The organism is Streptomyces sp. NPDC043176 (assembly GCF_056436715.1).
Genome location: NZ_JBWKCA010000015.1, coordinates 57,672 through 114,436 on the forward strand (window position 1 = coordinate 57,672; position 56,765 = coordinate 114,436).

The 56,765-nt window shown below is 74.2% G+C and carries 50 protein-coding genes and 2 pseudogenes (2 of these 52 cut by a window edge); 27 read left to right on the forward strand and 25 right to left on the reverse strand.

The window, feature by feature from the left end:
• Positions 1–81, forward strand: partial view of a MaoC family dehydratase gene (locus tag AC067A_RS23895; protein WP_479244507.1) — the final stretch only. The gene continues 375 nt to the left of window position 1, outside the view; the window shows 81 of its 456 coding nt (coding positions 376–456); its start codon lies beyond the left edge, outside the window; it ends in the stop codon at positions 79–81.
• 211 nt (positions 82–292) lie between these two features.
• A complete protein-coding gene (locus AC067A_RS23900) occupies positions 293–2,014 on the forward strand; it encodes an IclR family transcriptional regulator domain-containing protein (protein ID WP_479244508.1) in 1,722 nt (573 codons plus the stop codon).
• A gap of 81 nt (positions 2,015–2,095) precedes the next feature.
• Here the strand turns inward: AC067A_RS23900 and AC067A_RS23905 are convergent, their stop codons facing one another.
• Positions 2,096–2,806 (reverse strand): TetR/AcrR family transcriptional regulator, encoded by a 711-nt coding sequence (locus AC067A_RS23905; RefSeq protein WP_479244509.1) that lies wholly within the window; start codon positions 2,804–2,806, stop codon positions 2,096–2,098.
• Between the two features lie 169 nt (positions 2,807–2,975).
• Here AC067A_RS23905 and AC067A_RS23910 point away from each other — a divergent pair, with 169 nt between their 5' ends.
• A complete protein-coding gene (locus AC067A_RS23910; RefSeq protein ID WP_479244510.1) occupies positions 2,976–4,610 on the forward strand; it encodes an amidohydrolase in 1,635 nt (544 codons plus the stop codon).
• 7 nt (positions 4,611–4,617) lie between these two features.
• Here the strand turns inward: AC067A_RS23910 and AC067A_RS23915 are convergent, their stop codons facing one another.
• Positions 4,618–5,682 carry a LacI family DNA-binding transcriptional regulator gene (locus AC067A_RS23915; RefSeq protein ID WP_479244511.1) on the reverse strand — a complete coding sequence of 355 codons (1,065 nt, stop codon included), beginning with the start codon at positions 5,680–5,682 and terminating at the stop codon, positions 4,618–4,620.
• 141 nt (positions 5,683–5,823) lie between these two features.
• Between AC067A_RS23915 and AC067A_RS23920 the strand changes: the two genes are divergently transcribed.
• Genes AC067A_RS23920 through AC067A_RS23940 form a run of 5 tightly spaced genes read left to right on the forward strand, consistent with a single transcriptional unit; the run spans position 5,824 to position 11,084 of the window.
• Entirely contained in the window at positions 5,824–7,461 is a 1,638-nt protein-coding gene (locus AC067A_RS23920; protein ID WP_479244512.1) for an ABC transporter substrate-binding protein, read from the forward strand.
• A complete protein-coding gene (locus AC067A_RS23925) occupies positions 7,458–8,411 on the forward strand; it encodes an ABC transporter permease (protein ID WP_479244513.1) in 954 nt (317 codons plus the stop codon). The genes AC067A_RS23920 and AC067A_RS23925 overlap by 4 nt, the downstream gene beginning before the upstream one ends.
• On the forward strand, positions 8,408–9,277 hold the full coding sequence (locus AC067A_RS23930) for an ABC transporter permease (protein WP_479244514.1): 870 nt from the start codon (positions 8,408–8,410) through the stop codon (positions 9,275–9,277). Before AC067A_RS23925 ends, AC067A_RS23930 begins: the two co-directional genes overlap by 4 nt.
• A gap of 5 nt (positions 9,278–9,282) precedes the next feature.
• Complete coding sequence (locus AC067A_RS23935; RefSeq protein ID WP_479244515.1) at positions 9,283–10,269, forward strand: ABC transporter ATP-binding protein; 987 nt, start codon at positions 9,283–9,285, stop codon at positions 10,267–10,269.
• A complete protein-coding gene (locus tag AC067A_RS23940; RefSeq protein WP_479244516.1) occupies positions 10,266–11,084 on the forward strand; it encodes an ABC transporter ATP-binding protein in 819 nt (272 codons plus the stop codon). Before AC067A_RS23935 ends, AC067A_RS23940 begins: the two co-directional genes overlap by 4 nt.
• Positions 11,085–11,620: 536 nt before the next feature.
• Here the strand turns inward: AC067A_RS23940 and AC067A_RS23945 are convergent.
• Positions 11,621–11,749: pseudogene (locus AC067A_RS23945) on the reverse strand (alpha/beta fold hydrolase); the annotation flags it as partial.
• 119 nt (positions 11,750–11,868) lie between these two features.
• Here AC067A_RS23945 and AC067A_RS23950 point away from each other — a divergent pair.
• The 8 genes from AC067A_RS23950 (at position 11,869) to AC067A_RS23985 (ending at position 20,913) form a co-directional block, all read left to right on the forward strand.
• Positions 11,869–12,249: a hypothetical protein gene (locus AC067A_RS23950; RefSeq protein WP_479244517.1), complete on the forward strand. Its 381-nt coding sequence runs from the start codon at positions 11,869–11,871 to the stop codon at positions 12,247–12,249.
• 167 nt (positions 12,250–12,416) lie between these two features.
• On the forward strand, positions 12,417–13,184 hold the full coding sequence (locus tag AC067A_RS23955) for a GntR family transcriptional regulator (RefSeq protein WP_479244518.1): 768 nt from the start codon (positions 12,417–12,419) through the stop codon (positions 13,182–13,184).
• A gap of 40 nt (positions 13,185–13,224) precedes the next feature.
• Positions 13,225–13,452, forward strand: a complete 228-nt coding sequence (locus AC067A_RS23960) for a 4Fe-4S dicluster domain-containing protein (RefSeq protein ID WP_017236562.1) — start codon at positions 13,225–13,227, stop codon at positions 13,450–13,452.
• Between the two features lie 14 nt (positions 13,453–13,466).
• Positions 13,467–14,816, forward strand: a complete 1,350-nt coding sequence (locus AC067A_RS23965; RefSeq protein WP_479244519.1) for an ABC transporter substrate-binding protein — start codon at positions 13,467–13,469, stop codon at positions 14,814–14,816.
• Between the two features lie 128 nt (positions 14,817–14,944).
• On the forward strand, positions 14,945–15,889 hold the full coding sequence (locus AC067A_RS23970) for an ABC transporter permease (protein ID WP_479244612.1): 945 nt from the start codon (positions 14,945–14,947) through the stop codon (positions 15,887–15,889).
• Positions 15,886–16,710 carry an ABC transporter ATP-binding protein gene (locus tag AC067A_RS23975; RefSeq protein ID WP_479244520.1) on the forward strand — a complete coding sequence of 275 codons (825 nt, stop codon included), beginning with the start codon at positions 15,886–15,888 and terminating at the stop codon, positions 16,708–16,710. The genes AC067A_RS23970 and AC067A_RS23975 overlap by 4 nt, the downstream gene beginning before the upstream one ends.
• 103 nt (positions 16,711–16,813) lie before the next feature.
• The gene (locus AC067A_RS23980; RefSeq protein WP_479244521.1) at positions 16,814–19,660 is read left to right on the forward strand and encodes a fumarate reductase/succinate dehydrogenase flavoprotein subunit; all 2,847 of its coding nucleotides are present in this window, start codon (positions 16,814–16,816) and stop codon (positions 19,658–19,660) included.
• Positions 19,661–20,073: 413 nt separating this feature from the next.
• On the forward strand, positions 20,074–20,913 hold the full coding sequence (locus AC067A_RS23985; protein ID WP_479244613.1) for a VOC family protein: 840 nt from the start codon (positions 20,074–20,076) through the stop codon (positions 20,911–20,913).
• Between the two features lie 174 nt (positions 20,914–21,087).
• Here AC067A_RS23985 and AC067A_RS23990 read toward each other — a convergent pair whose 3' ends face one another.
• Positions 21,088–22,557, reverse strand: coding sequence for an MFS transporter (locus AC067A_RS23990; protein ID WP_479244522.1), 1,470 nt, complete (start codon positions 22,555–22,557; stop codon positions 21,088–21,090).
• A gap of 122 nt (positions 22,558–22,679) precedes the next feature.
• Here AC067A_RS23990 and AC067A_RS23995 point away from each other — a divergent pair, with 122 nt between their 5' ends.
• A complete protein-coding gene (locus AC067A_RS23995) occupies positions 22,680–23,147 on the forward strand; it encodes a MarR family winged helix-turn-helix transcriptional regulator (RefSeq protein ID WP_479244523.1) in 468 nt (155 codons plus the stop codon).
• A gap of 192 nt (positions 23,148–23,339) precedes the next feature.
• On the opposite strand, the gene AC067A_RS24000 is transcribed toward AC067A_RS23995, so the two are convergent.
• Positions 23,340–23,708 carry a YrdB family protein gene (locus AC067A_RS24000; RefSeq protein WP_479244524.1) on the reverse strand — a complete coding sequence of 123 codons (369 nt, stop codon included), beginning with the start codon at positions 23,706–23,708 and terminating at the stop codon, positions 23,340–23,342.
• 205 nt (positions 23,709–23,913) lie between these two features.
• On the opposite strand from AC067A_RS24000, the gene AC067A_RS24005 reads away from it, so the two are divergent.
• From AC067A_RS24005 to AC067A_RS24020, 4 genes are all read left to right on the forward strand, one after another.
• Positions 23,914–26,892: a carbohydrate binding domain-containing protein gene (locus AC067A_RS24005; protein WP_479244525.1), complete on the forward strand. Its 2,979-nt coding sequence runs from the start codon at positions 23,914–23,916 to the stop codon at positions 26,890–26,892.
• 323 nt (positions 26,893–27,215) lie between these two features.
• Positions 27,216–29,042, forward strand: coding sequence for a S8 family serine peptidase (locus tag AC067A_RS24010; protein WP_479244526.1), 1,827 nt, complete (start codon positions 27,216–27,218; stop codon positions 29,040–29,042).
• Positions 29,043–29,286: 244 nt separating this feature from the next.
• Positions 29,287–30,198 carry an AurF N-oxygenase family protein gene (locus AC067A_RS24015; RefSeq protein WP_033200877.1) on the forward strand — a complete coding sequence of 304 codons (912 nt, stop codon included), beginning with the start codon at positions 29,287–29,289 and terminating at the stop codon, positions 30,196–30,198.
• A gap of 33 nt (positions 30,199–30,231) precedes the next feature.
• On the forward strand, positions 30,232–31,890 hold the full coding sequence (locus AC067A_RS24020) for an FAD-dependent oxidoreductase (protein WP_479244527.1): 1,659 nt from the start codon (positions 30,232–30,234) through the stop codon (positions 31,888–31,890).
• A gap of 85 nt (positions 31,891–31,975) precedes the next feature.
• Here the strand turns inward: AC067A_RS24020 and AC067A_RS24025 are convergent, their stop codons facing one another.
• Entirely contained in the window at positions 31,976–32,554 is a 579-nt protein-coding gene (locus tag AC067A_RS24025) for a Type-2Aa cytolytic delta-endotoxin (RefSeq protein WP_479244528.1), read from the reverse strand.
• 156 nt (positions 32,555–32,710) lie between these two features.
• Positions 32,711–33,493, reverse strand: a complete 783-nt coding sequence (locus tag AC067A_RS24030; RefSeq protein ID WP_479244529.1) for a LysR family transcriptional regulator substrate-binding protein — start codon at positions 33,491–33,493, stop codon at positions 32,711–32,713.
• Between the two features lie 193 nt (positions 33,494–33,686).
• Here AC067A_RS24030 and AC067A_RS24035 point away from each other — a divergent pair, with 193 nt between their 5' ends.
• The 4 genes from AC067A_RS24035 to AC067A_RS24050 all read left to right on the forward strand — a co-directional run bounded on the left by AC067A_RS24035 (position 33,687) and on the right by AC067A_RS24050 (position 36,814).
• The gene (locus AC067A_RS24035; protein ID WP_479244530.1) at positions 33,687–34,085 is read left to right on the forward strand and encodes a DUF5997 family protein; all 399 of its coding nucleotides are present in this window, start codon (positions 33,687–33,689) and stop codon (positions 34,083–34,085) included.
• Between the two features lie 83 nt (positions 34,086–34,168).
• Positions 34,169–35,140, forward strand: a complete 972-nt coding sequence (locus AC067A_RS24040; RefSeq protein WP_479244531.1) for a universal stress protein — start codon at positions 34,169–34,171, stop codon at positions 35,138–35,140.
• Between the two features lie 251 nt (positions 35,141–35,391).
• Positions 35,392–35,892 (forward strand): nucleotide triphosphate diphosphatase NUDT15, encoded by a 501-nt coding sequence (locus AC067A_RS24045; protein WP_479244532.1) that lies wholly within the window; start codon positions 35,392–35,394, stop codon positions 35,890–35,892.
• A gap of 121 nt (positions 35,893–36,013) precedes the next feature.
• Entirely contained in the window at positions 36,014–36,814 is an 801-nt protein-coding gene (locus tag AC067A_RS24050) for a VOC family protein (protein ID WP_479244533.1), read from the forward strand.
• Positions 36,815–37,055: 241 nt separating this feature from the next.
• Here AC067A_RS24050 and AC067A_RS24055 read toward each other — a convergent pair whose 3' ends face one another.
• The 10 genes from AC067A_RS24055 to AC067A_RS24100 form a co-directional block, all read right to left on the reverse strand.
• Positions 37,056–37,250: a hypothetical protein gene (locus tag AC067A_RS24055; RefSeq protein ID WP_033200996.1), complete on the reverse strand. Its 195-nt coding sequence runs from the start codon at positions 37,248–37,250 to the stop codon at positions 37,056–37,058.
• A 153-nt stretch (positions 37,251–37,403) separates the two neighbouring features.
• Positions 37,404–38,075: an ABC transporter ATP-binding protein gene (locus AC067A_RS24060; protein ID WP_479244534.1), complete on the reverse strand. Its 672-nt coding sequence runs from the start codon at positions 38,073–38,075 to the stop codon at positions 37,404–37,406.
• Positions 38,068–39,180, reverse strand: coding sequence for an ABC transporter ATP-binding protein (locus AC067A_RS24065; protein WP_479244535.1), 1,113 nt, complete (start codon positions 39,178–39,180; stop codon positions 38,068–38,070). Before AC067A_RS24065 ends, AC067A_RS24060 begins: the two co-directional genes overlap by 8 nt.
• Positions 39,177–40,013 (reverse strand): ABC transporter permease, encoded by an 837-nt coding sequence (locus AC067A_RS24070; protein WP_479244536.1) that lies wholly within the window; start codon positions 40,011–40,013, stop codon positions 39,177–39,179. The genes AC067A_RS24065 and AC067A_RS24070 overlap by 4 nt, the downstream gene beginning before the upstream one ends.
• The gene (locus AC067A_RS24075; protein WP_479244537.1) at positions 40,006–40,998 is read right to left on the reverse strand and encodes an ABC transporter permease; all 993 of its coding nucleotides are present in this window, start codon (positions 40,996–40,998) and stop codon (positions 40,006–40,008) included. Before AC067A_RS24075 ends, AC067A_RS24070 begins: the two co-directional genes overlap by 8 nt.
• Positions 40,995–42,593, reverse strand: a complete 1,599-nt coding sequence (locus AC067A_RS24080; RefSeq protein ID WP_479244538.1) for an ABC transporter substrate-binding protein — start codon at positions 42,591–42,593, stop codon at positions 40,995–40,997. The genes AC067A_RS24075 and AC067A_RS24080 overlap by 4 nt, the downstream gene beginning before the upstream one ends.
• Before the next feature lie 111 nt (positions 42,594–42,704).
• The gene (locus AC067A_RS24085; protein WP_479244539.1) at positions 42,705–43,802 is read right to left on the reverse strand and encodes an acyl-CoA dehydrogenase family protein; all 1,098 of its coding nucleotides are present in this window, start codon (positions 43,800–43,802) and stop codon (positions 42,705–42,707) included.
• Positions 43,799–44,980: an acyl-CoA dehydrogenase family protein gene (locus tag AC067A_RS24090; RefSeq protein ID WP_479244540.1), complete on the reverse strand. Its 1,182-nt coding sequence runs from the start codon at positions 44,978–44,980 to the stop codon at positions 43,799–43,801. The genes AC067A_RS24085 and AC067A_RS24090 overlap by 4 nt, the downstream gene beginning before the upstream one ends.
• Entirely contained in the window at positions 44,977–45,945 is a 969-nt protein-coding gene (locus tag AC067A_RS24095; RefSeq protein ID WP_479244541.1) for an NADPH:quinone oxidoreductase family protein, read from the reverse strand. Before AC067A_RS24095 ends, AC067A_RS24090 begins: the two co-directional genes overlap by 4 nt.
• A gap of 69 nt (positions 45,946–46,014) precedes the next feature.
• Positions 46,015–46,602 carry a helix-turn-helix domain-containing protein gene (locus AC067A_RS24100; protein WP_479244542.1) on the reverse strand — a complete coding sequence of 196 codons (588 nt, stop codon included), beginning with the start codon at positions 46,600–46,602 and terminating at the stop codon, positions 46,015–46,017.
• Between the two features lie 68 nt (positions 46,603–46,670).
• On the opposite strand from AC067A_RS24100, the gene AC067A_RS24105 reads away from it, so the two are divergent.
• A complete protein-coding gene (locus AC067A_RS24105) occupies positions 46,671–47,636 on the forward strand; it encodes an NAD(P)/FAD-dependent oxidoreductase (protein ID WP_479244543.1) in 966 nt (321 codons plus the stop codon).
• Positions 47,637–47,734: 98 nt separating this feature from the next.
• On the forward strand, positions 47,735–48,508 hold the full coding sequence (locus AC067A_RS24110) for a VOC family protein (protein ID WP_479244544.1): 774 nt from the start codon (positions 47,735–47,737) through the stop codon (positions 48,506–48,508).
• A gap of 132 nt (positions 48,509–48,640) precedes the next feature.
• Here AC067A_RS24110 and AC067A_RS24115 read toward each other — a convergent pair whose 3' ends face one another.
• The 8 genes and pseudogenes from AC067A_RS24115 to AC067A_RS24150 all read right to left on the reverse strand — a co-directional run.
• A complete protein-coding gene (locus AC067A_RS24115) occupies positions 48,641–49,393 on the reverse strand; it encodes a PIG-L deacetylase family protein (RefSeq protein WP_479244545.1) in 753 nt (250 codons plus the stop codon).
• Complete coding sequence (locus AC067A_RS24120; RefSeq protein WP_479244546.1) at positions 49,390–50,322, reverse strand: SIS domain-containing protein; 933 nt, start codon at positions 50,320–50,322, stop codon at positions 49,390–49,392. The genes AC067A_RS24115 and AC067A_RS24120 overlap by 4 nt, the downstream gene beginning before the upstream one ends.
• A 280-nt stretch (positions 50,323–50,602) precedes the next feature.
• The gene (locus tag AC067A_RS24125; protein WP_479244547.1) at positions 50,603–51,910 is read right to left on the reverse strand and encodes an alpha/beta fold hydrolase; all 1,308 of its coding nucleotides are present in this window, start codon (positions 51,908–51,910) and stop codon (positions 50,603–50,605) included.
• 81 nt (positions 51,911–51,991) lie between these two features.
• Positions 51,992–52,117, reverse strand: a pseudogene (locus AC067A_RS24130) (ABC transporter substrate-binding protein); the annotation flags it as partial.
• A 108-nt stretch (positions 52,118–52,225) separates the two neighbouring features.
• Complete coding sequence (locus AC067A_RS24135) at positions 52,226–52,618, reverse strand: VOC family protein (RefSeq protein WP_479244548.1); 393 nt, start codon at positions 52,616–52,618, stop codon at positions 52,226–52,228.
• A gap of 66 nt (positions 52,619–52,684) precedes the next feature.
• Positions 52,685–53,515 (reverse strand): ammonia-dependent NAD(+) synthetase, encoded by an 831-nt coding sequence (nadE, locus tag AC067A_RS24140; RefSeq protein ID WP_479244549.1) that lies wholly within the window; start codon positions 53,513–53,515, stop codon positions 52,685–52,687.
• 145 nt (positions 53,516–53,660) lie between these two features.
• Positions 53,661–54,800: a sulfite oxidase gene (locus tag AC067A_RS24145; RefSeq protein ID WP_479244550.1), complete on the reverse strand. Its 1,140-nt coding sequence runs from the start codon at positions 54,798–54,800 to the stop codon at positions 53,661–53,663.
• A gap of 54 nt (positions 54,801–54,854) precedes the next feature.
• Positions 54,855–56,765 carry the 3' portion of an ATP-binding protein gene (locus AC067A_RS24150; RefSeq protein WP_479244551.1) on the reverse strand. It continues 261 nt past the right edge of the window, so the window shows 1,911 of its 2,172 coding nt (coding positions 262–2,172); its start codon lies beyond the right edge, outside the window — the gene reads right to left on this strand; it ends in the stop codon at positions 54,855–54,857.

Consider the following 56,765-nt stretch of genomic DNA (forward strand, 5'->3'; position numbering starts at 1 on the left):
GTCGTGGACCTCACCGTGGAGATCGACGGCATCGCCAAGCCGGCGTGCGTCGCCCAGGCGGTGTACCGCTTCTTCGCCTGATCCCGGGGTACGGGGCAGGGGCGGCCGCTTCCCGCGGTCGCCCCTTCGGCGTGCCCGCGGGTCGGGTCCGTCCAGGCGTCCGTCACGCGCTCCGGGCGGTGACGGGTGCCGGTGGCCCCTGCGCCCCAGGGGGCTCGCCGCGGGTGGCGGGTACGGTGGGCCCGCGCCGTCCAGGCGCCCCACTCGCCCCCGCCCCCGAGGAGTCAGGACGATGCCGCAGCCCGCCGAGGCCGAGGGCGCACCCGCCGAGTCGGTCGGGCCGTTGGAGCGGGGACTCGCCGTGCTGCGCGTGATGGCCGCCGGGTCCGACGTGCGCCACCGTCCCGGCGACCTGGCCCGGTCGACCGGACTGGCCCGGTCGACCGTCGACCGGGTCGCCACCACACTCGTCCGCCTCGGCCTCCTGCGGACCGAGGGCCGCGACCTGCTCCTCGCCCCGCGGGCCGCCGAACTCGGCAACGCCTATCTCGCCTCCTCCGGGCTCCCCGAACTCCTCGGGCCGCACGCCGCCGCCCTCGCCGACGCGCTCGACGAGTCGGTGTCCCTGGCCGTTCCGGACCGCGACGGCGTCCGCTTCCTCACCCAGGCGACCCGCCACCGCGCCATGGCGATCTCCTTCCGGCCCGGCGGTCTGCTGCCGGCCGAACGGTGCGCGCCCGGCGCCCTGTTCGCCGCCCACTGGGACGCGGGTGACCGCGAGCGGTGGCGGGCGCGACGCGCCGAGGACCCGCTGGACACCGCCTTCCCGTCCGTCCCGCCCCGCCCGGCGGCCCCGCCGGACGAGGTGGAGGCCGAGTTCCTCGACCGGGCGCGGGAGGCCCGCGAGAGCGGCGTCGCCGTCGACGACCAGCTCATCGAGCCGGGCCTGCTCTCCGTCGCCCTGCCCGTACGGGCACCGGACGGCGCGGTGGTCTGCGCGGTCGCCGTCGTGAGCCACACCAGCCGGCACACCGCCCGGTCACTGACGGAGCGGGCCCTGCCGCCGCTCCGGAGCGCCGTCGCGGCGATGGAGGCGGCCCTCGCGGCACGGGGAGCCGCGGCGGGCGCGGCGGCGGGTGCACCCCCAGGGGCCGCGGCACCCGAAGCCCTGCCCGAGTCCCCGCCCGCGGTCGCGCCCGCGCCGGGGAGGGCGGAGCTCAAGGAGGAAATCGGCTCGGGCTTCCTGCAGTCACTCGCCCGCGGTCTCGACGTCCTGCGCGCCTTCGGCGGTGTCAGGGGTCCCGTGCGGCTCGCCGAGCTCGCCCGGCTGACCGGGCTTCCCCGGGCGACGGCGCGCCGGTCGCTGATCACCCTGCGCCATCTGGGGTACGTCCGGGAGGAGCCGGGCGGGTTCGTGGTCCTGCCCCGGGTGCTCGAGCTGGGTTACGCCCGCCTGTCGGGCCTGAGCCTGCCGGAGATCGCGACCCCGCATCTGGTCGCCCTGGTGCTGCGGGTGCACGAGTCGGCGTCGGTGGCCGTGCTCGACGGTGACGACATCCGGTACGTGGCGCGGGTCGCCGGCACGCGCATCATGCACATCGACATCACGGTGGGCACCCGGCTCCCGGCCTACGCGACCTCGATGGGCCGCGTACTCCTGGGGGACCTGACCGAGGACGAGCGTGCCGAGCGCCTCGGGCGCATCACGCCCGAGGCGCTGACCCCGCGCACGGTGACGACGCACGAGGAACTGGACGAGGTGGTGGCGGCGACGGCCGCGCGCGGCTACGGATGGGTCGAGCAGGAGCTGGAGGAGGGCCTGCGCTCGCTCGCGGTGGCCGTCACGGACGGCCGGGGCCGGGCGGTCGCGGCGGTCAACGTGGCCCTGCACGCGGGGCGGGCCACGCCGCAGGAGAGTCTGGCCGCCCTGCTGCCGCCGCTGCGGGAGACGGCCGGCCTGATCAGCGCCGACCTCGCCGCCGTGGGGCGCTTCTCGCGGGTGGCGACCGGCTGAGGCAGTGCGCGGCGCGGGTGCGGGCGGGAGGCCCGGCCCGCGGGACGGCCGCCGGCTCGCGGAGGGGACGCCGCTCTCCGTTCAGCCGTCGGCGCCGGCCGGTCGCAGGGCCTCCACCGCGGCGAGCATCAGTTCCAGGGCGAAGGGGTAGCCGCTGCCGCTCATGTCGGCGGCGAGCAGGGGGAAGGTCGCGGCGATGTGGGGGTGGGTGTCGGACGACAGCCTGCCGTACACCTCGTGCCAGACCTCCTCGTCCTTCTCTCGGGCGGCGGGCGGCAGCGCGGCCGCGGCGGCGTCCTGGGCGGCGAAGGCGAGGGCCTGGTCGACGAAGGCGTGGTAGATCCGGACGGCGAGGTCGTCGGGGAAGCCGGCGGTCCTGAGGATGCCGAGGATCCGTTCGACGGCCCGGGTCTCGTGGGGGCGGCCGGTGGTGCGGTGGGCGGCGAGGACGGCGGCCTGCGGGTTGTTCCGGTAGCAGGAGTTGATCCGCACGCCCATGGCGCGGAGGTCGGTCCGCCAGTCGCCGGTCGCCGTCCAGCCCTCCTGCGCGCGGCCGATCATCTCGTCGGCGACGGCGAGGAGCAGGGCGTCGGTGTTGCGGAAGTAGCGGTAGAGGGCGGTCGGGTCGGCGCCGAGCGCGGCGCCCAGCCTCCGTACCGAGAGGGCTTCGGCGCCGTGCTGCGCGATCAGGCGCAGAGCGGTGTCGACGATGAGCCGTTCCGAGAGGACGGCGCCCTGTTTGGTGGGGCGGCGGCGCTGCCTGCTGCCTTCGGGCACGACGCGTTCGGGCATGGCCGGAACATTACGTCAACGTTGTTGACGTGTAAACGGCTGCGGCCGACCGCCTTGCGGGAACCGCCCGTTCGACCGGCCGGAGCCTTATGTCAACGCCATTGACGTGTGAACGGACCTGCCGCTTCCATGGCCCCCACCACACGTCATCCCATGGTCTGGAGCGCACATGAGCACGGCCGATCTGGTCTTCACCCGTGGCCCCGTCTTCACGGCGGACCCGGCCCGCACCCGGGCGACCTCGCTCGCCGTCGTCGGCGACCGGATCGCGGCCGTCGGGCACGACGAGGTCCGGGACCTCATAGGCCCCGGCACCGAGGTCGTCGACCTGACGGGCAAGCTGCTGCTGCCGGGCTTCCAGGACGCCCACATCCACGCCGTCGGCGGCGGCAAGGAGCTGGCCGAGTGCGATCTGACCGGTACGGTCGGCGTCGCCGATTACCTGGAGCGGATCCGCGAGTACGCGGACGCCCACCCGGAGAAGACCTGGATCACCGGCGGCGGCTGGTCGATGGAGAGCTTCGACGGCGGACTGCCCACCCGGCAACTGTTGGACTCCGTCGTCCCGGACCGGCCGGTCCTGCTGTCCAACCGCGACCACCACGGCGCCTGGGCCAACTCCCGGGCACTGGAGCTCGCCGGGCTCACCGCCGACACCCCGGACCCCGCCGACGGCCGCATCGAGCGGGAGGCGGACGGCCGCCCCGGCGGCACGCTCCAGGAGGGGGCGATCGGCCTGGTGGCCCGGTTCGTGCCGCCGGCCACGCACGAGGACCGGCTCGCCGGTCTGCTGCGGGCCCAGAAGCTGCTGCACTCGCTCGGCATCACCGCCTGGCAGGACGCGCTGCTCGGCTCGTTCAGCGGCATGACCGACCCCTCGGACGCGTACATGACCGCCGCCCAGGACGGTTCGCTGACCGCCCGCGTGACCGGCGCGCTCTGGTGGGACCGCGAGCGCGGAGCCGAGCAGATCCCCGAACTGGTCGCCCGGCGCGAGAAGTTGAGCGCGGGTCGGTTCCGGGCCGGCTCGGTCAAGATCATGCAGGACGGCATCGCGGAGAACTTCACCGCCGCCATGATCTCCCCGTACCTGGACGGTTGCGGCTGCGCCACCGGCAACAGCGGGCTGAGCTTCGTCGACCCCGAGGCGCTGTGCGGCTACGTGACCGAGCTCGACGCCCTCGACTTCCAGGTCCACTTCCACGCCCTCGGCGACCGCGGCGTCCGCGAGGCCCTGAACGCCGTGGAGGCCGCGATCGCCGCCAACGGGCACCGCGGCAACCGCCACCACCTGGCCCACCTCCAGGTCGTCCACCCGGAGGACCTGGTCCGGTTCGCCCGGCTCGGGGCCATCGCCAACATCCAGCCGCTCTGGGCCGCCCACGAGCCGCAGATGGACGAGCTGACCATCCCGTTCCTGGGTCCCGAGCGCGCCGCCTGGCAGTACCCGTTCGGCGACCTGGTGCGCGCCGGGGCCACCCTGGCCGCCGGCAGCGACTGGCCGGTCAGCAGCCCGAACCCGATCGAGGGCATCCACGTCGCCGTCAACCGCCGCGACCCGGAGGCCTCCGACGACCGGGTCTTCTACGCCGAACAGCGCCTCGACCCGACCACCGCGCTCGCCGCCTACACCGCCGGCACCGCGCACGTGAACGGCCTGGACGACACGGGCAGCCTGCGCGCCGGCCACCTCGCCGACCTGGTGGTCCTGGACCGCGACATCCTCACCGGCCGGCCGGAGGAGATCGCCGAGGCCCGGGTCGAGCGGACGTACGTGGGCGGCGAGCTCGTGTACGCGCGCTGACGTGCCGCTACTCGCTCCGCCCGGAGCGGAGGGAGGAGGCCCGGACGTCGAGACGCGTCGCCACGAGCGTCCCGGCGGGTTCCCGGCGGCCGTGCTCGAGAACGGCGACGAGGTGCTCGACGCCGGCCTCCGCGACCGCCTCGGGCCGCAGACTGAGCGTGGTCACCGGCGGGTCGGTGTACGGGGCCGTGGTGTCCTCGCTGACCAGGACGACCAACAGGTCGTCCGGGACCGCGTAGCCGTGCCGGCGCGCCGCGGCCAGGACCAGGGGCGGACTCGCCTCGGCGACGACGAGCAGGGCGTCCGGCCGTTCGGCCCCCTCCGGTACGCCGAGGGCGGTCTCGACCGCTTCGACCACCGGCCCGTTCCCGGTCTCGGCGACGCGCACGGTCAGCTCCGGCAGGCCGTGGGCGGCGCACCAGTCCCGGTGCGCGGTCTCGACGCCGACGTGGAAGCGGGTGGCGATGTCCGGCACCACGAGCACGGGCCTCCCGGCCCCCTGTTCCCGCAGGTGGTCCAGGGCTTCGCGGACGGCCCCCTCGGCGTCGACGTCCACCCAGGAGGCCCCGGGCCGCCCCTCCACGGACCGGTCGCTGAACACGGGGATCCCGGCGGCCAGGAGGTCCTCGATGACGGGGTCTCCGGCCACGGGGTCGGCGACGACCACCGCGTCGAGCGGCAGGTCGGCCCACTCGCTCTGCAGGGTGCCGGCCGGCAGCAGCACCACGGCGTAGCCGCGGAGCAGTGAGGTCGCCGCGGTGGCGCCGGTCAGCCGGGCGAAGTAGGGCGACTCCAGGTAGGTCCAGAGCGCGTCGGGGAGGCCTCCCACCACGTATCCGATCAGCCGGGCCCGTCCCGCGCGCAGGTGGCGCGCGGTGGCGTTGGGCCGGTAGCCCATTCTGCGCGCGGTCTCGCGGGCCTTCTCCCGTACCTCGGGGGAGAGTCTGCCGGTGCCGTTGAGCGCCGCCGAGACGGTGGTCTTGGACAGGCCCGCCTCGCGCGCCACGTCGACGAGGCGGACGCGCGGGACGGGCGGCGAGTGCTGCCCGCCGTGCCGTGAAGCTTCGGTCATGGGGTGATGGTGCCACCCTCGTGACCTCTGCAAAACCGTTCCCGCAAAGTCACCCGCAGGTCTTGTGCGGGAACGTTCCCGCACCAATACTCGCTCCATCCCCCCGAGCCCGTCACTACACCCGTAAAGGGGTGGGTCACCATGCGCATGCCCAGAGCCATCGCGCTTCTCGCCTGTACCGCCGCGCTCGCGGCCACCACCGCCGCCTGCTCCGGCGCCACCAAGCCGCCCGTCTCCGCCGCCGGCGCGGACTTCGAGGTGACCCCGCTGTCGCCGCCCGCCCAGGGCCCGCTGGACTCCTTCACCTGGTCGCTGTACGCCGAGCCGTACACGCTCGACTACGCCCTCGCGTACGACTACCCGCCGAACACGGTGCTGGCCAACGTCTGCGAGCAGCTGCTGCGGGTCACCCCCGACCTGAAGACCGAGCCCGGCCTCGCCGTGAAGTGGGCGCAGCCCGACCCCCGCACCCTCGTCTACACCCTGCGCCCCGGGGTGAGGTTCCACGACGGCACCACCATGACCGCCGACGACGTGGTCGCCTCCCTGAAGCGCCAGATGGCCCCCGAGACCGGGTCCCCCTGGGGGTCCTCCTTCAAGAACGTCGACTCGATCGAGAAGACCGGCCCCCTGGAGGTGACGATCCGCCTCGGCAAGGCCGACGTCCTCTTCCACGAGCTGATGGCCGCCTCCCCCGGCACCGTCGTGAGCGCCGCCTCGCTCGCCCGGGCCGGCAAGGACTACGGCACCCCCAAGGGCAAGCTGAACTGCACCGGCCCCTTCGCCCTCGACACCTGGGCCCAGGGCGACAGCATCACGCTGAAGAAGCACGCCGCCTACTGGGACCCGAAGCTCCTGGCGAAGTCCGAGAAGGTGAAGTTCACCTTCGTCGAGGACGCGGCGGCCCGCTCCAACGCCTTCCTCTCCGGCAGCGCCGACGGCGGCTACATGGTCCCCTCGTCCTCCTTCGCCCAGCTGCGCTCCAGCGGCAAGGGCTCGCTGCTCTTCGGCCCCAACACCGCCGGGTCGAACCTCGCGGTCCTCGACTTCCACGGCGCGCTCGGCGATCTGAAGGTCCGCAAGGCCCTGTCGATGGCCCTCGACCGGAAGAACATCATCAAGGCCGCGGCCGGCGGCGTCGGCGTCCCCGCGAAGGCCCCCGCCGCACGCGGCGCCTGGGCACTGGCCCCGGAGAAGACCGCCGCGCTCTTCGACACGCTGCCCGAGCCCGCGTACGACGTGGAGGCGGCGAAGAAGCTCGTCCAGGAGGCCGGCGCGACCGGCCGGACCGTGACCCTCGCCACCAGCACGCTCGCGCCCGAGATCAGCGTCGTCGCCAACGCCGTCCAGGCCGCCGGCCGCCAGATCGGCCTCGACGTCCAGCTGAAGCCGGTCTCCCCCGACGCGTACAGCAGCATCTTCGTCGACCCGAACGCCCGCGCCGGCCTCGACCTCGTCATCACCAGCGGCTACGACAACACGCCGGACCCACTGGAGTTCTACCAGTACCTGCGCACCGGCGACTTCGGGAACTACGGCAACTGGACCGACGCGGAGTTCGACGTCGCCTTCGACCGGGCCAACTCCGAGCCCGACGCCGGCAAGCGCGCCGAACTGACCGCGAAGCTCCAGAGGATCGCGCTCGACGAGCTGCCCGTCATCCCCGTGTACGAGGCCCCCTTCTCGGTCTTCCTCGGCAAGCGGATCACCGGCGCCCCGACCGGCGTCGTCCAGCTGTACTACCCGTGGGCCGCGACGATCGGGGCCGCGAAGCGATGACGCGCTACCTCGTCGGACGGTTCCTCGGCCTGGTGGCGGTGCTGTTCGTGACCTCGCTCGTGGTCTTCGGCTCCGTCCACCTGGCCCCCGGCGACCCGGTGTCGTTCCTGCTGCACGGCCGCCCCGCGACCCCCGGGGCCGTGGCGGCCCTGCGGGCGGAGCACCACCTCGACGACCCGTTGGTCACGCAGTACCTGAAGTGGCTCGGCGGAGTGCTGAGCGGCGACTTCGGCCGCTCGGCGCAGTACCACCAGGACGTGTCCGCGCTCATCGGCTCCCGGCTGACCGGCACCGCCCTGCTCGTCGGCTACGCGGCCGTCCTGGTCGCCGTGCTCGGGTTGACGGCCGGCATCCTCGCCGCCCTGCGCCCCGGGCTCCCGGACCGGGCGGTGCTCATCGGCACCGGCGTCGCCACCGCCACGCCCTCGTTCGTGACGGCCATCGCGCTCGTGTCGCTGTTCTCCGTCCAGCTCGGCTGGTTCCCCGGGCCGGGCGGCGGCACGGCGGCCGGCCTCTCCGACCGGCTCTACCAGCTGACCCTGCCGGCCTTCGCCCTGGCACTGTCCTTCGCGGGACTCCTCGCCCGGGTGACCCGCTCCGCGATGCTCGACGAACTCGGCCGCGACCACGTCGAGGTGGCGCGGGCCCGGGGCGTCGCGGGCCCCGCGGTGGTCCGCAGGCACGTGCTGCGCAACGCGCTCGGCCCCGTCGTCACCGTCGGCGGCACGATGCTCGCCGGGCTCCTGATCAGCACGTCGATCGTGGAGACCGCGTTCGACGTGCCCGGGCTCGGCTCGCTGCTCGTGCAGTCGGTCACGGCGAAGGACTTCGCCGTCGTCCAGGCGATCACGCTGCTGAGCGTGGCGGCCTTCGTCCTCGTCAACCTCGTGGTCGACCTGCTCGCCCCGCTCATCGACCCCCGTCTCTCCCTCGGGGAAGGCTCCTCATGACCACCACCACCTCCGCGGTGCCGTACCGCAGGCCGGGGCTCCGGGCCCTGCGCCTGTTCGGCCAGGGACCGCTCTTCGCGGTCTCGGTCGCCGTGCTCGCCCTACTCGTCCTGGTCGCCCTGCTCGCGCCCGTCCTCGCCCCGTACGACCCGGAGGCGCTGGACCTGGCCGCGACCCTGGCGGGCACCACGGGCGACCACCTGCTGGGCACCGACCAGTCGGGGCGCGACGTCCTGTCCCGGCTGATCCACGGCGCCCGCACCGGGCTGCTCGGACCTCTGCTCGTCGTCGCCGTCTCCACCCTGCTGGGCACCCTCCTCGGAGTGGTGGCGGCCTGGCGGGGCGGTTGGGCGGACACGGTCCTGTCCCGGTCCATGGACCTCGTCTTCGCCATCCCCGGCCTGCTGCTCGCGATCCTGCTCGTGTCGGTCGTCGGCTCGGGCCTGACCGCCCCCGTGATCGCCATGTCCGTCGCCTACACCCCGTACGTGGGCCGTCTCGTGCGCGGCATCGCCCGGCAGGAGAAGGCCCGGCCGTACATCGAGGCGTACCGGGTGCAGGGCTGGTCCGGCTGGACCGTCTGCGTCCGCCACCTGCTGCCCAACATCGCGCCGACGGTGTTCGCCCAGTCGGCGATGAACTTCGGGTACGCGCTGATGGACCTGGCGGCGCTCTCCTTTCTCGGCTTCGGCGTGCAGCCGCCCGCCGCCGACTGGGGCGCCATGATCAACGAGGGGCAGGCGGCCGTCCTGCAGGGCGCGATGCTGCCCGCCCTCGCGCCCTCCGCGTGCATCGTGCTCGCCGTGGTGGCGTTCGGCATCGTCGGCGAGGGGCTCGCCGACCGGATCGCGAAGCGGGAACGGTGAACGGCATGCGCGCACAGACGGATGGGGCGCCGGTCCTGGAGATCGACGGGCTCGACGTCCGCCTCGCCGGCGACCGGGCGGCCCGGCCGATCCTCGACGGGGTGAGCCTGACGGTAGGGCCCGGGGAGACCGTCGGACTCGTCGGCGAGTCCGGCTCGGGCAAGTCCGTGGCCTGCCGCAGCGTCCTCGGGCTGCTGCCCACGGGCGCCCGTACCACCGGCAGGGTCCTGGTCTCCGGACGGGACGTCCTCACCATGAACCGCGCCGAACTCACCTCGCTGCGGGCCCGGCGGGTCTCCATGGTCTTCCAGGACCCCCGCGCCTCGGTCAACCCGCTGCGCCGCGTCGGCGACTTCCTCACCGAGGGACTGCGGGCGGCCGGAATCCCGGCCGCCCGGGCCGGCGCCCGCGCCGAGGAGCTCCTCGCCGCGGTCGGCATCCGCGATCCGCGGGGCGCCCTGCGCCGCCACTCGCACCAGTTCTCCGGCGGCATGCTCCAGCGGGTCGTCATCGCCGCCGCCCTCGCGAGCGAACCGGACCTGCTCGTCGCCGACGAGCCGACCACGGCCCTCGACGTCACCACCCAGGCCGAGATCATCTCGATCCTCGCCCGGCTGCGGGCCGAACGCGGCACCGGCATGCTGTTCGTCACCCACGACCTCGAACTGGCCGCGTCTGTCTGCGACCGCGTGTACGTGATGTACGCCGGACGGATCGTGGAGACCCGCTCCACCGACGAGCTGTTCGACCACCCGCGCCATCCGTACACGGCGGGCCTGCTCGCCTGCACCCCCGGCATCGCGCCCGGCTCTCCGGCGCCCCGGCCCATTCCGGGCCGCCCCGTCTCCCTGGCCGAGGCGCCGCCCGGCTGCGCCTTCGCCGCGCGCTGCGGCCACGCCGTGCCGCGGTGCCACGAGGAGACACCCCTCCTGGCCGCGGACGCCGTCGGGTACGCCGCCTGCCACCGCGCCGACGAAGGGATCACGCTGTGACCGTCTCGACCAAGGAGGGCCTGGTCGTCGAAGGGCTGCGCAAGCGGTACGGCGACCACACGGCGGTGGACGACGTCTCGTTCACCCTGGCACCCGGCTCCTCGCTCGCCATCGTCGGGGAGTCCGGCAGCGGCAAGACCACGACGGTGCGCATGCTGGTGGGTCTGGAACGCCCCGACGGCGGCACCGTCCGGCTCGACGGCCGGGACCGTTCGGCACAGCCCCGCGGCCGGGCCGAACGCCTCGCCCGCGCCCGGGAGATCCAGATGGTCTTCCAGGATCCGTACCTCTCGCTCGACCCCCGCGTGACGGTCTCCGGCTGCCTCGACGAGGTGCTGCGCCTCCACACCGCACTCGACGCCACCGACCGCCGCGCCCGCGTCACCGAACTCCTCGACCAGGTCGGACTCGGCACGCGCGAGGCCGGGGCCCTGCCGCGCGGGTTGTCCGGCGGCCAGCGCCAGCGGGTGGCGATCGCGCGCGCCCTGGCGGTCGAGCCGAGGGTCCTCGTCCTCGACGAGGCCGTCGCCGCCCTGGACGTGTCGATCCAGGCGCAGATCATCGAACTGCTCCGCGCGATTCGCGAGGAGTCCGGCGTCGGCTACCTCTTCGTCACGCACGACCTCGCCGTCGTCCGGCACATCGCGGACGAGGTCATGGTGCTCAAGTCGGGTGCCGTCGTCGAGTCCGGCCCCGCCGACCGGGTCCTCGGCGCCCCCGAGCACCCGTACACCCGGCTCCTCCTGGACTCCGTGCCCCGCCGCGCGCGGCGCCGGCCGGGACCGGGGGTGCCGGACGGCCGGCTGCCGGCCTGAGCGACCCTCCTGCGTGAGCGGGCCTCCTGTCGTGAGCGGGCCCCGGCCTCTCCCCACCGGTGGTGGCGGCGAGCGGCCGGGACCGCTCGCGCTCCCGGTGGCGCGGGCTCCGGGTCGCCGCCGACCGCCGCACCGGCCTCTTCCGTCCCCTGCTTCAGTTCCGCAGCCGTTCGATCGGCGGGCCGTCCGTCGCGCCCACGGCGGCCACGGGGCAGAAGCGCGCCTCCACCCCGTCCCAGCCGGGCAGTGGCGCGAGGGCGGGGTAGGTGGCCGCGCCGCAGCGCAGCCGCGGCGGGGGCGCGGCGAGCCAGTCCGCCGCGAGGAGGCCGCCGGTGGAGAAGAACCAGAGCGCGATCCGCTCGCCGTCGACCCGTGGGTCCGCGCGGACGAGTGCGACGGCCTCGGCGAGGTCCTCGGCCGCGCGCGCGGTCGGCGAGGCCGTGGAGGCGGTGGTCCAGCGCGGCGGCGGGAATCCCGTCGGTACCGCCCCAGCGCGGCCAGGAGGCGACGGCGGGCCGCCCGTTCTCGGGGAGGCCGGTGTCCAGGGCGACGATCCGGGCCACCCGTTCCGGGCGCCGGTCAGCGGCGCCGAACACGGGGTGCAGGCCGTAGTCGTGGCCCACGAGCACGACTTCGGGGGTGTCGAGCGCGTCGATCAGCCCCACCAAATCCTCGACGTGGCTCTCCAGGCCGGTTCCGGGCCCGGCCCGCCGGTCACCCGTCCCTGGACTCGGCGGAGCACCGGCCGGCGCCGCCGCTGCCGGACGGGGAGTGCCGGCCGGCCGTGCTGTACGAGGGGCTGGCCGAGGCGTACGCGCTGGCCGCCGCGGAGGAGCGGGCCGAAGGGGCGCCGCGGGACGGCGGGACGCCGCGAGCCGAAGGGACGCCGTGGGAGAGCGGGACGCCGCGGGACGGAGGCGCGCCGCGGGAGAGCGGGGCGCTGGACTGCTTCGTCTCGGCGTACGCGCACGCGAGCGGGGTGCCGGACACCCCCGCCTTCCGCCGCCGGCTCGTCGGTCTGCTCGCCCTGCACGACGGGCCGGTGATCGGCCGCCACTGGAAGCCGGTGGCCGGCCTGTTCGCCCCGGACGCACCGGTGCTCGGCGTCCTGCACCATCACCGGTCCGTCGCGCTGCGGGACCGGGTCCACGCGCGGACCCCCTGAGGTCTCCCACATGGTGGGCACCCGGCCGTCCACTTACTGGGCGCGGGACTGGCGGATCTCCTCACCCTCCCGGCGTCGCCGCAGGTCAGAGGCGTACATCGGAAGTGTCAGGTGGCGCAATACTGCCGCAACACCACGGGGGCCGGTCCCCCGCTACGTTCCGTCCCATGCCCGCCGAACCCGCCTCCGCCGCCCGTCCCGTCGCCGCCGCCCGCCGCAGGCGGCTGCGGGCCGACCGGGCGCGGCAGCTCGCCGACCTGCTGCGCCACCAGATCCTGGCGGGCGGCTTCCCCGGCGGCGTGCTCCCGCTGGAGGACGCCCTCGCCGCGGACCACCGGGCCAGCCGCAACACCGTGCGCCAGGCCCTCGACCTGCTGCGGGGCGAACGGCTGGTCGAACGGCGGGCGGGGGTGGGCACGGTCGTGGTCTGCGAGAAGTACCCGCACGGTCTGGACCGGCTCCAGGGGCTCGCGGAGACCCTGCGCGAACACGGGCGGGTCACCAACGAGGTCCGCACGGTCGGTCCGGTGACCGCGTCCGGCCCCGTGGCCCACCGGCTGGGCCTGCCCGAGTACACGGACGTGCTCTGCGTCGAGCGGCTGCGGCGGCTCGACGGCCTGCCGCTCTCCCTCGACCTGTCGTACCTGCCGATGGACATCGGCGGTGAACTCCTCGGCTGCGACCTGGAGAACACGGACGTGTTCCGGCTCCTGGAGGAGCTGACCGGCGGGCCGCTCGGGCACGCCGAGATCACGCTGGAGGCCGTCAACGCCGACGCGCACTCCGCCGCCGTGCTCCAGGCCCCGCGCGGCGCCGCGGTCCTGATGCTGGAGCGGCTGACCTGTCTGCCCGACGGGCGGCCGGTGGACCTGGAGTTCATCCGGTTCCGCGGCGACCGCATCACCATGAGCGGCCTTCTGCACCGCTCGCTGTAGACCCGCCCGACCTCCCCGTACCCCCTTCCTGGAGACAGCCATGCCTCTGGTCCCCCAGCGCGCCGACGTGCCCGTGACCATCGACGAGTCGAAGTGCATCGACGGCTGCACCCTCTGCGTCGACATGTGCCCGCTCGACTCGCTCGCGATCCGCGAGGACGACGGCAAGGCGTACATGCACGTCGACGAGTGCTGGTACTGCGGCCCCTGCGCGGCCCGCTGTCCCACCGGCGCGGTCACCGTCAACATGCCCTACCTGCTCCGGTGAAAGGCCTGATTCCCATGCGGTCACGAAGACTCGCCCTCGCACTCCCCCTCGCCCTGTTCCTCCCGCTCGCCACCGGCTGCGGCGGCGCCGCCGACGGCGCGTCGGGTCCGTCCGGCGCGAAGACGGTCACCGTGACCGTCGGCTACCAGTCCAAGACCATCAACACCGTCACCGCCGGCACCCTGCTGCGTTCCCTCGGCTACTTCGAGCAGGAACTCGCGGCGGCCGGGAAGAAGGACGGCCTGACCTACCGGGTGGTCTGGCAGGACTACGCGACCGGTGCCCCGATCACCGCGCAGATGACGGCCGGAAAGATCGACATCGGTTCGATGGGCGACTTCCCGCTGCTGATCAACGCGGCACGCGGAAAGCAGCTCAAGGAGCCCACCCGGCTCGTCGCGGTCACCGGGTACAACCTGCGGGGCGGCCTCAACACCGTGGTGACCGCGCCCGGTTCGCCGCTGAGGTCGCTCACGGACCTCAAGGGCCGCAAGGTCTCCACCAGCGTCGGTTCGGCGGCCGACGGCACCCTGGTCCGGGCCTTGCGCCGGGCCGGGCTCGACCCCGCGAAGGACATCGCCAAGCTCAACCAGCAGCCGAGCGTGGGCGCTTCGGCGCTCGCCTCGGGCAGCGTCGACGCACTGTCCCAGTTCGTCGCCTGGCCCGGGCTGCTCGCCTTCCAGGGCCGCGCGACCGCCCTGTACGACGGCGCCGAGCTGAACCTCCCGACCTTCCACGGGGTCACCGTCCGCGAGGGGTTCGCCCAGCGGCGACCCGGCGTCCTCGACGCCTTCCTGCGCGCCCAGCGGCGGGCCACGGACGAGCTGCGCGCCCGGCCGGTCGCCGCCGCGGAGTCGGTGGCGAAGGAGACCGGCCTGCCCGCGGAGGTGGTCTACCTCTACAACGGCGCCCAGGGCATCGCCACCTTCGACCCGGCGCTCCGCCCGGAACTGATCGCCGCTCTCAAGGAGGACGTGCCGGTCCTGAAGGAAGCCGGCCTGGTGAAGGACGTCGACGTCGACGCCTTCGTCGACACCGCGCCGCTGGGGCGCGCCGTGTCCGCTCCCGCCTACCCCACGGCGACACCGGCCAAGCCCGAACTGTGGCTCCGGGGCCAGGCGTCGACCCGCTCCTTCGAGAGTCCCGGCGCGCTCCTGAAGGCCGTCAGGGGCGCCGACGTGCGCGCCGCGTACGTGCCGGACGCCGTCACCGGGACGCTCTGGTTCGCGGACCGCGCGGTGTGGGTGGCGGACGGCGGCGCGTGGCGCGCCTTCGTGACCCGGGCGGCCGCCGAGCGGTACGTCTCCGGGCACGCGGGCTCGCGGATCGTCACGTACGCGGACGCGGTGAGGCTCGCCTCGTGAGCGACGTGAGCAAGGTGAGTGCCGTGAGCAAGGTGAGTGCCGTGAGCGCCGTGAACAAGGTGGGCGACGTGAGCGGCAGGGGCGGCAGGGGCGGTACGGGTCGCCCGAAGGGCGGGGGCCGCACGGGCGTGGGCCGTCGGCTGGTCCGGGTGGCCTCCCTGGTCGTGGCGCTCGGCCTGTGGCAGTTGCTGACGTCGCTCGACGTCCGGTGGTGGCTGCGGTTCGACCAGTTCCCGACCGTCGTCGAGGTGGCGTCCGCGTTCGCCGACCGGGTCGGCACGGAGGCGTACCGGCAGGACCTCGGCCACAGCCTGCGCCGGATCGCGGTCGGGTTCCTCCTCGCCGCGGTCCTCGGGGTGGCGGCCGGCACGGCCGTCGCCCGGTCCCGGTGGGCCGCGGACCTCCTGGGCCCGCTGGTGGAGGTGGTGCGGCCGGTGCCGGCCATCGCCCTGGTGCCGGTGGCGATCCTGCTGCTGCCCACCAACGAGCAGGGCATCGTCTTCATCACCTGCGCCGCCGCCCTGTTCCCCGTCCTCGTGTCGACCCGGCACGCGGTGCGGGCGCTCAGCCCGGTGTGGGAGGAGGCCGTGCTGACCATGGGGGGCGGCCGGGCCCGGGTGCTGTTCTCGGTGGTGCTGCCGGGTGCCCTGCCGGGCATCTTCGGCGGCCTGTCGGTCGGCATCGGCGTCTCGTGGATCTGTGTGATCTCGGCGGAGATGATCTCCGGCGAGTACGGGGTGGGTTACCGCACCTGGCAGGACTACACGGTCGTCGACTACCCGGGGGTCTTCGTCGGCATGGCCACCATCGGCGCCCTCGGCTGGCTCACCTCCACGGCCGTGGAGACCCTCGGCCGCCGGGTCACGGCCTGGCTGCCGCGCCCGGCCGACCGGATCCCGGCGGGTCCCGCCCGCACCACCGGTACCTCCCGATCCGCGGGGCCGGTCCCCGCGCCGGACACCGGCCTGAGCATCTCCTCCGCCCCTTCCGCCCCTGCCACTCCCGCCGCCTCTTCCTCTTCCTCCCCCGACGCCTCGGCGGTGTCCCTGCCCGAGAAGGAGCCGGTTCGATGAGCGCCGCGAGCCCGTCCGCCGAAGCCGCCGCGACCCCGGCGCCGTCCGAGACAGCACCGGCGCCGTCCGGCCCCGCCCCGGCCGTTCCCGCTCCGGGGCTCTCCGGCGCGGAACTCGCCCTCCACGAAGTGCGGCTCGGCCACCCCGGCGCGGCGGCCGTGTGGGGGCCCGCGGGCCTGCGGATCGCACCCGGTGAACTGGTCACCGTCGTCGGCCCGTCGGGCTGCGGCAAGACCACGCTGCTGCGCACGCTCGCCGGGCTGCTGCCGCCGCTGGAGGGGCGGGTCACGCAGGACGGGGAGCCGATCCGGCGGCCGGGCGCCGACCGGGCGCTCGTCTTCCAGCACGACGCCCTGCTGCCGTGGCGGTCGGTCCGCGCCAACGTCGAGCTGCCGCTGGCCATCCGCCGGGTGCCCCGGGCCGAGCGGCGGCGCGCGGCCCTGGACTGGCTGGAGCGGGTCGGGCTCGCCGAGCACGCGCCCAAGCTGCCGCACCAGCTGTCGGGCGGTCAGCGGCAGCGCGTCCAGTTGGCCCGCGCGCTGGCCGGCGGGCCCCGCGCCGTCCTGATGGACGAGCCGTTCGGGGCGCTCGACGCGCACACCAGGGCCGGGATGCAGGACCTCCTCGTGGAGATCCTGCGCGGTACGGGCGCGACCGTCGTCTTCGTCACGCACGACGTGGACGAGGCCGTCCACCTGGGCGACCGGGTCGTCCTGTTCGGGACCGGGGAGGTCCTCGACGTGCCGCGCCCGCGCGTGCGGGAGGCCCGGAACGAACCCGCCACGGCGGCCCTGCGCCGCCGCGTCCTCGACTCCCTCTGAGACCTCCGCCCCCGTCTCCGCTCCCCGCCGCGCTCCGGGCGATCCCCGCCCCGACGCCCGAGCGCCCTCGACCCTTCCGACCGCCTGCTGCGAAAGGCACTCCGTGGACACCCTCCTGACCGTCCCCGACCTCTCCGACGCGACCGAGCTCTCCTGTGACGTCCTCGTCGTCGGCGGCGGCACCGCCGGCACCATGGCCGCGCTGACCGCCGCCGAGCGAGGGGCGAACGTCCTGCTCCTGGAGAAGGCGCACGTCCGGCACTCCGGCGCGCTCGCCATGGGGATGGACGGCGTCAACAACGCGGTCGTGCCGGGCCGGGCCGAACCCGACGACTACGTCGCCGAGATCACCCGAGCCAACGACGGCCTCGTGGACCAGTCGACCGTCCGGCAGACGGCCACCCGCGGCTTCGCGATGGTCCGGCGCCTGGAGTCGTACGGGGTGAAGTTCGAGAAGGACGAGCACGGCGAGTACGCGGTCCGGCAGGTGCACCGCTCCGGTTCGTACGTCCTGCCCATGCCCGAGGGCAAGGACGTGAAGAAGGTCCTGTACCGGCAGTTGCGGCGCCGGGAGATGCGTGAGCGGATCCGCATCGAGAACCGGGTGATGCCGGTCCGCGTGCTCACCCACCCGGACGACGGCAGGGCCGTCGGCGTCGCCGGGTTCCACACCCGCACCGGGGAGTTCACGGTCGTCCGCGCGGGCGCGGTGATCCTGGCCACCGGGGCCTGCGGGCGGCTCGGACTGCCCGCCTCCGGCTACCTGTACGGCACGTACGAGAACCCGACGAACGCCGGCGACGGCTACGCGATGGCGTACCACGCGGGCGCCGCGCTCACCGGCATCGAGTGCTTCCAGATCAACCCGCTGATCAAGGACTACAACGGGCCCGCGTGCGCCTACGTCGCCAATCCCTTCGGGGGCTACCAGGTGAACCGGCACGGCGAGCGGTTCGTGGAGTCGGACTACTGGTCGGGGCAGATGATGGCCGAGTTCGCCGCCGAACTCGCCTCGGACCGGGGGCCCGTCTACCTCAAGCTGAGCCATCTGCCGGAGGAGACCGTCGACGCCGTCGAGTCCATCCTGCACACCACCGAGCGGCCCACCCGCGGCACCTTCCACGCGGGGCGCGGGCACGACTACCGCACCCACGACATCGAGATGCACATCTCCGAGATCGGCCTGTGCGGGGGCCACTCCGCCTCGGGGGTGCGGGTGGACTCCCACGCCCGGACCACCGTGCCCCGGCTCTACGCGGCCGGCGACCTGGCCTCCGTACCGCACAACTACATGATCGGCGCGTTCGTCTTCGGCGATCTGGCGGGCGAGGACGCGGCGCGGTACCGGGCGTACGAAGGCGAGTTGGACCAGCGGCAGCTGGCGGACGCGCACGAGCTCGTCTACCGGCCGCTGCGCCACCCCGACGGGCCGCCGCAGCCGCAGGTGGAGTTCAAACTGCGCCGGTTCGTCAACGACTACGTGTCGCCGCCCAAGACAGGGGCCAGGCTCTCCCTGGCCGTCGAGGCGTTCACCCGGATGTCGGGGGAGATCGAGGGGATGGGCGCGCGCACGGCGCACGAGCTGATGCGGTGCGCCGAGGTGTCGTTCATCCGGGACTGCGCCGAGATGGCCGCGCGGGCGTCGCTGGCCAGGACCGAGTCCCGGTGGGGGCTCTACCACGAGCGGCTCGACCATCCCGAGCGCGACGACAAGGACTGGCTCTACCACCTCGACCTGCGCAAGTCCCCGTCCGGTGCGATGGAGTTCACGGCGCGGCCGGTCGAGCCGTACGTGGTGCCCGTGCCGGAGTTCGCGCCGCCGGGCGGCCCGGAACGGCACATCGGCGAGGTGGCGCTCGTACCGGTCGCCACCGCCGGCCCGCGCGAGGTCGCCCCCTCGGCCCGTACGACGGCCGGCGCCCCGGACTCCTCCGGCGCGAACGCCGCCCCGCACCCGTCCGACGCGGACCCCACCGACCGGCAGGCGTCCGCCACGCACCCCGCCGGTGCTCACGCGACCGCCCCCGCCACGGGCGCGCCCTCGGACGACGCCCCGCACCCCCGTCTGCTGCGACTGCTCTCGCTCGTCGAGGACTCCCCCGACCTGGAGGCACTGGGTCCGTACCTGGACGACGCCGATCCCGCGGTACGGGCCGCCGCCGTCACCGCCCTCGGCGAGACCGCGCCGGCCGGGACCGGCCCGGCGCTCGCCGCACGGCTGCGGGACGAGTCGCCGAAGGTGCGTGGCGCGGCCTCGGCCGCGTTGCGCGAGCTGGTCGAGGTGCTGCCCGCCGATCCGGTGTTGGGGGCGGGCCTGCGGGAGGCCCTCGGCGTGCCCGACGCCGCGGTGCGTGCCGCCGCGCTCGACGTGCTGCGGGCGCTGGGGCTCGGTGACGCCGCGCTGTACGCGGCCGCGCTCGCCGACGACGCCGTCGACGTACGGGTGAGGGCGGTCCGGGCCCTGGTCGCGGTGGACGCCGTCGCGGAGCTCGCGGTGGCCGCGGGCGACCGGGCGCGCGAGGTCCGGGTCGCGGTGGCCCGCGGGCTCGCGGCCGTCCGGGATCCGGCGCCGGAACCGCTCGGCCCGCTGCTCGACGACGCCGACCCTCTGGTCAGGGGCGCCGCGCTGGCCGCCCTGGCCGACACCGGCTGCCCTCCGCGCCTCGCCGGGGTGGCGGAGGCGGCGCTCGCGGACACCGCCTGGCAGGTGCGGGCCGGCGCCGCGACGGCTCTGCGGGCCGCCCCGGGAGCCCTCGCCGTCCCCGGCCTCACCAAGGCACTCGCCGACCCGAACGCCGACGTCCGCAAGGCCGCCGTCCTCGCCCTCCTGGCCCACCGGGGCGACGCCGCGGCCCGTGCCGCGCTCGCCGGCGCGACCGGCGACTCCGATGCCGACGTCCGCGCCTACGCCGCCCGCGCGGCCGCCCCGGTCCCGAGCGGCACCGGCTGATCCGGGGCCCGCCGGTCCGACCCCGTGTCACCGGCCTGATCCGGGGCCCGCCGGTCCGACCCCATGTCACCGGTCCGATCCGGGTCCCGGCGTCCGGTCCTGTCCGTGCATCGACGCGCGGGGCGCGCCTGCCGCCCGGCGGCGGCCGAGTGGAGGCGGCCGAGTGGAGGCGGCCGAGTGGAGGCGCCGGGGCGGGGCAGCCGCACAAGAGGGCGGTTCGACACGGGCGCCCAGTGCCCGGGCGCACACGGGCGTCCGCCGCCCACCCCGGCATACGAGCCCACGGGTTCTGCGCACTCGGGCGGGTGGTGGAGGGCGGCATCCGGGTGAGCGGGCGCATACCCCGGGGCGAAGCCGGGAAGGGGCGCAGGCTGGATCTGGATTCAGGTCGCGGGACGCAGGACGACGAGGAGGTGGTGCCGGTGTCGGGGCCGACGACGACCGGGGAAGCGGTGGGAGCGCCGTGCTGGCTGAGCCTGAGCGCGCGTGATCTCAAGGCGGCGGAGCGCTTCTACGGGGCGGTGCTGGGCTGGACGTTCCGTCGGGGCGGCCTGGGCGAGGACTACTCGGTGGGCGAGCTCGGCGGGGTGCCGGTGGCCGGGATCGCGCCGGTGGCGGCCGAGCTGGCCGTCCCCGTGGCCTGGACGGCGTTCTTCTCGGTGACGGACGCCGACGACACGGTGGCCCGCATCCGGGAGCGCGGCGGCACCATCGGCGTGGGTCCCGTCGCCTACCCGCCCCGGGGGCGCGCGGCTCTCGCCACCGACCGCGAGGGCGCGGCCTTCGGGGTCTGGGAGGGCCGGACGGAGTCCCGTTGGCACATCGGCGAGCACACCGCACCGGCCTGGCTCGAACTCCACACCCGCGACGCCTTCGAGGCGGCCGTCTTCTACGGCGAGGTGTTCCGCTGGGCGGGCGGCGCCGGCGAGGCCGCGGGCGGTCTGGAGGTCTCGTACGAGCAGGACAAGGTGGTCCTGCGGCGTGACGGCGACGCCATCGCCCGTCTGAACAGCGGTCCGGTCGAGTCCGCCTCGCCCCGGCCCCAGCTGCGCCCGCGGTGGATCGTGTGCTTCCGCGTCCCCGACCCGGAGGCCGCCACGGCCGCCGTGGTGGCCCACGGCGGGTCCGTCGTTCCGGGCGGCGCGTGGGGCGGCGTGCGCGGCCACGACGACACCGACGGCCGGCGGGTGGTGGTGCGGGACCCGGACGGGGCGCTGTTCACCCTGGAGGCGGTGGAGGAACGGAAGGACTGACGGTGCGGAGTACGAGCCCGGGCGCGGGTACGGGTTCGGGTCCGTACCCGCGTCGGGGTCGAACCGCGGGCGCCGCCGGACACGGCGTCCGGGACCGGCCCGTACACCGTCGAGGTCAGGCCGCGTCCGCGCCGGAGGCGGCGGCCGGGACCGGGCCCGTACCACCGCCGAGGGTCAGGCCGCGGGCGCACCGGAGGCGGACCGAGGGGTCGTCTCCGGCACCGCGTCGGCCGTCTCCGCGGCGTCCGTGGCGGGGGCTCCGGCGGGGATGAGCGCGGCGACGAGGGCGGCCGCGAGGCCGACGCCGCAGCCGATCAGCATGGCGACGCGGAAACCGTCCTCGGAGGGCAGCGTGTGCCCGCCGAGCGTGGTGGTCAGCTGGGCGAGGACGACGCCGATGACGGCGGCGGAGGCGGAGGTGCCGATGGATCGCATCAGCGTGTTGAAGCTGTTGGCCGACGCGGTCTCCTCCTGCGGCACGGCGCCCATGATGAGCGCGGGCATGGCGCCGTAGGCCAGGCCGACACCGGTGTTGCAGATCAGCGTCACGACGAGCAGGCCCCAGGTGGTGTCCATCAGGGCGAGCGAGGAGCCGTATCCGGCGGAGATGACCAGGGCGCCGACGGAGAGCGTGACCTTGGGGCCGCGGGCGGCCGAGAGCTTGGCGCCGAGCGGGGCCAGGACCATCATCATCAGGCCCGCGGGGGCCATCCAGAGACCCATCGCCATCATCGACTGGCCGAGGCCGTAGCCGGTGGCCTCCGGCAGCTGGAACAGCTGCGGCACGACGAGGGACTGGGCGTACATGGCGAAGCCGACGAGGACCGAGGCCGCGTTCGTCATCAGGACGACGGGGCGGGCGGTGACCCGGAGGTCGACGAGCGGGTCGCGGGTGCGCAGTTCCCACGCGCCCCAGGCGAGCAGGACGACGACGGCGAGGGCGAAGAGGCCGAGGGTGGTGCCGCTGCCCCAGCCCCAGGTCGCGCCCTTGGAGACGGCGAGCAGCAGGGAGACGAGTCCGATGCCGAGGCCGAGCGCGCCGGGCGCGTCGAAGCGGCCCGGGGCGGGGTTGCGCCGGCCGGCGGGGGCGACGCGCCAGATGAGGGCGCCGACGAGGGCGCTGAGTCCGGCGGCGACCCAGAAGAGGACCTGCCAGCCGGCGTTCTCGGCGACGGCCGCGGCGAACGGCAGGCCGAGGGCTCCGCCGACGCCCATGGAGGCGCTCATCAGGGCGATGGACCCGCCGAGCCTCTCCGGCGGCAGGATGTCGCGCAGCAGGCTGATGCCGAGGGGGACGACACCCATGCCGAGGCCCTGGAGTCCGCGTCCGACGATCATCGGGACGACGGAGGCGGAAAGGGCGCAGACGATCGAGCCGGCGATCAGCGGGACCACCGAGACGAGCAGGACCCGCCGCTTGCCGAGGGTGTCGCCGAGCCGCCCGGCGACGGGGGTGGCGACGGCGCCCGCGAGCAGGGTCGCGGTGATCACCCACGAGGCGTCGGACGTGGTGGTGCCGAGCAGCCTGGGAAGGTCGCCGATGAGCGGGACCACCAGGGTCTGCATGAGTGCGGCCACGATGCCGGCGAGCGCGAGGACGCCGACGACGCCTCCGGGTCGGGCGTCGGGCTTGGAGCCGTCCACGGGTTCTCCCTCGGTCTTGCACGGTGGTTCCGCACACTTTCTTTGTGCATCATGCATATTCATGGCGCCATACACAAGTTGTGCATGATGCACATCGACGCACCTCGGGAGAGAATGCCCCCATGGACAAGCCCGTGGACAAGCCCACCCACCTGGTCGAGTTCGAGACCATGCTGCTCAGCCGGCACGCCCACCTGTACGCGCCCCGGTCCCGCGCCGGAGGCGGCAACCTCGACCGCAGCGCCTACGTCCTGCTGAGCCGCATCCGCATGCACGGACCCCTGTCCATCGGCCAGCTCACCGAGGCCTTCGGTCTCGACGCCTCCACCCTCAACCGCCAGACGGCCGCCATGCTCCGCGCCGGCGTCGTCGAACGCATCCCCGACCCGGACGGCGGCATCGCCCGCAAGTTCCGCATCACCGACGAGGGCGAACGCCGCCTGGAGGCCGACCGCACCGCCAACGTCGAGGGCCTCGACCGCGTCATGGAGCACTGGTCCCCCGAGGACGTCACCCTCTTCGCCACCCTCCTCGAACGCTTCAACCGCGACATCGAGCGCCTCGAAGGGCGCCCCTGGCCGCGCCCCTGACCGGGAGCGGAGGCCGTACACGACTCCGTCCGCCCCCACGACGACAGCGAGGGCGGGGACGGCGCCGCGCCCGCACGACGGGAGCACCCGCAGGCCGGAAAAGTCTCGACGCCGGGCGGGCCTCGATGACGGGCGGGCCTCGATGACGGGATGATCCGAATCCCGGAAGGCCCTCGACGACGGGAGGGGCCGTCAGGCCCCGCGTCGCATGGCGGCCTGGCGGTCCGTCGTCGCCAGGGCGGTGTCGAGGAGCGCCACGACGGCGAAGGCGACGGCCGCCGACGGCCGTTCGAGCGCGTGGAGGGCGAGGGCCGCCGCTCCGAAGACCGCGGCCTTGACGGCCAGGACTCCCGCGAGCGGCAAGCGGATCCGGGCCTTGGGGGCGGCGAAGAGACCCCAGACGACGGCGGCGAGGGCGGGCGCCGAGACGGCGAGGAACAGCCGGAGGGCCACGTTGCCCGCACTCTCCCAGCCCCACCAGGCCAGTACGGCCAGGGCCGCGAGCTCCAGCAGGAACGCCAGCCCTTCGTTGAACACGTGCAGCGGGCCGGGCAGCTTCATCGGGCACCTCTCGACGTCGGTCGCACGCGCGAACTCACCGACCGTAGACCTCACTTCCGGCAGAAGTCTTTACCTCCCGGTCCCCGCAGCGGTAACTTCCGGCCGACGCAAAATGTTTCAGAAACTTTCCGAGAGCGTTTCCAACGGTGCTGATCCCCCATCCCCCACCGGCCCGCACGGAACGCGCCCCTGCCTGGAGAACGAGATGACGCGTACCCCCACGCGGCCACCGGCACGTCCGGTGGCCGCCCTGGCCGTGGCCGCCGGCCTGCTCGGACTGGTCGCCGCACCGTCCGAGGACGCCGCACCGCGGACCGCGCCGGTCGCCGCCGTCGCGGAGAACACGGCGACGGTCTTCTACTGGACGAAGACGAAGAACTGGGCGGCCTACAACCTGCACTACGCCCCCGACGGCGGCTCCTGGACCACCGTCCCCGGCGTCGCCATGGAGGCCGCCTGTACGGACTGGGTGAAGAAGACCGTCACCCTCGGCGCGGCCGCCGGGCTGCAGGCCACCTTCAACAACGGCACCGGCACCTGGGACAACAACGGCGGGAGGAACTACGCCCTCGGCACCGGGGCCATCACCGTGAAGGACGGGGTCGTCGCCCACTCCGACCCCTGCTCGGGCACCACGCCCACGCCGTCCGCCAAGGCCACGGTGTACTACTCCACCGAGACCCTGGGCTGGTCGACCGCCAACATCCACTACCAGCCCGCGGGCGGCTCCTGGACGGCCGCCCCCGGCGTCGGGATGCAGACCGCGTGCGCCGGCTGGTGGAAGCGGGAGATCGACCTGGGAACGGCGACGGCCCTCAAGGCCGCGTTCAACAACGGCAACGGCACCTGGGACAACAACGGCGGCGCGGACTACGCCATCGGAACGGGCGTCAGCACCGTACGGAACAACGTGGTGACGGCGAACGCGGCCGATCCGTGCGCCGCCGCCACGCCCGACACCCAGGCGCCGACCGCCCCCGGGCGCGTGACCGCCGTGGCAGACGGGACCTCGGTGCTGCTCACCTGGGACCCGGCGACGGACGACAGGGGCGTGACGAAGTACCAGGTCACCCGGGTCGGCGGCAGCGGCGGCACGGTCGTGACCGACGTCGGCTCCACGGTGTACTCGGACACGGGCCTGGCCGAACGGACCGCCTACAGCTACACGGTGAAGGCCGTGGACGCGGCCGGCAACGTCTCCGCCGCCTCGGCCGCCGCGACCGTCACCACCGGCGACAGGCCGACGACCCCCGCCACCGGGAAGCCCCTCGGCACCGACCCCCGCAAGGACCCCGTCTACTTCGTCCTCACCGCGCGCTTCAACGACGGCGACGCGTCGAACAACCGCGGCGGCAGCCAGCACGTCAAGTCCGGCAACGCCGCCAACGACGACCCCATGTTCCGGGGCGACTTCAAGGGCCTCATCCAGAAGCTGGACTACGTCAAGGGGCTCGGCTTCTCCGCGATATGGATCACCCCGGTGGTCCTCAACCGGTCCGACTACGACTACCACGGCTACCACGGCTACGACTTCTACAAGGTCGACCCGCGCCTGGAGTCGGCCGGCGCCTCCTACCAGGACCTGATCGACGCCGCCCACGCCAAGGGCATGAAGATCTACCAGGACGTCGTCTACAACCACTCCTCCCGCTGGGGCGCCAAGGGCCTGTTCACGCCCACCGTGTACGGCGTCCGTGACAGCCAGTGGAGCTGGTACTACGACGAGAAGCAGCCCGGATTCGAGTACGACGGCCTGACCATCGACCCGAAGACCGGGAAGTCGTACTACAACGGCGACCTGTGGTCCACGGCCGAGCCGACCGGGAACACCTGCCTCGACTGGGGCAAGCCGACCGGCGGCAAGAGCGCCGAGGGCTACACCGTCTACAACTGCCAGTGGCCCAGCCCGACCTCCGGCATGTTCCCGAAGGCGCTCTACCACCAGTGCTGGATCGGCAACTGGGAGGGCGAGGACTCCCGTTCCTGCTGGCTCCACGAGGACCTCGCCGACTTCAACACCGAGAACCCGACCGTGCAGAACCATCTGATCGGCGCCTACAACAAGTACATCGACATGGGCGTCGACGGCTTCCGCGTCGACACCGCCGTACACGTTCCGCGCACCACCTGGAACCGGCGCTTCCTGCCCGCCATCCAGGAGCGGGTGACGCAGCGCCACGGCGCCGAGGCCGCGAGGAACTTCTTCGTCTTCGGCGAGGTCGCCGCCTTCGTCAACGACAAGTGGAACCGCGGCTCGGTGAACCACTCGGCGCAGTTCTACACCTGGAAGGAGCGCAAGGAGTACGACATCGACGACACCAAGGCCGCTCTGGAGATGTACGACTACGAGCAGCAGCAGGGCACCGGCAACCAGCCCACCTCCACCAACGCGTTCCTGAACGGGAACAGCTACCACGCGCCGGACCACAGCAGGTTCTCCGGCATGAACGTCATCGACATGCGCATGCACATGAACTTCGGTGACGCGTACAACGCCTTCTCCAACGGCAAGGACTCCGACGACAGTTACAACGACGCCACCTACAACGTCGTCTACGTCGACAGCCACGACTACGGACCGAACAAGTCGAGCGAGCGGTACACGGGCGGCACCGACGCCTGGGCCGAGAACATGTCCCTGATGTGGACGTTCCGCGGCATCCCGACGCTCTACTACGGCTCCGAGATCGAGTTCCAGAAGGGGAAGAAGATCGACTGCGGGCCGTCCTGCCCGCTCGCCACCACCGGCCGCGCCTACTACGGGGAGCACCTCGCCGGCTCGGTCACGGCCTCGGACTTCTCCCGGGTCTCGTCGGCGTCCGGCGCCGTCGCCGGCACGCTCCAGCAGCCCCTGGCGCAGCACGTGCAGCGGCTCAACCAGATCCGCCGCGCCGTCCCCGCCCTCCAGATGGGCCAGTACTCCACCGAGGGCATCTCCGGCGGCATGGCCTTCAAGCGGCGCTACACCAGCGGCACCACGGACAGCTTCGCCCTGGTCACCGTGTCGGGCGGCGCCACCTTCTCCGGCGTCCCGAACGGCACCTACACCGACGCCGTCACCGGCGACGTGCGCACCGTCGCCAACGGCACCCTCACGGTCGCCGCGCCCGGCAAGGGCAACCTCCGGGTGTACGTCCTGAACGGTCCCGGCAGGATCGGGGCCTCCGGCCCGTACCTGAAGTAGAGGCCGCGCGAGGATCGACACCGTACGGGGCGGGCCGGGCCCGCCCCGTACGGTGACAGCGCCGGTTTGCCACCCCGGCGGGCGGGCGGACTGCGGGAACCGGGGCCTGTGCCGCCCCGCTCCCCGGAGTGGTGGGAACGAAAGGGGCAGGAGGGCGGATAGAACCGCCTTCCCGGCGCCGCCAGATCAACAGTGCGTCACACGAACAGGCTTTTCGGACAGAACACTTCCCTCCGCCCCATGAGTCTGGGATCTTGCCTCCACCCCACACATCACAGGGCCCGGCAGGCGCCACCCGCGCCACCGGGTCATCGGAGGACGCATTGTTTTCCCACATATCCAGCCGGCTGAGGGCTTCGGCCATCGCCGTGGCGGCGCTCGGTACGACCGTGGCGCTCGCCGTTCCCGCCGGATTCGCCCAGGCAGCAACGTCGGACACCGCGCCCGTCGCGGCCCGTTCGGCGGGGGCGGACCAGGCCACCACGACCACCACCGCCGCGGCGGCGCCGGCGGCCTGGGTCGCCGGCACCCGCGCGTACCTGGTGATCACCGCTCCCGGTGGCACCTCCGCGGTGAGCGGCGCCGTGGCGACCAACGGAGGTTCGGTCTTCGCCACGTACGACGCGATCGGCGTGATCGTGGCGCACTCGGCGTCCGCTTCGTTCGCCACGTCGATGCGCGCGGTCGGCGGCGTCCAGCAGGTCGGCGCGACCCGGACCTCCGACGTCCCGGCCGACGCCTACAACCCGGCGCTGCCGGCCAACCCGGCGCAGTCCGCGACCACGCTCACCGAGTCCAACCGCTGGGACATGACCCAGATCAAGGCCGACCAGGCCTGGGCGGTCACCACCGGTTCGTCGACCGTGAAGGTCGGTGTCCTCGACACCGGCGTGGACGACCAGCACCAGGACATCGCGCCCAACTTCAACGCCGCCGACTCGGCCTCCTGCGCCTACGGCAAGGCGGACACCCGCGCCGGCGCGTGGCGGGACGTCGGCACCCACGGCACGCACGTCGCGGGCACGATCGCGGCCGCCAAGAACGGCAAGGGCGTCATCGGCGTCGCGCCGGGCGTGAAGATCTCCGCGGTCCGCATCGCGGAGCCGACCAGCAGCCTGTTCTTCGCGGAGAACACGATCTGCGGCTTCATGTGGGCCGGTGACCACGGCTTCAAGGTCACCAACAACAGCTACTACACGGACCCGTGGCAGTTCAACTGCCCGGACAACGTGGACCAGGCCGCCATCATCGAGGGCGTCCGCCGTGCCCAGGTGTACGCCGAGGGCAAGGGCTCGCTCCAGGTCGCCGCCGCGGGCAACTCCAACTACGACCTGGCGAACAAGACGACCGACTCCGAGAGCCCCAACGACTCGACGCCGGTCACCCGCACGATCACCAACGCGTGCATCGACATCCCGACCGAGCTGCCGGGCGTGGTGACCGTCGCCTCGCAGGCCAGCGGCGGCGCGAAGGCCTCGTACTCGAACTTCGGCAACGGCGTCATCGACGTCGCGGCGCCGGGCGGCGACGGCTCCACCCAGGTGTACTCGACGCTTCCGGGCGGCAAGTACGGCAACATGAGCGGCACCTCGATGGCGTCCCCGCACGTCGCCGGCGTGGCCGCGCTGATCGCGAGCGTGAACCCGACGTTCACGCCGGCCCAGATCCGTGACCAGCTCGGCGTCCAGGCCAACGACCGCGCGTGCCCCTCGGACACCCGCTGCACCGGCACCACGGCGAAGAACGGCTTCTTCGGCGAGGGCGCGGTCGACGCCCTGAAGGCCGTCGGGGGCTCCACCCCGCCGCCCGGCGCGTACTTCGAGAACCTCGCCGACGTCGCGATCGCCGACAACAGCACGGTCGAGAGCCCGATCACGGTCAGCGGGGTGACGGGCAACGCCCCGGCGACCCTCAAGGTGGGCGTGGACATCAAGCACACCTACATCGGTGACCTGAAGGTCGACCTCGTCGCCCCGGACGGCACCGTCTACACCCTGCACAACCGCACGGGCAGCGGCACCGACAACATCGCGCAGACCTACACGGTCAACGCGTCGGCGGAGGTCGCCAACGGGGTCTGGAAGCTCCGCGTGAACGACAACGCCAGCCAGGACACGGGCAGGATCGACGCCTGGAACCTGACCTTCTAGGAGGCCGCGCCCCGGTCTCCCAGGAGGCCGGGACCCGACCCTCCCGCACCTTCCGACCCGGGAACGGGGCCGGAGCCGCCACGGCTCCGGCCCCGTTCACGTACCCGGGGTAACCCAGAGGAAAAAGTCCGTACCGAGGGGTAGGCCCGCCCCGGAGGCTTGCTATACGTTCCGTCTAACAAGCTTGCTAGACGCGATGTCTAACAAGAACCCGAGCCGCTCACGCGACCCAAGGAGCCGCACCATGGCAAGCAGCACCGTTCGCCCGGACGACCAGGACGTCACCGACTCGGACGTCGCCGAGCGGTTGCTCCGGTCGGCGGCGAAGCTGTCGTACGACCCCGCCGTCGAGGTGGACTGGGACACCCCCCTCGACAAGGACTTCCACGGACAGAGCCCGGAGTGGAACTCCCTCTACGGCACCGCCTACTGGAACGAGATGACCGAGGAGCAGCGCAAGGAGCTGACCCGGCAGGAGACCGCCTCGGTGGCCAGCACCGGCATCTGGTTCGAGATGATCCTCCAGCAGATGGTGCTCCGCGACATCTACCGCATGGACCACACCGACCCCCGGTTCCAGTGGGCCCTCACCGAGATCGCCGACGAGTGCCGGCACTCGATCATGTTCGCCCGCGGCTCCCAGAAGCTCGGCGCGCCCTCGTACCGGCCCAAGCGCGCGGTGCTGGAACTGGGGCGGTTCATGAAGACCGTCGGCTTCGGCGAGGCCGCGTACGCCGGCATCCTCGTCGCCGAGGAGGTCCTCGACGTCATGCAGCGCGACTGGATGCGCGACGAGCGGGTCGTCCCCTTCGTCCGCACCATCAGCAACATCCATGTGGTCGAGGAGTCCCGGCACATGAAGTTCGCCCGGGACGAGACGCGCCGCCACCTCGCCCGCGCGGGCAGGACGCGCCGCCACTTCCAGGCCCTCGTGGTCGCCATCGCCGCGTACTACATCATCACCAGCCTGGTCAGCCCGGAGGTGTACGTGCGGGCCGGACTCGACCCCGAGCGCGCCCGTCGCGAGGCCGCCGCCAACGAGCACTACAAGGCACAGCTGCGGGCCAGTTGCGCGGGCCTGATGGAGTTCCTCGCCGACGTCGGCATGCTGACCCGGCCCGCGCTCTTCTTCTACCAGCGCGCCCACCTCGTCTGACCCCTCCGAGCCGAGCAGAGCAGAGCCGACGACATGACCTACGCGATCACCCAGACCTGCTGCAACGACGCGACCTGCGTCGCCGTCTGCCCGGTCAACTGCATCCATCCCACGCCCGAGGAACCGGACTTCGGGACCACGGAGATGCTGTACATCGACCCGAAGTCCTGCATCGACTGCGGAGCCTGCGCCGACGCCTGCCCCGTCGACGCGATCTTCCCGGCGGACCGCCTCACCGCCCGCCTGCGGGAGTACGAGGGGATCAACGCGCGATACTACGCGGAGCGGACGCCCCCGCCGGCCGTGGCGTCGCCCAACTTCCACACCTGGGGCGGCCCTTCCTTCCCCCGCTCGCTGCCCGCCGACTTCGCCCCGCTCCGGATCGCGGTCGTCGGCACCGGACCCGCCGGCATGTACGCCGCCGAGGACCTGCTGCTGCACACCAACGCCGAGGTGACGCTGATCGACCGGCTGCCGGTGGCCGGCGGCCTCGTCCGCCACGGCGTGGCGCCGGACCACCCGGCGACCAAGGGCGCCGGGGAGACCTTCGCCCGCTTCCACGCCCACCCCCGGGTCCGCATGCGGCTCGGCCTGCGGGTCGGCGAGGACGTCACGGTCGAGGAACTCGCCGCGCACCACGACGCGGTGGTCTACGCGGTCGGCGCACCGGCCGACCGGCGCCTCGGCATCCCCGGCGAGGACCTGCCCGGCAGCGTCTCCGCCACCTCCGTCGTCTCCTGGTACAACGCGCACCCGGAGACCGCCGGGGACGCCGTCCGGCTCTCCGCCGAGCGGGTCGTCGTGGTGGGCAACGGCAACGTCGCCCTCGACGTCGCCCGCGTCCTCGTCATGGACCCGACCGCCCTCGCCGCCACGGACATCGCCGACCACGCCCTCGCCGCCCTCCGGGGAACGCCGGTCCGCGAGGTGGTGCTGCTCGGCCGCCGCGGCCCCGAGGACGCCGCGTACACGGCCTCCGAACTCCTCGCCCTGAAGCACCTGCCGGGCGTGGACCTGGTGGTCGACGACCACGACCCCCGCACCGGCGCGGCGATCGACGCGGCGGAGCCCGGGTCGAAGGCGGCGCTGCTGCGGGACGTCGCCCGGGAGAGGGTCGGCCGGACGCCCGCCCCCGCGCCGGACCGGCGCCGGATCGTGCTGCGCTTCCACTCCGCCCCCGTCGAGGCCCTCGGTACCGACCGCGTCCGTGCGGTCCGGGTGACCGAGGACGGATCGGAGTCCGGTACGGAGCTCGGGGCCGGGCTGCTGGTCCGGGCGATCGGGTACCGCGGCGTCCCGCTGCCGGGGCTGCCCTTCGACCCCGCCACCGGCACGGTGCCGCACGAGGCCGGGCGGGTGACGGGACTGCCCGGCGGCTATGTCGTCGGCTGGATCAAGCGCGGTCCCTCCGGCGGCATCGGCGCCAACCGGGTGTGCGCGGAGGAGACGGTCGGGACCCTGCTCGCGGACGCGGTCGCCGGTGATCTGCCCACCCCCACGGGCACGGCCCAGGACTTCCGCCGGCTGGCCAGGAGCCGCAGTCGGGGTCTCGTCGACGCGCGCGGCCTCGCGGCCATCGACCGGGCCGAACGGGCCCGCGGCCGGGACACGGGGCGCCCCCGGGTCAAGCTGGCGACGGTGCCGGAGCTCGTCGCGGCGGCCCGGGGCGGGCGGTGGCGCCGGAGCGGCTGAGGGGAGCGGCGGGGGAGCTGCCGGAGCGCTCCGGGCCGCGGGGGATCCGGCCCGGGACGGCGGGCCGGTGCGGAGCCGGTACGGATCAGACCAGGACGCCCAGGGCCTGGCGGACCACGATCGCGTTGAGCCGCACCCCGAACGGGACGACGTCCGTCAGGTCGAGCGCGAGGGCCCGCCCCTTCGGCAGCTCCACGGTCACGTCGACGCAGAAGGCCAGGGCGTACATGTACTCCCCGGTCTCCTCGTCCTGGAGGGCGAAGAACAGGTCACGGTAGAACCGGGTGCGCTCCGCGGACTCCTCGTACACGGAGAGGCCGGGCTGCCCCTCCTGGGCGGCGAGGCCGGTGAAGGCCCCGACGAGCTCCCGCTCGACGGTGGCCCAGAAACCGGCCTCCGCGCATTCGGCCGGCAGCGCCTGCCGGACGGCCTCCTTGAGGGAGAGCACCATGACCAGGACGGGGGCGTACTCCTGGAGCCCCCAGCCCCTGACCATCTTCACGACGGTGCTGTCCGGGACGGCCGCGGCGGCCTCCCGGATCGCCTCGAAGTCGAAGTTGACGGTCGCCGGGGCGATCGCCTCCTGGAACACCCGGTCGATGGACCGGGCCTGGTCGAGGTGGTCCGGTGCCACCTCGACGACGGTCCTGAAACTGGCGGCCAAAGCTCCTCCTGGATGATCTCGGTGATCAGGAGGGGTCAGTATGCCGAGGCACCCACGCCCCGGTGAGGGGCGTCCGCCGTGCGGACAGGGGGCGCGGCCGTACGGAGGCCGGGCTCGGGGGTACGGAGGCGCAGCCCGGTCGTGCGGAGGCGGTGCTCAGCCGCGGCCGCGGCGGGGCTTGGTGCTCTTGCCGCGGGCCGCGGCGCCCTTGCCGCCCGTACGCATGCCGCTCTTGGCGCCGCCCTTGAGACCGCCCTGCTTGGCACCGCCCTGCTTGGCACCGCCCGACTTCGCACCGCCGGACTTCGCGGCACCGGGCCTCGCGGGCTTCTTCTGGTCCTGCCGCGGCTGCTTGCGACCCTTCAGCTCCTCGGCGCGGCGGCCCCGGGTGCTGTTCACCGTGCGGCCGCGCACGATCCCGATGAACTCCTCCACCAGGTCAGGGGCCTCGTCGGCCGTCGGCCACGCCAGGGCCACGCGCGACTGCGGGACGTCGTTGAGCGTCCGGTACGTCAGGTCCTTGCGGTGGTGGAGCCGCGCGAGGGACTGCGGGACGGCGAGCACGCCGACGCCCGCCGCGACCAGCTCGACCGCGTCGGCGGTCGTCTCGGGGCGCTCCGTCGCGGGGCGGCCCGGGGGCCGCTCCCAGCCGAGGGTGTCGTCGAGGGGGTGCAGGACCAGCTCGTCGGCGAGGTCGCCCGCCGAGATCTCCTCGACCTGGGCGAACAGGTGGTCCTTGGGGACGACGACGACCGTGGTCTCCTCGTAGAGGGGAATGGCGCTGAGGTCGTCCCCGTCGACGGGCAGGCGGACGAGTCCCGCGTCGGCGGAGCCCTCCCGGAGCAGCCCGAAGGCCTCGACGGGGGTGGCCGAGAGGAGCGTGAGGGGTACGTCGGGCAGTCGCTCGTTCCAGATCCGCACCCACTTCGAGGGTGTCACCCCGGGCACGTACACGAGCCGGAACGAAGGACCCGAGGGGGCCGAGGAGGAGACCGAGGGGGATTCCGCGGGGGAAGCCGCGTCGGAATCCGAGAGGGAATCCGCGGGGGAAACGTCCGAGCCTGTCACCCCGCAAGGCTACCGGTAGCGGACGTGGTCGGAGGTCGCCCGCATGCTCGATACCCTTGACACCATGACGTCGCACCAGAACACCCAGACGATGAAGCCCGCGACCGCGGCGAAGAAGCTGGGTGTGTACCTCGAGGCCACCCCCGCCGACTTCCAGGAGGGTGTCGTCTCGCGCGCCGAGCTGACCGAGCTCCAGGCCAACCCGCCCGCCTGGCTCCAGGAGCTGCGCGCCAACGGCCCGCACCCGCGCCCGGTCGTCGCGAACAAGCTCGGCGTCTCCATCGCCGGCCTCGCCCGCGGCGGGATCACCGAGCCGCTCACCACCGAGCAGATCGAGGCGATCAAGCAGGAACTTCCCGAGTGGCTCAAGAAGGAGCGCGCCACCCAGTCGGAGGTCCGCAAGGAGACCGTCCGCATCAAGGAGCGCGACGCGGAGCGGGCGCGCCGCGATCAGGACGCCTGACCCGTCCCTTCACGCCACGCCGGTCCGGACCGAGGAGGTCCGGACCGGCGTGGCGTGTGTGCGGGTGGGGGAGTCATCCCCTCATGAGTGACACGAGCAGCACGAACACCGCGTCCGAGCCGCCGGTCGTCGTCGGCGTGGACGGATCCGAACACAGTCTCCGCGCCCTGGAGTGGGCCCTGGGGGCGGCGGAGGGCCTGGGGGCTCCTCTGGTGATCGCCCACGTGCGGTCCGACGCGCTCCAGCTGGGCGCCGCCCGGATCGCCTCCCTGGGCACGGAGCCGGAGCTCCCCGACACGGTCCTGAAGGCCGTGCGGACCGTCGTCGAGGAGGGCGGCCACTCCGTTCCGGTGCGGTACGCGTCGCTCGACGGGTCCGTGACCGACGCGCTGCCCGCGGCGGCGCGCGGCGGGCGTCTCCTGGTCACCGGGTCCCGGGGGCACGGCGGCTTCGCGAGCCTGCTGCTCGGTTCGACCAGCCGGACCCTGGCCATGACCGCGCCCTGTCCGCTCGTCGTCGTGCCGCACGAGGCGCGCGCGGCGGCCCTGGAGGGCGGGGCGGAGGCCGGCCGGGTGCTGCTCGGCCTGCATCCGGAGGAGACGCCGGACGAGGTGGTGGCGTTCGCCTTCGAGACGGCGCACCGCCGGGGCGTACCGCTGGAGGCCGTGACGGCGTTCCGGTTGCCGCCGCAGCCGGGTGCCCTGCTCGCGGCGCCGTCCCCGGCGCTGCAGGTGCCGCCGCCGCTTCCCCTGGCGGACGAGGGCGCGGAGCTCGTACGGGAGGCGGAGCGGGAGCAGGGGGAGCGGTTGCGGCCCTTCGCCGCGCGGTGGCCGGGGGTGGGTCTCACCGCCGTGGTGGCGCCGGGCGACGCGGCGGGACGGCTCGTGGAGGGTTCGCGGAACGCGGGCCTGCTGGTGGTGGGACGGCACCACAGGCACCGTCTCGGCTCGCTGCTCATCGGTTCCGTGGCGCACGCGGTCCTGCACCATGCCCACTGTCCGGTGGCGGTGGTGCCGGCGGCGCCCTCGGGCGCCGGTGCGGGGCCGGGGGCATGACAGTCCCCGGCGGTCCGGGTCGGTTCGCGCGGGTCGTAGGCCGTCGCCGACGGTTCCCGTGGCCGACCGGCCCCGCCGGGGGCCTGGCCAGAGCCTGCTGAAAGGGTCACGCGGGCCTTCGAACGTCTTCGGAGGCGGGTGCGGCTCTCTCCGGTTGTCCGGTGTAAGAAAGAGTTTCCTCCTTTTTCTGCCCGATACAAGAGGTTTCTCCCTTTTGTTACGTGTCAGTGCCGCCTGGTAGACAAGGGCCCATGACGACCGCAGATCACGCCGCCACCGCCCGCCGGAACGTCGAGCCGCCGGCCGCCCAGGCCTCCCTCGGCGCGGGGGTGGTGGTCGTCGACGACACCGGCCGGGTCCTGCTGGGCCTGGACCGCTCCGGGGTGTGGGAACTGCCGGGCGGCAAGGTCGAACCGGGCGAGTCGATCGAGGCGGCGGTCGTCCGCGAGCTGGCCGAGGAGACCACGCTCGTCGCCGACGCCGCCGACGTCGAGGTGCTCGGGCTCGTCCTGGACGCCGTCACCTCGGCGCGGCTGACCCGGATGACCGTGGCCACGGTGGTGCGGGCCTTCCGCGGAGGCGCCGCCGCGGCTGAGCCGGAGAAGATCGAGCGCTGGGAGTGGACGGAGCCGGACCGCCTGCCGGAGGCGCTGTTCCTGCCCTCCGCCCAGGTGCTGCGGATGTGGCGGCCCGAACTCCCACTGCCCGACGGCCCGTTCCACCGGTACGCGATGGGGCGCCTGCCGCGCTGACGCCCCCGTCCGGGTGAAGGACCGCCCCCGTTCACTCTCCGTCACCGAGCGGGGTGGCGTGGCCCTGGTTAGCGTGGCTCGAAGGAACCACGTCCTCCGACCGGAAGAGAGAGTCACCGTCATGGCCGCACGACCTGAAGGCACGCCGGTCTGGACCGACGCGATGTACACCGACGTCGAGGGCGCCAAGATGTTCTACGGCGAGGTGCTCGGCTGGACCTTCGGCGAGTCCTCCTCCGAATACGGCAACTACACGCAGGCCTACAAGGGCACGAAGGCGGTCGCGGCGGTCGTCCCGCCGATGCCGGGACAGGACGGCGAGCCGCAGTCGGCCTGGTGTCTGTACTTCGCCTCGCCGGACGTCGCCGCCACGGCGGAGAAGATCCGGGCGGCGGGCGGCGCGGTCCTGATGGAGCCGATGCAGGTCGGCGACTTCGGGTCGATGTGCATCGCGCAGGATCCGACCGGCGTGACCTTCGGCGTCTGGCAGGGCGGGGCACACGAGGGCTTCGAGCTGGAGGGCGAGACCGGCTCGTTCGCCTGGGCCGAGGTCTTCACGCGGGAACCGGAGAAGTCCGACGCCTTCTTCACCTCCGTCTTCGGCTACGGCTCCAAGAAGATGAAGGACGAGCACGTGGACTACCGGGTCTTCGACCTCGGTGGCGAGCAGCCCGTGCTCGGCCGGATGAAGATGACCTCGGAGGACTTCCCCCCGGAGATCCCCTCCTACATCCAGATCTACTTCGGCGTCGACAACTGCGACAAGGCCGTCGAGAAGGCCGAGGCGGTCGGCGGGCGGAAGGTCTTCGGGCCGATGGACAGCCCCTACGGCCGGTTCGCGGCCATCCTGGACCCGCAGGGCGCCGCGTTCGCGGTCATCGACCTGCGGACCACGGTCGGCGAGATGCCCGAGATGGAGTGACGGGTACGGGACACCGCCCCGGGGCCCGGTGGTCCCGGGGCGGCGCCGTGCGTCTCAGACGCCGTCGCGGACCGCGACGAGGCCGTTGAACACCCCGACGTACACGGTGCCGTCCGGTCCGGCGGTGACCGGCGCCCAGTTGTCGTCGTGCGCGAGGCCGGTGCCGGTGAACCGCCAGAAGGCCCGCCGACCGGTGCGGAAGCCGACGGCGGTTTCGGCTGTCCGAACCCCCTCGCGGAGGTCACGGCCTGAGGCTGGAGACCACGTTGGCGGTGGCGGCGACGCCGTTGTGGATGGTGGGCGCCATGCTGGTGCCGGCCATGAAGAAGCCGAGCAGGGCGCAGACGAGCGCGTGGGTGAACTTGAGTCCTCCGCTGCGCAGGAAGATCACGGCCAGCACCAGCAGCAGCACCACGACAGAAATGGAAACGGCCATCGCGTTCACGTCCCTCCGTCGCCGCACCGGAATTGCGGCGTTCGGCGGACAGTGTGGCGGAATGGGCGGTCCGTCCGGGCGTATGGCGGGGCGGCCATACGGGTGAGATTCGGACGGGACCGGTCACGGAGGGGCCCGGTGTCCACGGCGTCGTCACGGGGTCCGCGCGGCGGGCAGGCACTCCTCCCACTCGACGGTGCGGTCGCACCAGCGGCGCAGCAGGACGCGGTCGTGACCCACGGCGAGCAGGCCGGCGCCGGTCTCGGCCCGGTAGGTCTCGACGGCGGCGACGAGGGCGGCCGTGGTGGAGGCGTCGAGCATCGCGGTCATCTCGTCGCAGATCAGCCAGCGCGGCCGAAGGACCAACGCCCGTGCCAGACAGGCGCGTTGGAGCTGCCCGTCACTGACCTCGTGGGGTCGCCGGGCGAGCAGTTCGGGGGTGAGGCCGACGGTCGGGGCGAGTGCGGCGAGGCGCCCGGCCGCCTCGGCGCGACGACCGGTGGCGCGCAGGGGTTCGACGATCAGGTCGGCGAGGGTGAGCCGGGGGTCGGCCGCGGTGCGGGGCTGCTGGAAGACGACACCGACGGCGGTGCGCTGTTCGCGCGGGGCACGGTGGCGCCAGGCGCGGACCTCGGCGCCGTCGAGGACGAGCCGGCCCGAGTCGGGGCGGTGCAGCAGCGCGGCGACGCGGGCGAGGGTGGACTTGCCGCAGCCGCTGGGGCCGAGGAGCCCCACGGACTCGCCCGGGGCGACGGTCAGCGAGGCGCCGCGGAAGACGGGGGTCCGGCGGTCGTAGCCGGCGGTGACGGTGTCGAGTTCAAGCACGGACGTCCTCCGGGTGGTGGCAGGCCACCCCGGCGCGCGGCTCGGGCCGGGTGGCGCAGAGGGCGGTGGCTCGGGGGCAGCGCGGGGCGAAGGCGCAGCCGTCGGGCAGGTCGGAGAGTTCCGGCGGCATGCCGGGGATCGGGGTGAACCTCCGCGCGGGGAGGGCGTCGAGGAGGCCGCGCGCGTAGGGGTGCCGGGGTCCGGTCGGGCCGAAGAACCGGTGGGCGGGGGCCAGTTCGACGATCCGGCCCGCGTACATGACGGCGACGCGGTCGGCGACGCGTTCGGCTGCGGCGAGGTCGTGGGTGATGAGGAGCAGGCCCCTGCCCTCGTCGACGTGGCGGCGCAGTTCGTCCACCGTGCGGTGGACGAGCTCCCGATCCAGGCCGGTGGTCGGTTCGTCGGCCAGCAGGAGCCGGGCGTCTCCGATCAGGGCGAGCGCGGTGGCCGCGCGCTGCGCGAGCCCGCCGGACAGCTCGTGCGGGTACCGGTCCAGGTGCCCGGCGGGGAACGCGGTCCGGGCGGCGGCGTCCTCGGCGGCCTTCCGCCGTGCCCGGCGCGGGACCGCGGTGAGGGCCCGCACGGTCTCCTCCAGTTGGGCCCGCACGGTCCTGACGGGGGTGAGGTGGGCCGCCGGGCTCTGCGGCACGAGGCCGACGCGCCGGCCCCGTACGGTGCGGGCGAGGGTCTTCTCGTCGGCGGCGAGGAGGTCGGTCGTGCCGGGTCGGGCGGCCCCGTCTCCCCGGATCGTCCCGGCCGTGCCCGCGCCCCCGTCCGTACGCGTACCAGCGCCCGTACCCGTACCAGCGCCCGTATCAGCTCCCGCGCCCGCCAGCAGCGCGGTACCGCTCGTCTCGGCGTTCCCGGGCAGGAGGCCCAGGAGCGCCGAGGCCAGGACGGATTTGCCGCAGCCGCTCTCGCCGACGAGGGCGAGGCACTCCCCCGCCGCGAGGTCGAAGTCCGCGTCGCTCACGGCGGCGACGGCGCGGCCACCGCGCAGCCGGAAGCGGACCGTGAGGCCGCGGACGCTGAGCAGGGCGTCCTCGGCCCGTTCGGCGGTGACGGCCTCCAGGGCGCGCAGGACCTTGCCGTTCGCGGCGGTCACAGGGTCGGCTCCGATCGGCGGCGCGGGTTGAGCCGGTCCCGCCACGCGCCCGCCAGGCCCGCGAGCGCGAGGGTCGGGACGATGAGGAGGAGGCCGGGGAAGAGGGCCGGCCACCAGTGGCCGGTGAGGAGGGAGGAGCGGGCGTTCTGTACGAGGTTGCCGAGGCTGGCCTGGTGGCTGGGGAGGCCGAGGCCGAGGAACGAGAGGGCGGACTCGTGCCACATGGCGTGCGGGACCATCAGGACGGCGGCGAGTCCGGCCTGCGGCAGGACGGCGGGGAGCAGGTGGCGGACGGCGACGCGCCACCGGGTGGCGCCGCCGGAGACGGCGGCGTCCACGAAGGGCCGGGTGCGCAGCGAGAGGACCTCGGAGCGGACGATCCGCGCGGTGGAGAGCCAGTGGGTGACGGCGACGGAGGCGATGACGGGCCAGACCCCGGGTCGGAAGAGGGCGACGACGAAGATGCCGAGCAGGAGGTGCGGCACGGAGGAGAACGCGTCGACGAGCCGCATGAGGGTGCGGTCGGTCCAGCCTCCGAGCGCTCCGGCCGCGGCGCCGACGGCGGTGCCGGCGACCGTGGCGACGAGTGCGGCGACGAGGCCGACGAGCAGGGAGATCCGCAGGCCGTAGACGCAGCGCAGGAGGAGGTCGCGGCCGAGGTCGTCGGTGCCGAAGGGGTGCTCCCAGGACGGCGGGAGGAGCTTGCGGGAGAGGTCGACCGCCTGCTCGTCCAGCTGGACGAGCGGCGGCACGAGCAGGACCGCGAGCAGGAGGGCGCCGATGGTGACGGCGGAGCTCCACAGGCGCGGGTGGTGCGTGCGCGGGTCAGCCATCGAAGCCCACCCTGGGGTCGGCGAGCCCGTACAGCAGGTCGGAGAGGAGGTTGCCGAGGAGTACGGCCGCGGTGGCCGGCACGGTGAGTGCGGCGAGCAGCGGGAAGTCGACCGCGGTGGCCGCGGTGACGGTGGCGGCGGCGATGCCGGGCCAGCTGAAGACGGTCTCCACAAGCAGGGCTCCGGTGATGAGTTCGGGGACGCGGGAGCCGACGAGGGTGAGCATGGGCAGCATGCCGGAGCGGAGTGCGTGGCCGGTGAGGACGGTGCGTTCGCTCAGGCCGCGGGCGCGGGCGCCGCGCACGGGGTCCTCGTCGAGGGCGTCGCCGACGCCCTGGCGGACGTACAGGAAGAACCACGGCAGCTGGGTGAGGCCGAGGACGAGTGCGGGAAGCACGAGGTGGCGGGCGACCTGGCCGGCGGTGACGGTGTCGCCGGCGGTGTCGGTGAGCCCGCCGGCGGGCAGGACGCCGAGCCGCAGGGCGAAGAACCAGATGACGAGCAGGCCGAGCCAGAAGGCGGGGGCGGCTTCCAGGGTGTACGCGGCGGAGCTGACGGCCCGGTCAAGGAGGCCGCCGCGGCGGCGCCCGGCGAGGACGCCGAGGAGGGTGCCGAGGGCGAGGGCGACGAGGAAGGCGGTGGCGGCGAGGAGGACGGACCAGCCGAGCCGTTCGCCGATGACGTCGGCCACGGGTCGGCGCATGACCGAGGAGTCGCCGAGGTCTCCGGTGAGGGCGGCGGTGAGCCACTCCCACCAGCGGGTGAGGAGGGGGTGGTCGGCGCCGAGGTTGGCGCGGAGCTGGTCGAGGTTCTCCTGTGAGGCGGTGAGTCCGGCGGTGCCGGCGTAGGCCTTCACGGGGTCGAAGGGGGAGGCTTCGGCGACGGCGAACACCGCGAAGGTGACGGCGAGGAGGAGGGGGACGGCGGCCAGGGCGCGCCGTCCCGTCATCCGTGCCATGGCCCCCCAGGGGAGGCGGCGGCTCAACTCTTCGGCTTCCAGTTCTCGACGTTCCACCAGGGGCCGGAGGCGAGGCCGTGGTCGTGCGGCTCGACCTGGGTGTCCAGGCCGTCCCAGCGGTCGTTCACGACGTACAGGTGGTCGACGTGGGTGAGGAAGGTGTAGCCGGGGTTCTTCACCAGTGCGCGCTGGACGGTGTCGTACGCGGCGCGGCGCTTGGCGAGGTCGTTCGTCCGGCGGCCGTCCTCCAGGGCGCGGTCGACGGTCCCGTCGTCGTACCAGGCCATGTTGTTGAAGCCGTCGCCGGCGAGGGAGGACTTCAGGAGCGGGTACTGGTCGAAGTCGGGGTCGCCGGGAGAGCCGCCGCCGGCGAGGACGGCGTCGGTCTTCATCCGGGGCTCGATGACCTCCCAGGTGCCGGCCTGGGTGGTGACGGCGATGCCGGCCTTCTTCGCGTCGGAGGCGTAGGCGAGGGCGTGGTCCTGCCGGAGCTTGTCGCCGGAGAGGTACCAGAGCGGGAACGCGGCGCGGACGCCGTCCTTGACGCGGACGCCGTCGGGGCCGGGCTTCCAGCCGGCCTCGTCGAGGATCCTCCGCGCGGCGGCGAGGTCGTGGCGGCGTTCGGTGCCCCGGGCGAACCAGGGGCTGTCGGTGGGGACGGGGCCGTAGGCGGGCTTTCCGGCGCCTTCGAGGAGCTTGTCGACCATGGCCTGCCGGTCGACGGCGACGTCGAGGGCGCGCCGGACGGCGGTGTCGCCGGTGACGCGGTGGTGGGTGGGGAGGGTGACCGTTCGGTAGTCGTAGGTCCTGGCGGTGTACGTCTTCTTCGCCGGGTCCTCGGCGAATCCGGCGGCGAGGTTCGGCGGCAGGACGGCGCCGTCGAGGTCGCCGGCGCGGAGCCGGGTGGCGCGGACGTCGTCGTCCTTGACCACGGCCATGGTGAACCGCTTCACCTCGGGCGCGCCGTCCCAGTAGGTGGGGTTGGCCGCGAAGGTGAGCTTCTCGCCCCTGGACCAGCCGGTGAGGACGTAGGGGCCGGTGCCGATCGGCCGGGTGGTGAAGGCGCCGGTGTTGACGTCCTGGCGCGCGGCGACGTGTTCGGGGGCGATGGCCTGGACGGTGCGCTCGGCGAAGGGGGCGTAGGGGTACTTGAGGGTGAAGACGACGGTGTCGTCGCCGACGGCGCGGACGCTCGCGAGGGCGTCGAGTTCGGTGCGGGAGGCGTTGTTGGTCTTCGGGTCGAGGATCGTCCGGTAGGTGAAGACGACGTCCTTCGCCGTGAAGGGCGCTCCGTCGCTGAAGGTGACGCCGTGGCGGAGCGGGTAGGTGTAGGTGAGTCCGTCGGCGCTGACCTGGGGCAGCTTGCTCGCGAGGGCCGGTTCGAGCTTCATGTCGGCGTCGAAGGCGAGCAGGCCGTCGAAGATCTTGGAGTTGCCGTCCTTGCCGTAGCCGAGGAGGGGGCTGAGCGTCTCGGGTTCGTACGCGATGCCGACGACCGCGGAATCCTTCGGTCCACCGGATCCGCCGGCGGTGGCGCCGGGGTTCGAGCAGGCCGCGGTGGCGAGGGCGAGCACCCCTGTCACTGTCGCGGCGGTCGCGCGGCGAACGGATCGGGCGGCCATCGTGTCCACACCCCTTTTGAAGATCGACTGCTATTGCGAACAGTTCGCAATTAAAACAGCACGTCAAGGGGTGCGGACACAGGGGCCCCTTACCCGGAGGCCTCGGCTCCGCTACGCGGGCGCCGGCAGGTCCATCAGCACGGCGATCGCGTCCTGGTGGACGCCGGCCGAACCGAGCGCGATCTGGTCGGACTTGGCCCGCTTGAGCGCCAGGTGCGCGGGGTGCTCCCAGGTCATCCCGAGCCCGCCGTGCAGCTGGACGCACTCCTCGGCGGCCCGGACCGCGACCTTGGAGCAGTAGGCCTGTGCGACGGCCACCGTCAGCGGGGCGTCCGGGCTGCCGGTGGCCAGGGCGTCGGCCGCGGCACGGGCTGCCGCCCTGGCGCCGACGAGGTCGAGCCAGAGCTGCGCCATCCGGTGCTTGAGCGACTGGAAGGAACCGACGGGACGGTTGAACTGGTGGCGCTCACGGGTGTGCCGGACCGTCTCCTCCAGGCACCACTCGGCGATCCCGAGCTGCTCGGAGGCGAGCAGCCCCGCCCCCGCCAGCAGACCGCGACGCACCGCCGCACGGGTCGCGTCGGCCCCGGCGAGCCGGGTGCCGCTGCCCTCCCGCGTGGTGACCGCGGCCAGCGGCCGGGTGAGGTCGAGCGGGGTCCGCGGCTCGATCACGGCCTCTCCGGCCGGTACGGCGTACAGGCCGTCGGCGCGCGGAACGAGCAGGACGTCGGCGGCCACGGCGTCGGCGACCCCGGTCACCGCGGAGCCGGTCCGCGGCTCCACGCCCGGGCCGGCCGAGAGCGGTACGGCGAGCACCGCGACCGTACCGCCGCCCGCCACCCCGGCGAGGAGTCCGGCCGCCGGGCCGGCCTCACCGGCGTCGCCCTCGGCGAGCGTCAGCAGGGTCTCGGCGGCCACCACCGCACTCGTGAGGTACGGCACCGGGGTCACCGCCCGGCCCAGCTCCTCCAGGACGACGGCCGCCTCGCGGTGGCTCGCGCCCTGGCCGCCGAGCTTCTCGGGGACGAGGAGTCCGGCGGCGCCGATGCCGGTCGCGAGGGAGGTCCAGACGCCCGGGAGGTAGGGGCTGTCCGACTCGATGCGGTCGAGCACGGTCTGGTGTCCCGCCCGGTCGGCGAGCAGGTCGCGGACGGCCGCCCTCAGGTCGTCCTCGGTGTCGGAGTAGAGCAGGTTCGGCGATCGCGTCATCGGGCGAGGTCCTTCCAGGCGACGTCCTTGTCGTTGCGGGGCTCGGGCGGCAGGCCGAGGACCCGTTCGGCGACGATGTTGAGGAGGACCTCGGTCGTGCCGCCCTCGATCGAGTTGCCCTTGGAGCGCAGATAGCGGTAGCCGGCGTCGCGGCCGGTGAAGTCGACGAGTTCGGGACGGCGCATCGTCCAGTCCCCGTACAGCAGGCCCTCCTCGCCGAGCAGTTCGACCTCGAGGCCGCTGATGGCCTGGTTGAGCCGGGCGAAGCCGAGCTTCATCGCGCTGCCCTCGGGTCCCGGCTGGCCCGCGACGAGCTGCTGGCGGAGCCGCTCGCCCGTGAGCCGGGCCACCTCGGCGTCGACCCAGAGGTCGAGGAGCCGCCGGTGCAGGTCGTGGGTGCGCAGCTCGGGCCGGTCGCGCCAGGTCCCGGCGAGCTTGCCGATCATGCCGCCCTCGCGGGGGACGCGGGCGCCGCCGATGGAGACCCGCTCGTTCATGAGGGTGGTCTGCGCGACCCGCCAGCCGTCGCCGGTCGCGCCGAGCCGGTGGGCGTCGGGGATGCGCACGCCGGTGAGGAAGACCTCGTTGAACTCCGCCTCGCCGGTGATCTGGCGCAGCGGGCGCACCTCGACGCCGGGGTCGGTCATGTCGCAGACGAAGTAGGTGATGCCCCGGTGCTTGGGCGCGTCCGGGTCGGTGCGGGCGATGAGGATGGCCCACCGGGCGACGTGGGCGCTGGAGGTCCACACCTTCTGCCCGTCGATCACCCAGGTGTCGCCGTCCTTGACCGCCCTGGTGCCGAGCGCGGCGAGGTCGGAGCCGGCGCCGGGCTCGCTGAAGAGCTGGCACCACACCTCCTCGCCCACCCACAGCGGCCGGAGGAAGCGGCGCTTGACCTCGTCGGAGCCGTGCGCGAGCAGGGTGGGCGCGGCCATGCCGAGGCCGATGCCGATGCGGCGGGGATCGTTGTCCGGGGCGCCCGCGGCGGCGAGTTCGGCGTCGACGACGGCCTGGAGCGCGCGGGGCGCGTCGAGTCCGCCGAGGCCGACGGGGTAGTGCACCCAGGCGAGTCCGGCGTCGAAGCGGGCCTTCAGGAAGTCGGTGCGGTCGGTGGTGGCGGGCGGGTGCTCGTCGAGCAACCGCCGCACCAGTGCCCGGAGTTCGTCGGCGTCGGTCATGCGCGGGCCCCTTCCGGGAGGACGACGAGGCGGCCGGTGGTGGTGCCGTCGGCGACGCGCTGCACGGCGTCGGCCGCGCCCGCGAAGGGGACGCGTTCGCCGATGAGCGGCTTGATCAGGCCCTTGGCGGCGTAGGCGGTGAGGGTCTCGTGGCAGCGGACGATCGAGGCCGGGTCCTTCGCCGCGTACAGGCCCCAGTGGAGGCCGAGGACGGAGTAGTTCTTCACCAGGGCGTGGTTGAGGGCGGGGGCGGGGACGGTGCCGCTCGCGAAGCCGACGACGACGATCCGCCCCTCGAAGGCCACGCACTTGGCGGACTGCTGGTAGGCCTCGCCGCCGACCGGATCGTAGACGACGTCGACGCCGCGGCCGCCGGTCGCGGCCTTGACGGCGGCGATCACGTCCTCGGAGCGCCGGTCGATCACCACGTCGCAGCCGAGGGCGCGGGCGACGGCCGCCTTGTGCGGGCCGCCGACGACGCCGATGACGGTGGCGCCGGCCGCCTTGCCGAGCTGGACGGCGGCGCTGCCGACCCCGCCGGCCGCCGCGTGGACGAGCAGGGTCTCGCCCTCCTGGAGGGCGGCGCGGCGGTGCAGCCCGAACCAGCCGGTCTGGTAGCCGATGTGCAGCGCGGCGGCCTCGGCGTCGTCGAGCGCCTCGGGGGCGGGGAGGAGCCCGGCGGCGTCGGCGAGGGTGTACTCGGCGAAGCCGCCGTGCGGGAGCGCGGCCGTGGCGATGACCCGCCGGCCGTCCTCGGTCTCGGCGCAGACCTCCACGCCGGGGGTGAAGGGCAGCGGGGGCCGCACCTGGTAGTGGCCGCGGCAGAGCAGCGCGTCGGGGAAGTTGACGTTGGCGGCGCGGACCTTCAGGAGGACCCGGCCGTCTCCGGGCTCGGGCGGTTCCACCTCCTCGCGGCGCATCACCGCGCCCGGTTCGCCGTTCTCGTACACACGCCATGCCTGCATCCGGAATGCCTCCTCCGTACCGAGCGGTCGGTGGCATACTAAGCGGTCGCTTGCCCCGGTGGGAACGGCTCAGCCGGACTTCTTGGGCCGCGCCCTGACGTGCATGCGCTCCCCCTGCGGGCCGAACAGGCTCAGGAACTCCACCGGCCCGTCCGACGTCGGTCCGAACCAGTGGGGCACCCGCGTGTCGAACTCGGCCGCCTCCCCGGCGGTCAGGACGACGTCGTGCTCGCCCAGGACGAGCCGGAGCCTCCCGGAGAGCACGTACACCCACTCGTACCCCTCGTGGACCCGGGGTTCGGGGGCCTCGTACGGCTTCTCCTGGACCACCTTGTACGCCTGGAGTCCGCCGGGCTGCCGGGTCAGCGGGTACATCGTGCGACCGTGGCGCACGATGGGCTTGGCCTTGACCCGGGGGTCGCCCACCGCCGGGGCGCCGACCAGCTCGTCGAGCGGCACCTGATGGGCGCGGGCGAGCGGCAGGAGCAGCTCCAGGCTGGGTTTGCGCTGCCCGGACTCCAGCCGGGAGAGGGTGCTCACGGAGATGCCGGTCGCGGCGGACAGCTCGGCCAGGGTCACGCCCCGGTCGCGGCGGACCCGGCGGAGCCGGGGACCCACCTCGTTCAGCACGGCGTCGATGCGGTCGTCGTCGGTCATGCGGCCAGTGTTGCAGAAACGGCAACATTCCTTGCCGGAGAGCCGCGATCCGGCCGACGCTCGGTCGCATGGACACACGAACGAACGACATCGAGACCTACGACGTGGTCGTGGTCGGCGGCGGCGCCGCCGGACTCAGTGCCGCCCTGATCCTCGGCCGGTCGCGACGCCGGACCCTGGTGGTGGACGCCGGCGAGCCGCGCAACGCCCCCGCCGCGCACATGCAGGGGGTCCTGTCCCGGGACGGAGCGAGCCCCGCCGAGTTCCTCGCGGCGGGGCGGGCGGAGATCGCCGCCTACGGGGTGGGGTGGCGGGCCGGCCGGGTGACCGGCGCGACCGCCGACGGGCAGGGCGGCTTCGTCGCCCGGCTGGCGGACGGCGGCGTGGTCGGCGCGCGGCGCCTCGTGGTCACGACCGGTCTCGTCGACGAGGACCTGCCGGAGATCGAGGGGCTCGCCGACCGGTGGGGACGGGACGTGCTGCACTGCCCGTACTGCCACGGCTGGGAGGTCCGCGACCTGCCCTTCGGCGTGATCGCGCACCCCTCGGTGCCCGCCCACCAGGCACTGGTGGTCTCGCACTGGTCGAAGGACGTGACCCTCTTCCTGCACACGGCCGCCGAGCCGTCCGCGCGGGACGCGGAGCTGCTCGACGCGGCCGGGGTCGAGGTCGTCCGGGGCGAGGTGGCCGGCCTCGTCGTGGAGGACGACGAGCTGACCGGCGTGCGGATGGCCGACGGACGGATCGTCGCCCGCTCCGTGCTCTTCGCCGCGGCGGCGCGCCTCGCTCCCCGGGACGGCGTCCTGCGCGGGCTGGGCGCGGAGCTGCGGACGACGCCGTTCGGCGAGTTCGTCGCGGTCGACGAGACCGGCCGGACGAGCGTGCCCGGCGTGTGGGCGGCCGGGAACGTGACGGGCCCCCACGAACAGGTGGTCAACGCCGTCAGCCGGGGCTACCGGGCCGGCGCCGCCGTCAACGGCGAGCTGCTGTTCGCCGACCTCGAGGAGAAGGCCGCCGGTCGGCCGACCGGATGAACCCCCGCGGTTGCGGCTGCGCACTCCCGGCGCAAGGACGAGGATCGGCCAAGGTGGCCACATTCGGCCGGCGTCGACGGAAGGACGGAACACCTCCCATGCTCGGTACGCAGTTCACCAAGGGCTCCCCCAACTGGATCGACCTCGGCAGCCCCGACCCCAAGGCGGCCGCCGCCTTCTACGGCGCCGTCTTCGGCTGGGAGTTCCAGCCGCTGGGCTCCGAGGCCGGGGACTACGGCTTCTTCCGGCAGGACGGGATGACGGTCGGCGCGCTGGGCGCGCTCACCGAGGAGGGCGCCCACAGCGCCTGGACGGTGTACTTCCAGACCCCGGACGCCGACGCCACCGAGAAGGCGGCCGCGGACGCCGGCGGCACCGTGCGCGTCCCCGCCTTCGACGTCATGGGCGCGGGCCGCATGGTCTGCCTCACCGACCCGGGCGGCGCCGAGTTCGCCGTCTGGCAGCCGTCGGGCGTGAAGGGCCTGGAGCGGACCTCGTCCACGAACACCCTCGTCTGGGCCGAGCTGCACGTCGCCGACCCGGAGTCCGTCCTCGGCTTCTACCACACCCTGTTCGACTGGCGGTGGGCGGAGATGAAGGCACCCGGCATGACGTACCGGGTGATCTCCACCGCCGACGGCGACCAGGAGGACGCCTCGTTCGGCGGCGTCGCCGAGCTCCAGGGCCCGACGCCGCACTGGGTGCCGTACTTCGCGGTCGAGGACGCCGACGCCGTCGCCCGGTCGGCGCAGGGCAACGGCGGCTCGGTCCTGATGCCCGCGGCCGACATCCCCGACGTCGGCCGGATCGCCTGGCTCGCCGACCCCTTCGGCGCGACCTTCGCGGTCCTGAAGCCCGCGCCGATGGGCTGACCGCCCGGGTCCGCGCCGCCCCGCCCGTGCCGGCCCCGGGCGGGGCGTCAGGCCCGTGCCGGTCCCGGGGGACGTCAGGCCCGTGCCGGCCCCGGGCGGGGCGTCAGGCCCGTGCCGGTCCCGGGCCGGGCGTCAGCGGGCGAACAGCTCGAAGGTGACCGCGGGGCGGCCGCCGAAGCGGTCGGACGCGCGGCCCGTCGCGGTGGTGAGGAACGAGCGGACGTACTCCTCCGGGTCCTGGTCCGTCAGGGCCTCGATGTACGCCCGGTGGCAGAGCAGCGAGCGGATCGCGCGGTCCAGGCCCGGGGCGGCGTCCACGGCGTGGGTCGGGGTGCCGGAGGCGGCCACCGCCACCCAGCGCACCCCGTTCCAGGGCTCCAGGCCCTGTTCGGTCAGCTCGGGGAAGATCCAGCGGTTGCCGGCGTCCGCGGCCGCGTCCAGGGTGGCGCGGCCGACGGCCAGGTGGTCGGGGGTGTTCCAGGGGGCGCCGGGGCCGCCGCCCCAGGTGTCCCGGTGGTTGAGGGTGAGGACCAGCTCCGGGCGGTGGCGGCGGATCGCGGCCGCGATGTCACGGCGCAGCCCGAGGCCGTACTCGATCACGCCGTCCCGGTGGTCGAGGAACTCGACCACGTCCACGCCGACGACGGCGGCGCTGTCCCGCTGCTCCCGCTCGCGCAGCGGGCCGCACACGTCGGGGGCGAGCGAGTCGATGCCGGCCTCGCCCCGGGTGGCGAGGACGTACACGACCTCCTTCCCGGCGTCCGTCCAGTCGGCGACGGCCGCCGCGCAGCCGTACTCCAGGTCGTCGGGGTGGGCCACCACGGCGAGGGCACGCTGCCAGTCGCCGGGCATCTCCAGGAGGTCCGTGGCATGGGTGTCGATCATGACCGCAGGATACGGGCCGCGTCCGCGGCGGTCGGGCGGAACGACCCGGAGAGGATCACCGACCGCGAGACGTGCCGCGGACGGTCGGGGTTGAGACCGCGCCGGGCGGCGAGCGCCACGGCCAGGCGCTGGGCGCGGACCAGCGCGGCCACGGGGTCGATGGCGTCGGCGGCGAACAGGGCTCCCGTGGACTCCACTTCGTCCCGCAGCCCCGAGGGCGCGGGACCGAGGCACCAGACGAGGCTGGCTCGGTCGCTGATGCTGATCGGGCCGTGCCGGTACTCCATCGCCGCGTACGACTCCGTCCAGGCGCGGGCCACTTCGCGCAGCTTGAGGGCCGCCTCGTCGGCGAGCCCCACCGTCCATCCGGTGCCGAGGAAGGTGAACTGACCGCGCCGTTCCCAGGCGGCGGGCAGCCGCTCGTACAGGACGAGTTCGGCGTCGGCGATCGCCGGGCCGAGGTCCACCCCGAGCCCGGCGCGCAGGAGTTGGAGCGCCGTGGTGGCGAACCGGGTCTGGACGACGGAGCGTTCGTCGGCGAAGCCGAGGTCCACGACCCGGTCGGCGAGCCGCCCGGCGGGGCTGCCGGGCACCCCGGTGAGGACGAGGGACGGGACGCGGCCGACGGCCGCCGCCAGCAGGTCGACGACCTCCGTGGTGGTGCCGGAACGCGTGAGGGCGACGATCCGGTCGTAACCGCGTCCCAGCGGGGTGGGGTCGGAGGCGGGGAAGGCGTCGGTCTCCCCCGCCCCCAGGGACTCGCGCAGCGCCGCGTAGGCGCGGGCGGTGAAGTACGAGGTGCCGCAGCCGACGACCGCCACGCGCTCGCCCCGGGCCGGCAGCAGGTCCCCGTGGCGGGCGGCGATGTCGGCGGCGCGGCGCCAGCAGTCCGGCTGGCCGGCGATCTCCGCGCTGACGTGGGTGCTCATGTCCGGGTCCTCTCCTCGCGGGCTCCCCTCGCGGGGTCGGGACCGATGTCTACCGGCATCCGTCGTCGGCACGCCATGTGCATCGGGTGGTCACCGCTTGGACTTTTGCACGGACCGGCGGACCGGTGCCCGGGACGACGGACGAGGACCGGGCGCGGACGAGGCACGGCGGGGCGCGGCCGGGGGCCGGCGGGGGTGCGGCCCGGTCCCGGCGGCCCGTCCGGCACGGCGGGTCCTCGCCCGGACGCCCGGACGGCCGGGATCCGGGCTTCCCGGGCGGTCAGGCCTCGTCGCGCACCAGGGAGAGGAGCCGGTCGAGGACCCGCGGGCCGCCGGCGCGGACCCCGTCGTGCTCGAACTCGTCGGTCACCCAGGTCCGCAGGCCGCGCACGGCCCGGGCGGTCTCCAGGGAGTGGTCGGTGTCCACGTACATGTCGTCGTGGTAGACGGCGGCCGCGACCGGGACCTCGTTGGCGGCGAGGCGCTCCGGGTCGTAGAGCGGCGTCCAGTCGTCGCGCTCGGCGAGCCGTTCGGCGGTCTCGCGGAGCGGGCGCAGCGCGGGGTCGGTGGTGAAGTGCCAGGGGTGGACGGTCTCGCCGGTGAAGAGGAGCGGCGCGCCCGTGTCGAGCGCCGTACGGGCGTCGAACTCCGGGTACTCCGCGCGGACGCGCTCGGCGGCCCAGCCGGTGGGTCCCTGGCCCTGGGCGTAGATGGCCTCGTGGAGGACGGCGTAGAGCGGGTGCCCCGCGTACGTGAGGTGGGCCCGGACCTGCTCCAGGAAGGCGTCGGCGAGCGCGGGTCCGTCCGGGGTGGGGACGAACGCGCCCTCCAGGAGCAGATGGAGCTGGTGGGTGCCGTCGCCGGAGCCGAGGAGGATGCCGAGCGACTGGAAGGCCTCGGCGGTGAGGAGGCCGCCGCCGGGGAGGGCGACCTCGCGGTCGAGGAGGTGGGCGACGATTGCGCGGGCCCGTTCGGCGTCCTGCGGGTAGCGGGCGAAGTGGGCCTCGTTCTTGCGGCGGATCCGGGGGTAGGCGGCGCGGTAGACCTCGTCCGCGGTGGCGTCGAGGGAGGGCAGACCGCCCGTGATCAGGACGGTGTCCAGGCCCTCGGGGGCGGTGGAGAGGTAGTGGGTCGCGCAGAAGCCGCCGAAGCTCTGGCCGAGGACGGTCCAGGGGGCCCCGCCGGTGAGCCGGCGGCGGATCAGCTCGCAGTCCTCGACGATGGAGTCGGCGCGGAAGTGGGCGAGGTAGTCGGCCTGCGCGGCCGGGGTGCCGCGGAGCGGCAGGGTCTGGCGGTTGGCGGGGGTGGAGCGCCCGGTGCCGCGCTGGTCGAGCAGGAGGACGCGGAACTCGCGGACCGCCCGTCCGAGCCAGGCCTGCGGGCCGATGAACCGGCGGGCGCCGAAGCCGGGCCCGCCCTCCAGGTACACCAGCCAGGGCAGCCGGTCGCGGTCCTTGGCGTCCCGCCCGCTCGCGACGACCTCGCGGCCGTAGACCTCGATCCGCTCGCCGTCCGGACGGGCGTGGTCGAGGGGGACGGGGAATCGGTGGTCGGTGAGGACGAGTCCCGGCTGCCGGTAGGTGGTCACGCTGTGCCTGCTCCTGTTCGGTACGCCCCCACGGGGACAGTGGAACACACGGCGGGGGCGTTCCCCGGGAGACGGCGGCCGTCACCGCGGAAGGAGTCCCTTGCCGACGAGGTAGGTGCGGGCCACGTCCTGCGGGAGCCGCCGCCGGCCGTCCACCTGTTCGTCGAGGGCGGCCGGGCCGGCCGTGGTCAGCACCGTGGCGAGGCGGACGGGGAGCCGGGCGGCGCGGTCACCCTCCCCTTCGAGACGGCGCGGCCCGGCCGCGCACGCCGGGCCGGGCCGTTCGGGCGCCGGACCGGCCCTCGACGCGGCGGGTCACATGTCGCCGTGCAGGACGGAGAGGACGTTGCCCGCCGGGTCCTTGAACCAGGCGATCTCCGGGCCGCCGCCGGCGTTCCGCACGATCCCCTTCGCGTCGGCCTCGAAGCCGGGGTAGCGCTCCATGGTGACGCCGCGGCCGGTGAGCTCGTCGACGGCCCGGTCGATGTCGTCGACCTCGAAGTTCAGGATCGTGAACGAGGCGGGGGCGTGGTCCTCCTTGGGGTAGACGAAGACCGGGGCCCCGCCGGCCAGGGTCAGGGTGAGCACGCGCGCCTCACCCTCGCTGCGCTCCTCCACCGTCAGGCCGAGGGTCTCGCCGTAGAACCGCCGGGCGGCGTCCAGGTCGTCGACCGAGAAGCCGCTGAATGCCGAGGTCTCGCCGAACATGGCGTACTCCCTTCCGGGGACTCCCGCGAGCCCCCTTCCAGGATCCGCCGACGGGCCACGGACCGCTCAGGGGGCGATCGGCAGCTGTCGCTTGTGTTCGGTGAGCTCGTAGCGGCGGACGATCACGGCGTAGGCGTCCTCGGCGACCGGCTTGCCCTCCAGGAAGTCGTCGATGTCGTCGTAGGAGACGCCGAGGGCGTCCTCGTCGGCCTTGCCCGGGGCGAGGGTCTCCAGGTCGGCGGTGGGGGTCTTCCACACCAGCTCGGCCGGGGCGCCCAGCTCGTCGGCGATCGCGCGGACGCGCCGCTTGGTCAGGCCGGTGAGCGGGACGACGTCGGCGGCGCCGTCGCCGAACTTGGTGAAGAAGCCGGAGACGGCCTCGGCGGCGTGGTCGGTGCCGACGACGAGCCCGTCGTGGGCGCCGGCGACCGCGTACTGGGCGATCATCCGCTGGCGGGCCTTGATGTTGCCCTGCACGAAGTCCTGGTGGTGGGCGTCGCGGAAGGTCACCCCGCCGGCGAGGCAGGCCTCCAGGGCCGCGTCGCTCGCCGCCTTCACGTCCACGGTGAGGACCTGGTCGGCGCGGATGAACCCGAGGGCGGTCTGCGCGTCCTTCTCGTCGGCCTGGACGCCGTACGGCAGGCGCATCGCGTAGAAGGTGGCCTCGTGGCCGGCGGCGCGGACCCGCTCCACGGCGAGCTGGCACAGCCGGCCTGCGGTCGTGGAGTCGACGCCGCCGCTGATGCCGAGCACGAGGGACCGCAGGCCCGTGGAGGTCAGCCGCTCGGCGAGGAAGGCCACCCGGCGCTCGATCTCGGCGGCCGGGTCGAAGCCGTCGGACACCTGGAGGTCCCGGGCGATCTGCTGCTGGAGGGCGGTGGACGCCGGGTCGGTCACGGGGGTCTCCTCGTCGGGGTGCGGTCGGCGGCGGACCGGGGTGTACGGGTTGTGCGGGCGTGCGCGCCGGGATGTACGGCACGTACCCGGGTCGACTCTACGCGCCGCCCGATCGGGTGGTGGAGGCGTCCCGGGCGCGGGGCCGTCATCCGGCGGCGGACGCCTCCGGGGTGCACAGCACCTCGACCCGCTGGACGAGGTTGTTGGCGAAGCCGCCGCGGTTCCACGGCGCGGTGAGCGGCTGGACGTTGCCCTCGGCGTCGGTGGCGCGCACGGTGAGGTGGCGCAGGCCCGGCGTCGCGGTCCAGGTGGCGTGCCAGGCGGACCAGGCCCAGGGGTGGGCGGGGTCCGGGGTGAGCGCGGCTTCGGTCCAGGCCGCCCCGCCGTCCTCGCTGACCTCGACGCGGTGGACCGGGCCGTGGCCCGACCAGGCCCGTCCGGTCAGCGCCACGGGGCCGGGGCGGACCACGCGGGTGCGGGACATGAAGTCCGGGAAGCCGGGCGGCACCATCAGGGCCCGCGGCGCGATGAGGGTGACGGGCTCCCCCGGGTCGGCCGCCTCCTGGCGCAGGCGGTAGGCGACGCTCTGCTGGAAGCCTGTGTACGGGGTGTCGGTGAGCGTGATGTCGTGGAGCCACTTCACGTGGGCCATGCCGTACCAGCCGGGGACGACGAGCCGGAGGGGGCTGCCGTGCTGCGGCGGCAGGGGCGCGCCGTTCATGGCGTACGCGACGAGGACGTCGCGGGCCGGGTCGGCGGCCGTCGTGAGGGGCAGGCCGCGCCGGTAGTCCTGCTCGACGCCGCGCTCCACGCCGTGGTCGGCGCCGGTGAACACCGCCTCGGCGGCGTCCTCGGCGATCCCGGCCTCCGCGAGGAGGGCGGCGAGCGGGACGCCCGTCCAGTCGGCGGTGCCGACGGCCTCGACGATCCAGGGCTGGCTGACGGGCCGGGGCGTGAGCCTGGCCCGGCCGTTGCCCGCGCACTCCAGGGTGACCCGGCGGGTGACGGCGGGCAGGGCGCGGAGTGCGTCCAGGTCGAGGGAGAGCGGCCGGAGCACCCGGCCGCCGACGGTGAGCCGCCAGGCGTCCGGGTCCGTGGCGGGGATGTCGTAGTGCACCAGGACGTAGTGCAGCCCCGGCGGCGTGACGTCGTAGCGCAGCGCCTCCAGCGGGAGGCCGTGGTTGCGGGCGGCGAGGGCGAGCTCGTGCTCGCTGATGCCCTCCTCGTGGCCCGCCACGCGCCCGGGCGCGCTGATGTCGCCCAGACCGGTGAGGGAACCGTCCATGCCTTCATGGTGCGCCGGGGCCGGGGGCCCGGCACCCCGGGCGGGGCCGGGCCGTCAGCCGTGCCGGGGACCGCGCAGGGCGCGGTCCAGGCCGTCCTGGGGGAGGCCGGTGAGGGCGCGTACGAAGATCTCCTCGTAGGCCGGTTCGCCGATGGAGGCGCGGACGGTGTCCGTGTACTTCTCGTGCAGGGCCCGCAGGCCGGGCAGGCCGCGCCGGGGCTGGCCGGTGGAGCGCCAGTAGGCCTCGCCGGTGCCGGAGACGTCGGCCGCGCGCTCGCCGTCGCCCGCCGCCGCGAGGGCGGTGGCGAGGACGTCGAGTCCGAGGGCGACGCCGAGGCTCGCGCCGAGGCTGCGGGTGCCTTCGAGCATGGCGCGGGCGTGCCCGGAGGCGGCGGCCGGATCGCCCTCCAGGAGGCCGGTGAGGGCGAGCTGGTACTCCAGGGCGGTGCGGGTCCAGTGCTCGTCGAGCTCCTGGCACCGGGCCCGCAGGGCGAGCGCCCGCTCCCGTGCCTCGTCGAGCCGGCCGAGGCCGGTGAGGGCGAAGACCCGCACGAGGTGGCAGCGCAGCCGGGCCGCGGAGTCGGCGGGGCCGCCCCGCGCCGCGTCGAGGACGTGGCCCACGACGACGTACGCGGCCATCGGGCGGCCGGTCGTCAGGGCGAGGAGACCGGCGAGCGCGGCGGCGTCGAGGGTGAGGTCGCCGGGCCGGTCCCGCCCGCTCCCGGGCCCGCGCGCTCCGGGGTGCCCTGCGACGGCCTCGGCGCACCCCGTGCGCCCGAACGGTCCCGGCCGCTCGGCGAACCCCGGCTCCTCGGCGTACCCCGTGTGCTCGACGGACTCCGCGTACCGCGCCTCGCGGGCGCACCGTTCGCTCACCTCCTGGGCGGGGCCGAACTCGCCCTGGAGGACGAGGGTGACGCCGAGGGCCCACAGCGCGCGGGCGCGGACGCGGCCGCGGACGTCGCTGAGGAGGAGGGCCTGTTCGAGGCCGTCGCGGGCCTCCCGGAGGCGGCCGCGGCAGGACCAGGCGAAGGCGACGGAGCCGATGAGGTCGAGGGCGGCGTCGGGGTCGGTGCGCAGCAGGCGGTCGAGGGCGGTGCGCAGGTCGGTGTGGTGGGCGTCGACGGTGCGGTACCAGCGCAGTTGACGGGCGCCGTGCCATTCGGTCTCCGCCCGGCGGGCCAGGCCCCTGAAGTGGGCGGCGTGCCGCTCGGCGACCGCCGCCGTCTCGCCGGTGCGGTCGAGCCAGGTAGCCCCGTACTCGCGGATGGTGTCGAGCATGCGGTGCCGTCCGGACGCGTCGGCCGCGCGGACCACGGAGGCGCGGACGAGTCCGTCGAGGGCGCCGGGCAGGGTGGCGCGGTTCAGGGGGCCGCCGACGCACACGGCGGTGGCCGAGGCGAGGTCGAACGGCCCGCGGAAGACGGAGAGCCTGGCCCAGAGGAGCCGTTCCAGCGGGGCGCTCAGCTCGTGGCTCCAGCCGATCGCGGCGCGCAGGGTCTGGTGGCGGCTCGGCCACACCCGCTCCGGGTGGGCGAGCAGGTCGAAGCGGGTCCCGGGCGGGGCGTCGAGGCGGCTGCCGAGCTGGTCCCGGACGGCTTCGGCGCCCTGGAGGCGGATCTGGGCGGCGGCCAGCTCCAGCGCGAGCGGGATGCCTTCGAGGCGTACGCAGATCTCGCCGGCCGGACCCGCCGCGGGGAAGTCCTCGCCCGCGGCCCCGCGGAGCAGTTCGAGGGCGTCCCGGCCGGCGGGCGGCAGCGGATCGAGGGTGATGACGTGCTCGCCCGCCACCCCGAGGGGGCACCGGCTGGTCGCGAGGACGGTGAGGCCGGGCGCGGCGGCGAGCAGTTCGGCGACGAGCCGTGCGCACGGCTCGGCCAGGTGCTCGCAGGAGTCGAGGACGAGGAGCAGCCGGTCGTCGGCGAGCCGCCGGCAGAGCCCGGTGGCCGCCGTGCCCGGTGTGTG

Excerpts from the sequence above, each read along its gene's own strand:
- AC067A_RS23900 (WP_479244508.1), top strand. The coding sequence starts at position 293 with ATGCCGCAGCCCGCCGAGGCCGAGGGCGCACCCGCCGAGTCGGTCGGG.
- AC067A_RS23905 (WP_479244509.1), bottom strand. The coding sequence starts at position 2,806 with ATGCCCGAACGCGTCGTGCCCGAAGGCAGCAGGCAGCGCCGCCGCCCC.
- AC067A_RS23910 (WP_479244510.1), top strand. The coding sequence starts at position 2,976 with ATGAGCACGGCCGATCTGGTCTTCACCCGTGGCCCCGTCTTCACGGCG.
- AC067A_RS23915 (WP_479244511.1), bottom strand. The coding sequence starts at position 5,682 with ATGACCGAAGCTTCACGGCACGGCGGGCAGCACTCGCCGCCCGTCCCG.
- AC067A_RS23920 (WP_479244512.1), top strand. The coding sequence starts at position 5,824 with ATGCGCATGCCCAGAGCCATCGCGCTTCTCGCCTGTACCGCCGCGCTC.
- AC067A_RS23925 (WP_479244513.1), top strand. The coding sequence starts at position 7,458 with ATGACGCGCTACCTCGTCGGACGGTTCCTCGGCCTGGTGGCGGTGCTG.
- AC067A_RS23930 (WP_479244514.1), top strand. The coding sequence starts at position 8,408 with ATGACCACCACCACCTCCGCGGTGCCGTACCGCAGGCCGGGGCTCCGG.
- AC067A_RS23935 (WP_479244515.1), top strand. The coding sequence starts at position 9,283 with ATGCGCGCACAGACGGATGGGGCGCCGGTCCTGGAGATCGACGGGCTC.
- AC067A_RS23955 (WP_479244518.1), top strand. The coding sequence starts at position 12,417 with ATGCCCGCCGAACCCGCCTCCGCCGCCCGTCCCGTCGCCGCCGCCCGC.
- AC067A_RS23960 (WP_017236562.1), top strand. The coding sequence starts at position 13,225 with ATGCCTCTGGTCCCCCAGCGCGCCGACGTGCCCGTGACCATCGACGAG.
- AC067A_RS23965 (WP_479244519.1), top strand. The coding sequence starts at position 13,467 with ATGCGGTCACGAAGACTCGCCCTCGCACTCCCCCTCGCCCTGTTCCTC.
- AC067A_RS23975 (WP_479244520.1), top strand. The coding sequence starts at position 15,886 with ATGAGCGCCGCGAGCCCGTCCGCCGAAGCCGCCGCGACCCCGGCGCCG.
- AC067A_RS23995 (WP_479244523.1), top strand. The coding sequence starts at position 22,680 with ATGGACAAGCCCGTGGACAAGCCCACCCACCTGGTCGAGTTCGAGACC.
- AC067A_RS24000 (WP_479244524.1), bottom strand. The coding sequence starts at position 23,708 with ATGAAGCTGCCCGGCCCGCTGCACGTGTTCAACGAAGGGCTGGCGTTC.
- AC067A_RS24005 (WP_479244525.1), top strand. The coding sequence starts at position 23,914 with ATGACGCGTACCCCCACGCGGCCACCGGCACGTCCGGTGGCCGCCCTG.
- AC067A_RS24015 (WP_033200877.1), top strand. The coding sequence starts at position 29,287 with ATGGCAAGCAGCACCGTTCGCCCGGACGACCAGGACGTCACCGACTCG.
- AC067A_RS24020 (WP_479244527.1), top strand. The coding sequence starts at position 30,232 with ATGACCTACGCGATCACCCAGACCTGCTGCAACGACGCGACCTGCGTC.
- AC067A_RS24035 (WP_479244530.1), top strand. The coding sequence starts at position 33,687 with ATGACGTCGCACCAGAACACCCAGACGATGAAGCCCGCGACCGCGGCG.
- AC067A_RS24040 (WP_479244531.1), top strand. The coding sequence starts at position 34,169 with ATGAGTGACACGAGCAGCACGAACACCGCGTCCGAGCCGCCGGTCGTC.
- AC067A_RS24045 (WP_479244532.1), top strand. The coding sequence starts at position 35,392 with ATGACGACCGCAGATCACGCCGCCACCGCCCGCCGGAACGTCGAGCCG.
- AC067A_RS24050 (WP_479244533.1), top strand. The coding sequence starts at position 36,014 with ATGGCCGCACGACCTGAAGGCACGCCGGTCTGGACCGACGCGATGTAC.
- AC067A_RS24055 (WP_033200996.1), bottom strand. The coding sequence starts at position 37,250 with ATGGCCGTTTCCATTTCTGTCGTGGTGCTGCTGCTGGTGCTGGCCGTG.
- AC067A_RS24070 (WP_479244536.1), bottom strand. The coding sequence starts at position 40,013 with ATGGCTGACCCGCGCACGCACCACCCGCGCCTGTGGAGCTCCGCCGTC.
- AC067A_RS24080 (WP_479244538.1), bottom strand. The coding sequence starts at position 42,593 with ATGGCCGCCCGATCCGTTCGCCGCGCGACCGCCGCGACAGTGACAGGG.
- AC067A_RS24085 (WP_479244539.1), bottom strand. The coding sequence starts at position 43,802 with ATGACGCGATCGCCGAACCTGCTCTACTCCGACACCGAGGACGACCTG.
- AC067A_RS24090 (WP_479244540.1), bottom strand. The coding sequence starts at position 44,980 with ATGACCGACGCCGACGAACTCCGGGCACTGGTGCGGCGGTTGCTCGAC.
- AC067A_RS24095 (WP_479244541.1), bottom strand. The coding sequence starts at position 45,945 with ATGCAGGCATGGCGTGTGTACGAGAACGGCGAACCGGGCGCGGTGATG.
- AC067A_RS24100 (WP_479244542.1), bottom strand. The coding sequence starts at position 46,602 with ATGACCGACGACGACCGCATCGACGCCGTGCTGAACGAGGTGGGTCCC.
- AC067A_RS24105 (WP_479244543.1), top strand. The coding sequence starts at position 46,671 with ATGGACACACGAACGAACGACATCGAGACCTACGACGTGGTCGTGGTC.
- AC067A_RS24110 (WP_479244544.1), top strand. The coding sequence starts at position 47,735 with ATGCTCGGTACGCAGTTCACCAAGGGCTCCCCCAACTGGATCGACCTC.
- AC067A_RS24115 (WP_479244545.1), bottom strand. The coding sequence starts at position 49,393 with ATGATCGACACCCATGCCACGGACCTCCTGGAGATGCCCGGCGACTGG.
- AC067A_RS24120 (WP_479244546.1), bottom strand. The coding sequence starts at position 50,322 with ATGAGCACCCACGTCAGCGCGGAGATCGCCGGCCAGCCGGACTGCTGG.
- AC067A_RS24135 (WP_479244548.1), bottom strand. The coding sequence starts at position 52,618 with ATGTTCGGCGAGACCTCGGCATTCAGCGGCTTCTCGGTCGACGACCTG.
- AC067A_RS24145 (WP_479244550.1), bottom strand. The coding sequence starts at position 54,800 with ATGGACGGTTCCCTCACCGGTCTGGGCGACATCAGCGCGCCCGGGCGC.